The sequence below is a fragment of the Arthrobacter sp. Cr_A7 genome, assembly GCF_029222765.1.
GTDB lineage: Bacteria > Actinomycetota > Actinomycetes > Actinomycetales > Micrococcaceae > Arthrobacter.
The window spans coordinates 1-57,671 of the sequence record NZ_JARHXQ010000063.1; the positions used below are offsets into that span (position 1 = coordinate 1).

52 protein-coding genes (1 of these 52 running past the window's edge) are annotated in these 57,671 nt (G+C 66.5%); 41 read left to right on the forward strand and 11 right to left on the reverse strand.

All coding sequences use genetic code 11. The features are described from left to right. Window positions 1-11: 11 nt before the first annotated feature. A complete protein-coding gene (locus P2Q66_RS03575) occupies window positions 12-2,027 on the reverse strand; it encodes a M3 family metallopeptidase (RefSeq protein WP_275725616.1) in 2,016 nt (671 codons plus the stop codon). Window positions 2,028-2,113: 86 nt separating this feature from the next. Here P2Q66_RS03575 and P2Q66_RS03580 point away from each other — a divergent pair, with 86 nt between their 5' ends. Continuing rightward, window positions 2,114-3,400 (forward strand): CapA family protein, encoded by a 1,287-nt coding sequence (locus P2Q66_RS03580; protein WP_275725617.1) that lies wholly within the window; start codon window positions 2,114-2,116, stop codon window positions 3,398-3,400. Window positions 3,401-3,404: 4 nt separating this feature from the next. Here the strand turns inward: P2Q66_RS03580 and P2Q66_RS03585 are convergent, their stop codons facing one another. Next, a complete protein-coding gene (locus P2Q66_RS03585; protein WP_275725619.1) occupies window positions 3,405-4,154 on the reverse strand; it encodes a glutamine amidotransferase in 750 nt (249 codons plus the stop codon). Further along, a complete protein-coding gene (locus P2Q66_RS03590) occupies window positions 4,151-5,443 on the reverse strand; it encodes a Mur ligase family protein (protein ID WP_275725621.1) in 1,293 nt (430 codons plus the stop codon). The genes P2Q66_RS03585 and P2Q66_RS03590 overlap by 4 nt, the downstream gene beginning before the upstream one ends. Before the next feature lie 89 nt (window positions 5,444-5,532). Between P2Q66_RS03590 and pdxT the strand changes: the two genes are divergently transcribed. The 9 genes from pdxT to P2Q66_RS03635 all read left to right on the forward strand — a co-directional run bounded on the left by pdxT (window position 5,533) and on the right by P2Q66_RS03635 (window position 15,484). Further along, a complete protein-coding gene (pdxT, locus tag P2Q66_RS03595) occupies window positions 5,533-6,243 on the forward strand; it encodes a pyridoxal 5'-phosphate synthase glutaminase subunit PdxT (protein ID WP_275725623.1) in 711 nt (236 codons plus the stop codon). Window positions 6,244-6,246: 3 nt separating this feature from the next. Then, a complete protein-coding gene (locus tag P2Q66_RS03600; RefSeq protein ID WP_079596230.1) occupies window positions 6,247-7,002 on the forward strand; it encodes a YebC/PmpR family DNA-binding transcriptional regulator in 756 nt (251 codons plus the stop codon). A gap of 32 nt (window positions 7,003-7,034) precedes the next feature. Then, complete coding sequence (gene ruvC, locus P2Q66_RS03605) at window positions 7,035-7,613, forward strand: crossover junction endodeoxyribonuclease RuvC (RefSeq protein WP_079596229.1); 579 nt, start codon at window positions 7,035-7,037, stop codon at window positions 7,611-7,613. An 88-nt stretch (window positions 7,614-7,701) separates the two neighbouring features. Then, a complete protein-coding gene (ruvA, locus tag P2Q66_RS03610) occupies window positions 7,702-8,346 on the forward strand; it encodes a Holliday junction branch migration protein RuvA (RefSeq protein WP_079596228.1) in 645 nt (214 codons plus the stop codon). Beyond that, window positions 8,339-9,427 carry a Holliday junction branch migration DNA helicase RuvB gene (gene ruvB, locus P2Q66_RS03615; protein WP_275725627.1) on the forward strand — a complete coding sequence of 363 codons (1,089 nt, stop codon included), beginning with the start codon at window positions 8,339-8,341 and terminating at the stop codon, window positions 9,425-9,427. The genes ruvA and ruvB overlap by 8 nt, the downstream gene beginning before the upstream one ends. A gap of 211 nt (window positions 9,428-9,638) precedes the next feature. Next, window positions 9,639-10,040 carry a preprotein translocase subunit YajC gene (gene yajC / locus P2Q66_RS03620; protein ID WP_079596226.1) on the forward strand — a complete coding sequence of 134 codons (402 nt, stop codon included), beginning with the start codon at window positions 9,639-9,641 and terminating at the stop codon, window positions 10,038-10,040. Between the two features lie 97 nt (window positions 10,041-10,137). Continuing rightward, window positions 10,138-11,895 (forward strand): protein translocase subunit SecD, encoded by a 1,758-nt coding sequence (gene secD / locus P2Q66_RS03625; protein ID WP_275725628.1) that lies wholly within the window; start codon window positions 10,138-10,140, stop codon window positions 11,893-11,895. Beyond that, entirely contained in the window at window positions 11,895-12,911 is a 1,017-nt protein-coding gene (gene secF, locus P2Q66_RS03630; RefSeq protein WP_115525737.1) for a protein translocase subunit SecF, read from the forward strand. Before secD ends, secF begins: the two co-directional genes overlap by 1 nt. Window positions 12,912-13,093: 182 nt before the next feature. Next, complete coding sequence (locus tag P2Q66_RS03635; RefSeq protein WP_079596223.1) at window positions 13,094-15,484, forward strand: bifunctional (p)ppGpp synthetase/guanosine-3',5'-bis(diphosphate) 3'-pyrophosphohydrolase; 2,391 nt, start codon at window positions 13,094-13,096, stop codon at window positions 15,482-15,484. Here the strand turns inward: P2Q66_RS03635 and P2Q66_RS03640 are convergent. From P2Q66_RS03640 to P2Q66_RS03650, 3 genes are all read right to left on the reverse strand, one after another. Beyond that, the gene (locus P2Q66_RS03640) at window positions 15,365-16,105 is read right to left on the reverse strand and encodes a type IV toxin-antitoxin system AbiEi family antitoxin (RefSeq protein ID WP_275725630.1); all 741 of its coding nucleotides are present in this window, start codon (window positions 16,103-16,105) and stop codon (window positions 15,365-15,367) included. The two genes, P2Q66_RS03635 and P2Q66_RS03640, sit on opposite strands and share 120 nt — an antisense overlap. Before the next feature lie 100 nt (window positions 16,106-16,205). Further along, on the reverse strand, window positions 16,206-17,849 hold the full coding sequence (locus P2Q66_RS03645; RefSeq protein ID WP_275725631.1) for a DUF349 domain-containing protein: 1,644 nt from the start codon (window positions 17,847-17,849) through the stop codon (window positions 16,206-16,208). Between the two features lie 67 nt (window positions 17,850-17,916). Continuing rightward, window positions 17,917-18,735 carry a peptidylprolyl isomerase gene (locus tag P2Q66_RS03650; RefSeq protein ID WP_079596221.1) on the reverse strand — a complete coding sequence of 273 codons (819 nt, stop codon included), beginning with the start codon at window positions 18,733-18,735 and terminating at the stop codon, window positions 17,917-17,919. Between the two features lie 246 nt (window positions 18,736-18,981). Here P2Q66_RS03650 and hisS point away from each other — a divergent pair, with 246 nt between their 5' ends. The 3 genes from hisS to P2Q66_RS03665 all read left to right on the forward strand — a co-directional run bounded on the left by hisS (window position 18,982) and on the right by P2Q66_RS03665 (window position 23,159). Continuing rightward, window positions 18,982-20,352, forward strand: a complete 1,371-nt coding sequence (gene hisS, locus P2Q66_RS03655) for a histidine--tRNA ligase (protein WP_275725632.1) — start codon at window positions 18,982-18,984, stop codon at window positions 20,350-20,352. Between the two features lie 135 nt (window positions 20,353-20,487). Next, a complete protein-coding gene (aspS, locus tag P2Q66_RS03660) occupies window positions 20,488-22,290 on the forward strand; it encodes an aspartate--tRNA ligase (RefSeq protein ID WP_079596219.1) in 1,803 nt (600 codons plus the stop codon). A gap of 59 nt (window positions 22,291-22,349) precedes the next feature. After that, window positions 22,350-23,159 (forward strand): GNAT family N-acetyltransferase, encoded by an 810-nt coding sequence (locus P2Q66_RS03665; RefSeq protein ID WP_275725633.1) that lies wholly within the window; start codon window positions 22,350-22,352, stop codon window positions 23,157-23,159. On the opposite strand, the gene P2Q66_RS03670 is transcribed toward P2Q66_RS03665, so the two are convergent. Beyond that, window positions 23,160-23,834: an acVLRF1 family peptidyl-tRNA hydrolase gene (locus tag P2Q66_RS03670; protein WP_079596217.1), complete on the reverse strand. Its 675-nt coding sequence runs from the start codon at window positions 23,832-23,834 to the stop codon at window positions 23,160-23,162. It lies immediately after the preceding gene. 68 nt (window positions 23,835-23,902) lie between these two features. Here P2Q66_RS03670 and P2Q66_RS03675 point away from each other — a divergent pair, with 68 nt between their 5' ends. The 14 genes from P2Q66_RS03675 (at window position 23,903) to nusB (ending at window position 37,309) form a co-directional block, all read left to right on the forward strand. Continuing rightward, window positions 23,903-25,324, forward strand: coding sequence for a replication-associated recombination protein A (locus P2Q66_RS03675; RefSeq protein ID WP_079596216.1), 1,422 nt, complete (start codon window positions 23,903-23,905; stop codon window positions 25,322-25,324). A gap of 169 nt (window positions 25,325-25,493) precedes the next feature. Further along, window positions 25,494-26,120 carry a 30S ribosomal protein S4 gene (gene rpsD, locus P2Q66_RS03680; RefSeq protein WP_043454433.1) on the forward strand — a complete coding sequence of 209 codons (627 nt, stop codon included), beginning with the start codon at window positions 25,494-25,496 and terminating at the stop codon, window positions 26,118-26,120. A 145-nt stretch (window positions 26,121-26,265) separates the two neighbouring features. Next, window positions 26,266-26,640 (forward strand): DUF948 domain-containing protein, encoded by a 375-nt coding sequence (locus P2Q66_RS03685; protein WP_079596215.1) that lies wholly within the window; start codon window positions 26,266-26,268, stop codon window positions 26,638-26,640. Between the two features lie 17 nt (window positions 26,641-26,657). Next, window positions 26,658-26,888: a DUF6167 family protein gene (locus tag P2Q66_RS03690; protein WP_275725637.1), complete on the forward strand. Its 231-nt coding sequence runs from the start codon at window positions 26,658-26,660 to the stop codon at window positions 26,886-26,888. Window positions 26,889-27,013: 125 nt separating this feature from the next. Next, window positions 27,014-29,692, forward strand: coding sequence for an alanine--tRNA ligase (gene alaS, locus P2Q66_RS03695; protein WP_275725715.1), 2,679 nt, complete (start codon window positions 27,014-27,016; stop codon window positions 29,690-29,692). 7 nt (window positions 29,693-29,699) lie between these two features. Continuing rightward, complete coding sequence (gene ruvX / locus P2Q66_RS03700) at window positions 29,700-30,299, forward strand: Holliday junction resolvase RuvX (protein ID WP_275725638.1); 600 nt, start codon at window positions 29,700-29,702, stop codon at window positions 30,297-30,299. Next, entirely contained in the window at window positions 30,296-31,906 is a 1,611-nt protein-coding gene (mltG, locus tag P2Q66_RS03705) for an endolytic transglycosylase MltG (protein WP_275725640.1), read from the forward strand. The genes ruvX and mltG overlap by 4 nt, the downstream gene beginning before the upstream one ends. Further along, window positions 31,903-32,763 (forward strand): shikimate dehydrogenase, encoded by an 861-nt coding sequence (locus P2Q66_RS03710; RefSeq protein WP_275725641.1) that lies wholly within the window; start codon window positions 31,903-31,905, stop codon window positions 32,761-32,763. The genes mltG and P2Q66_RS03710 overlap by 4 nt, the downstream gene beginning before the upstream one ends. A 25-nt stretch (window positions 32,764-32,788) precedes the next feature. Beyond that, complete coding sequence (gene aroC / locus P2Q66_RS03715; RefSeq protein ID WP_079596210.1) at window positions 32,789-33,988, forward strand: chorismate synthase; 1,200 nt, start codon at window positions 32,789-32,791, stop codon at window positions 33,986-33,988. After that, window positions 33,988-34,557 carry a shikimate kinase gene (locus P2Q66_RS03720; RefSeq protein WP_275725643.1) on the forward strand — a complete coding sequence of 190 codons (570 nt, stop codon included), beginning with the start codon at window positions 33,988-33,990 and terminating at the stop codon, window positions 34,555-34,557. Before aroC ends, P2Q66_RS03720 begins: the two co-directional genes overlap by 1 nt. Continuing rightward, window positions 34,554-35,645, forward strand: a complete 1,092-nt coding sequence (aroB, locus tag P2Q66_RS03725; protein WP_079596208.1) for a 3-dehydroquinate synthase — start codon at window positions 34,554-34,556, stop codon at window positions 35,643-35,645. Before P2Q66_RS03720 ends, aroB begins: the two co-directional genes overlap by 4 nt. Continuing rightward, entirely contained in the window at window positions 35,645-36,163 is a 519-nt protein-coding gene (locus P2Q66_RS03730) for a hypothetical protein (protein ID WP_079596207.1), read from the forward strand. The genes aroB and P2Q66_RS03730 overlap by 1 nt, the downstream gene beginning before the upstream one ends. A 172-nt stretch (window positions 36,164-36,335) precedes the next feature. Next, window positions 36,336-36,899: an elongation factor P gene (efp, locus tag P2Q66_RS03735; protein WP_050054941.1), complete on the forward strand. Its 564-nt coding sequence runs from the start codon at window positions 36,336-36,338 to the stop codon at window positions 36,897-36,899. Beyond that, entirely contained in the window at window positions 36,899-37,309 is a 411-nt protein-coding gene (gene nusB / locus P2Q66_RS03740; RefSeq protein ID WP_079596206.1) for a transcription antitermination factor NusB, read from the forward strand. Before efp ends, nusB begins: the two co-directional genes overlap by 1 nt. Before the next feature lie 98 nt (window positions 37,310-37,407). On the opposite strand, the gene P2Q66_RS03745 is transcribed toward nusB, so the two are convergent. Beyond that, window positions 37,408-38,685, reverse strand: coding sequence for a PrsW family intramembrane metalloprotease (locus P2Q66_RS03745; RefSeq protein WP_275725649.1), 1,278 nt, complete (start codon window positions 38,683-38,685; stop codon window positions 37,408-37,410). A 179-nt stretch (window positions 38,686-38,864) separates the two neighbouring features. On the opposite strand from P2Q66_RS03745, the gene pyrR reads away from it, so the two are divergent. The 13 genes from pyrR to P2Q66_RS03810 all read left to right on the forward strand — a co-directional run bounded on the left by pyrR (window position 38,865) and on the right by P2Q66_RS03810 (window position 54,013). Continuing rightward, window positions 38,865-39,452, forward strand: coding sequence for a bifunctional pyr operon transcriptional regulator/uracil phosphoribosyltransferase PyrR (gene pyrR, locus P2Q66_RS03750; protein WP_079596204.1), 588 nt, complete (start codon window positions 38,865-38,867; stop codon window positions 39,450-39,452). After that, window positions 39,449-40,474 (forward strand): aspartate carbamoyltransferase catalytic subunit, encoded by a 1,026-nt coding sequence (locus P2Q66_RS03755; RefSeq protein WP_275725651.1) that lies wholly within the window; start codon window positions 39,449-39,451, stop codon window positions 40,472-40,474. Before pyrR ends, P2Q66_RS03755 begins: the two co-directional genes overlap by 4 nt. Then, on the forward strand, window positions 40,474-41,808 hold the full coding sequence (locus P2Q66_RS03760; RefSeq protein WP_115525751.1) for a dihydroorotase: 1,335 nt from the start codon (window positions 40,474-40,476) through the stop codon (window positions 41,806-41,808). Before P2Q66_RS03755 ends, P2Q66_RS03760 begins: the two co-directional genes overlap by 1 nt. Continuing rightward, window positions 41,808-42,329, forward strand: a complete 522-nt coding sequence (locus P2Q66_RS03765) for a hypothetical protein (RefSeq protein ID WP_275725652.1) — start codon at window positions 41,808-41,810, stop codon at window positions 42,327-42,329. Before P2Q66_RS03760 ends, P2Q66_RS03765 begins: the two co-directional genes overlap by 1 nt. Before the next feature lie 79 nt (window positions 42,330-42,408). Then, window positions 42,409-43,659, forward strand: a complete 1,251-nt coding sequence (gene carA, locus P2Q66_RS03770; RefSeq protein ID WP_275725654.1) for a glutamine-hydrolyzing carbamoyl-phosphate synthase small subunit — start codon at window positions 42,409-42,411, stop codon at window positions 43,657-43,659. After that, entirely contained in the window at window positions 43,659-46,973 is a 3,315-nt protein-coding gene (carB, locus tag P2Q66_RS03775; RefSeq protein ID WP_275725655.1) for a carbamoyl-phosphate synthase large subunit, read from the forward strand. Before carA ends, carB begins: the two co-directional genes overlap by 1 nt. Beyond that, window positions 46,966-47,826, forward strand: coding sequence for an orotidine-5'-phosphate decarboxylase (gene pyrF, locus P2Q66_RS03780; RefSeq protein ID WP_275725656.1), 861 nt, complete (start codon window positions 46,966-46,968; stop codon window positions 47,824-47,826). The genes carB and pyrF overlap by 8 nt, the downstream gene beginning before the upstream one ends. Window positions 47,827-47,937: 111 nt before the next feature. Then, window positions 47,938-48,255, forward strand: coding sequence for an integration host factor, actinobacterial type (mihF, locus tag P2Q66_RS03785; protein ID WP_176156798.1), 318 nt, complete (start codon window positions 47,938-47,940; stop codon window positions 48,253-48,255). A gap of 44 nt (window positions 48,256-48,299) precedes the next feature. Further along, window positions 48,300-48,893 carry a guanylate kinase gene (gene gmk, locus P2Q66_RS03790; protein WP_115525755.1) on the forward strand — a complete coding sequence of 198 codons (594 nt, stop codon included), beginning with the start codon at window positions 48,300-48,302 and terminating at the stop codon, window positions 48,891-48,893. Between the two features lie 15 nt (window positions 48,894-48,908). After that, window positions 48,909-49,169, forward strand: coding sequence for a DNA-directed RNA polymerase subunit omega (gene rpoZ, locus P2Q66_RS03795; RefSeq protein WP_003800778.1), 261 nt, complete (start codon window positions 48,909-48,911; stop codon window positions 49,167-49,169). A 38-nt stretch (window positions 49,170-49,207) separates the two neighbouring features. Beyond that, a complete protein-coding gene (gene coaBC, locus P2Q66_RS03800) occupies window positions 49,208-50,464 on the forward strand; it encodes a bifunctional phosphopantothenoylcysteine decarboxylase/phosphopantothenate--cysteine ligase CoaBC (RefSeq protein WP_275725678.1) in 1,257 nt (418 codons plus the stop codon). 76 nt (window positions 50,465-50,540) lie between these two features. Then, a complete protein-coding gene (gene metK / locus P2Q66_RS03805; protein ID WP_079596195.1) occupies window positions 50,541-51,776 on the forward strand; it encodes a methionine adenosyltransferase in 1,236 nt (411 codons plus the stop codon). A gap of 89 nt (window positions 51,777-51,865) precedes the next feature. After that, window positions 51,866-54,013: a primosomal protein N' gene (locus P2Q66_RS03810; RefSeq protein WP_275725682.1), complete on the forward strand. Its 2,148-nt coding sequence runs from the start codon at window positions 51,866-51,868 to the stop codon at window positions 54,011-54,013. Here the strand turns inward: P2Q66_RS03810 and P2Q66_RS03815 are convergent. Genes P2Q66_RS03815 through P2Q66_RS03825 form a run of 3 tightly spaced genes read right to left on the reverse strand, consistent with a single transcriptional unit; the run spans window position 54,010 to window position 56,890 of the window. Further along, on the reverse strand, window positions 54,010-55,083 hold the full coding sequence (locus P2Q66_RS03815; RefSeq protein WP_275725685.1) for a glycosyltransferase family 1 protein: 1,074 nt from the start codon (window positions 55,081-55,083) through the stop codon (window positions 54,010-54,012). The two genes, P2Q66_RS03810 and P2Q66_RS03815, sit on opposite strands and share 4 nt — an antisense overlap. Then, window positions 55,080-56,009 carry an alpha/beta hydrolase gene (locus P2Q66_RS03820; protein ID WP_275725687.1) on the reverse strand — a complete coding sequence of 310 codons (930 nt, stop codon included), beginning with the start codon at window positions 56,007-56,009 and terminating at the stop codon, window positions 55,080-55,082. The genes P2Q66_RS03815 and P2Q66_RS03820 overlap by 4 nt, the downstream gene beginning before the upstream one ends. A gap of 11 nt (window positions 56,010-56,020) precedes the next feature. Continuing rightward, window positions 56,021-56,890, reverse strand: coding sequence for an aldo/keto reductase (locus tag P2Q66_RS03825; RefSeq protein WP_275725689.1), 870 nt, complete (start codon window positions 56,888-56,890; stop codon window positions 56,021-56,023). A 146-nt stretch (window positions 56,891-57,036) separates the two neighbouring features. On the opposite strand from P2Q66_RS03825, the gene glpK reads away from it, so the two are divergent. Beyond that, window positions 57,037-57,671 carry the 5' end (the start) of a glycerol kinase GlpK gene (gene glpK, locus P2Q66_RS03830; RefSeq protein ID WP_275725692.1) on the forward strand. 880 nt of this gene lie beyond the right edge of the window, so the window shows 635 of its 1,515 coding nt (coding positions 1-635); it begins with the start codon at window positions 57,037-57,039; the stop codon falls past the right edge of the window.

Consider the following 57,671-nt stretch of genomic DNA (forward strand, 5'->3'; position numbering starts at 1 on the left):
ATCGATTCGGACTACTCGAGGCCGCGGCGCTTTAGCAGCGGTTCCAGTCTTGCTTCGCGGCCGCGGAGGGTTCGGAAGGACTCCAGCGGGTCGCGGCTGTTGCCTTGGGACAGCAGCTCCCGGCGGAAGCGTTCGCCGTTGGCGCGGGTGAGGCCGCCGTTCTCGGTGAACCAGTCCACCGTTTCGGCGTCCAGCACTTCGCTCCAGATATAGGAGTAGTAGCCTGCGGCGTAACCGGCGCCGGCAAAGACGTGCTGGAAGTAGCCCGTCCGGTACCGCGGCGGGATCAGGGGATGGGCAATTCCCGCGGCGGCGAGGGCCTTCGCCTCAAACTCCAGCGCGTCCTCCGGCACATTGCCGGGCTCCAGCACATGCCACGCCAGATCCAGCAGCGCGGCGCCCAGGTATTCGGTGGTGGCGAAGCCTTCACCCCACAGCCGGGATTCGTTGAGCCGCTCCACAACATCCCGGGGAAGCGGCTCGCCCGTGGCGTGGTGCCGGGCATAGTTTGAGAGCACTTCCGGCCACATGATCCACATTTCATTCACCTGCGAGGGGTACTCCACGAAGTCGCGGGGCACGGACGTGCCGGAAAACCGCGGATACGTGACGTTGGAGAAGAGACCGTGCAGGGCATGCCCAAATTCGTGGAACGCCGTGCGGAGCTCGTCCAGGGTCAGCAGTGTGGGTTCGCCAGCCGGCGGCTTGGAGATGTTCAGGTTGTTGATGACCACGGGCCGGGTCCCGAGCAGGGCCGACTGGTCCACCAGGGAATTCATCCATGCTCCGCCACGCTTGGACTCCCGGCTGTAGTAGTCGCCCAGGAAGAGGCCCAGCCCGCTGCCGTCCTCGTTGCGGACCTCCCAGACCCGGACGTCCGGGTGGTAGCCGGGCAGGTCCGTCCGCTCATGGAACGTAATGCCGTACAGGGACGTCGCGGCAAAGAACACCCCATCGGTCAGCACCCGGTCCAGCTCAAAGTACGGGCGGAGCGCCTGCTCATCGACGTCGTACTTTTCCCGGCGGACCTTGGCCGAATAGTAGGCCCAGTCCCAGGCCTCCAGCGGATGGCCGGCAACGTCTGCCAGCGCAGCGGCCTCGGTGTCCGCGTTACGGACAGCTGCCGGTGCCAGCCGGTTCAGCATCGACTGGACGGACCCGAAGTCCGGTGCGGTCTGGCGGTCCACCACCAGCTCGGCGTAGTTGGCAAAGCCCAGGAGGGAAGCCTTCTCCGCCCGCAGGCCGGCCATGGACCGTGCCAGATCAAGCACGTCAAGGCTTCCCCCGCTGCTGCCGCGGGCCACCGAAGCCTCAAAAAGACGACGGCGGACGTCCCTGTCCTCGAGCGCTGCCAGGGCCGGCTGGTTACCGGGCTGAATGAGTGTGAGAAGGAATTTGCCCTCATGGCCCGCTGCCCGGGCCGCTTCGGCTGCGGCGGCAACATCATCCGCCGGCAGGCCCGCGAGTTCCCCGGCGCTGTCCAGGAGCAAAGCCGCGGACTTCATGCCTTCCTTGACCCGCTGGCCGAATTCGGTACCGAGGCGGGCAAGTTCGGCATTGATCGCCATTAGCCGTTCCCGTCCGGGACCGTCGAGCTGGATGCCGGACTGCCGGAACTCCTTCAGATACTCCTCGACCAGGCGGGCGGACTCGGGGTCACACGCGGACGCATCAACCGCCGAAAACCTCTCGAACAGGGCCCGGTTCAGGAAGATCTCGTCCTGGTGCGCCGAGAACCGGGGTGAACATTCGGTCTCGAGGGTGCGGATCTGCTCCGAAGCATCTGCGGACACCAGCGTGAAGAATGCCGCGGCTGCACGCTCCAGGAGCCGCCCGGACCGTTCCATCGCCACCACTGTGTTGTCGAAGTCTGCCGGTGCCGGATCGTCCACGATCGCCCGGATTTCGGCCAGATGTTCGGCAAGCCCGGCCTCGAGGGCGTCCGAGTAATGCGAGGCATCAATCGCGTCAAAAGGCGGAAGCCCGTACGGCAGGGGACTGGGGACCAGAAGGGGGTTCGTCGTCATGGGGTAAACCTTTCACAGCAAGGCACGCTTCTCAATGTGGGGAAATATCACCCCCCCGGGGCGCTGACCTCTTTAGAATGACGGCTATGGGGACCGTAGCCGGCAAGGGGCCGGGGCGCATCAGCGCCCGCGTCTTGGCGATGTCATTGGCCGGAGCACTGTGGCTGACCGGTGCGCTGGCAGGCTGCGGGCTGCTCGCCGAGCAGGACGGGACTCCGTCCGCACCGGCGGGTTCCCCCTCCGCCGTAACAGCGCCGGTGGCAGGGACAGCGTCCGGTACCACCCCGCCAGCCACGCCCACGCCCACTCCCACGCCCGGAAAGGGCCCGGACTGCCCCGTCCTCCGCTGTACGTCCGTGCTGGTCACTGGCGACATGCTGGTCCACGCCGAGCTCTGGCAGCAGGCACAGCAGGACGCCGCTGCCGCCGGCAAGCCAGGCCTGGACTTCGTGCCCCTGCTGGAGGGCCATCGCCGCTACATCAACAACAGCGACCTTGCCATCTGCCACCAGGAGACACCCGTGGCGGTCCCGGAGGGGCCCTTCTCCGCCTATCCGTCCTTCAACGTCCCGCCCCACATCATCACAGCCTCCAAAGCGGTGGGCTACCAGGCGTGCACCACGGCGAGCAACCACACCATCGACCGCGGCACGGACGGGCTGCTGCGGACCCTCGACGCGCTGGACGCCGCGGGCCTCAAGCACACAGGCTCGTACCGTACGGAAACGGAGTCCCAGGGGATTTTGATCCTGCAGACACCAGCCGCAAAAGTGGCTGTCATCCAGGCGACTTATGGGCTCAACGGGCTCATTGCGGAGCACCCCTGGCAGGTGGACATGCTGGACGCGCCGGCCATGATTGCCAAGGCCGAAAAAGCCCGGGAACTGGGTGCGGATATCGTCCTGGGAGCCATGCACGCGGGCGACGAGTACGCCAGCCAACCGAACATGCAGCAGCAGGACGTGGCGCACGCCCTGGTGGACAGCGGGCAGTTCAACCTAATCTACGGGCACCACACCCACTCGGTGCTGCCGATCGAAAACTACAAGGGCACCTGGATCGTGTACGGGCTGGGCAACGGCGTCACCGAGCTCTCACCCTGGCATGTGGTCAACAATGAAGGCCTGCTGGTCCGCGCCCAGTTCGGCCAGGATGCTTCCGGCAGGTGGACTGCCACGGACCTCGCCTGGGCGCCCTCAGTTATGGTCCGCGACCCTTACCGGTGGTGCTCGGTGGCCGCGGACGCGCCGCAAGGACCGTGCGCGGGACCGGAAGCCGACGCCGCAACCCGGCAGCGGACGGTGGCCGTAGTGGAGTCGATGGGCGCGCCGGCCGCCGGCGCGCACGAACTCCTCATCACCCGCGGGCCGTAACAGCTCAGCGCGGCCGGCGCGCCGCGTGCTCCCTCGCCAGTTCAGCGAACCGGTCATCCGGCTGGCCGGGCTCAAACGTTCCGAACTTCCGTTCAGCTGCGGTGCGGATCAGGAAATCGGCAATGGCAGGGTTTTTCGGCAGCAGCGAACCGTGCAGGTAACTGGCCACGATGTTGCGGTAGCGGGCTCCTTCGTGACCGTCGTTGCTGTTGTTGCCGGTCCCCTTGGCCACGGTGCCGAGCGGACGGACCCCGCTGCCCAGCGTCGTCTGGCCGCTGTGGTTTTCGTAGCCGAGGACTTCACCGAACTCGGGCGTCGATACCTTGACGTTTCCGATCAGGCGTTCGTCGGTGCCGTGGGTTTCCACGTCAAGGATGCCGATACCGGGGATCACGGCGCCTGTGCGGGTCTTGAAAAATTGGCCAAACAGCTGGTACAGCCCGCAGATAACCAGCATGGGAGCGCCGTCCTCCGCCAGGTCCTTGAGAGCGCCCGCCCTTGACTGCAGGTCGTCCTGGATGACCAGCTGCCCGCTGTCCTGGCCGCCGCCGCCCACGATGATGTCCACGTCATCGGGAAAAGGATCACCGACGTTGTATTCAAGCAGTTCGGGCGTGTAACCGTGCCAGCCGATGCGCCGCTGCAGGACCAGGGCGTTGCCCCAGTCGCCGTAGATGTTCATGTCGCGCGGGTAGAGCTGCACCACCCGGAGCGTGCCCTTGCCCTCAGCCGCGGCGGGTGTTCCAGTGCTCAAGAGACAACCTCCACGGTGGTGATTTTGGACAGTTCACGGCGGATGGCCAACATGGCGGTGTAGGTGCAGAAGATGCGCTTGGGCTTGCCCTGGGCCTCCCGGATGAACGCAGCCAGTGCCGGCGCGATCTCCGGCTGCACCGCGCCGGTAGGGACGTCGTCGTATTGCAGCCGGAGCGCCATGTCATACGCCCGGGATCCGGTCAGCTGGTCCACGCCCTCCTCGCGGAGGGAGTCGAACTCCACGTCCCACAGCCATGACATGTCGCGGCCGTCGGCGTAGTTGTCATTGATGGCGATCATCGTGGCGTAGCCGCGGGCGGGGAAGGACTTGAGGCCCAGCCGGAAACCGCTGGGGTTCTTGACCAGCACCAGGTCCAGGGGCTGGCCGTCCACCGTGAGGCTTTCGCCGCGGCCGAAGGCAGGCGCAACCTGGGACAAGGCCTCCAGCAGGGATTCGTGGTCCGCAGTGGCCGCTCCGCTGCCGCAGATGCTCCGCGCCAGGGTCAGGGCAGCGGCCGCGTTAAAGATGTTGTACACCCCCCGGAGCTTCATCCCGGTGGTGACCGTGACGCCGTCGTACTCAAAATCGGCGCTGTCCGCGCCAACCTTTCGGAGTACGACGTCGGCGGCGGGCTTTTCCGGAAGCCCCGCCGGGGCGGGGCTTCCGGGGGCAGCGCGCATGTCGTCGTCGTTGGGGAACGTCCCCAGCAGCGAATCGTCCAGGCCGAAGTACCTGACTTCCTGCCCGGTGAGGGTCTCGGCGATCCTGGCCACCCGGGGGTCTTCACGGTTGAGAACAACCGTCCCGGTGGTCTTGGCGGCGATGTGCTGGAGCAGCTGCGCCGTCTTATCGATTTCACCAAACCGGTCCAGCTGGTCGCGAAGGACGTTAAGCAGGAGGCAGTAGCGCGGGGGCACGCTGTTGACGAAGTGGACGGCGTGCGCCTCATCCAGCTCCAGGACCGCGATATCGGCTTTAAGCCTGCCCCGCCAGTCCACCTCGCCCAACAGGGCAGCGGCGACGCCGCGCGTGAAGTTGCTGCCGGTGCGGTTGGTGAAGACCTTGAGACCCTGGCTCTCCAGCAGTTCCACCACCATTTTGGTTGTGGTGGTTTTGCCGTTGGTACCGCTGACGACGGCGACACCGTGGGGGAGGGTGCTGAGCGTCCGCCGCATGAAGCCGGGGTCGATTTTTTCGACCACCAGGCCCGGCAGGGCGGAACCGCCGCCCCGGAGCCGGGACGCCCGGCGGACCAGCTTGCCGAGCGGAACACTGAAGGAAAACATGATTCGAATATATCCCAGCAGCGGCATGCAACCGCCGCCGGGGTGCTTCCCCGACGGGCAGAAGTGCGCGGTCCCCGTATGCTGGATGGATGACAAATTCCCTTTCAGCTGCTTCGGCGCGCCTTGGCGCAGGCCTGCGGATCGGCGTGCTGGCGCTCCAGGGCGATTTCCGCGAGCACCTTCGGGCAGCGGAGGCATCCGGCGCCAAGGGCGTCAGCGTCCGCCGTCCCAAGGAACTGGACGGACTGGACGGACTGATCATTCCCGGCGGCGAATCAACGGCGATCGACAAACTGGCCCGTGCCTTCGACCTGGCGGAACCGCTGCGGGAGCGCATTGCCGAGGGACTGCCCGTCTACGGATCCTGTGCAGGCATGATCCTGCTGGCCTCTGACATCGCCGACCCCGCCACTGACCTCGCCGGCAATCCGCAGCAGACATTCGGCGGCCTGGATATCACTGTCCGGCGCAACGCCTTCGGCCGCCAGCGTGAGTCCTTCGAGGCGGACCTTGAGTTCAAGGGCCTGGATTTCAGCGCCACGGATTCGGGCGTCGCCCCGGTCCACGCCGTCTTCATCCGCGGGCCGTGGGTGGAACGGGTTGGCCGGGACGTGGAAGTCCTGGCACAGGTGGAACCGGCCGACCCCGAGCACGCGTCCCACGCTGTCCCGCTGCCCGGGACGGCTAGAATTGTTGCAGTGCGTTCCGGCCACCTGCTGGCCACCTCCTTCCACCCGGAAGTGACTGGCGAAAAACGCGTACACGAACTTTTTATCCGCATGATCAGAGGAGAAGCGTAAAGCATGTCAGGCCACTCCAAATGGGCGACGACCAAGCACAAGAAGGCGATCATTGACAGCCGCCGCGCAAAGTCGTTCGCCAAGCTGATCAAGAACATCGAAGTTGCAGCCCGGATGGGCGGCCCGGACCTCGCGGGCAACCCCGGCCTGGAACTGGCGGTCACCAAGGCGAAGAAGACGTCCGTCCCCAATGACAACATCGACCGCGCCATCAAGCGCGGGGCCGGCCTTACCGGCGAAGTGGTGGACTACACCGAGATCATGTACGAAGCCCGCGGCCCGCAGGGCTCTGCCCTGCTGATCGAGTGCCTGACGGACAACAAGAACCGCGCCGCCTCCGAGGTCCGCCTCGCTATCTCGCGCAACGGCGGCACCATCGCCGATCCCGGCTCCGTCAGCTACCTCTTCACCCGCAAGGGCGTGGTGAACCTGCCGAAGAACGGACTCAGCGAGGACGACGTCCTGATGGCGGTCCTGGATGCCGGCGCCGAGGAAGTCAAGGACAACGGCGACACCTTCGAAATCCACTCCGAGCCCGGCGACCTGCCTGCCATCCGAGAGGCGCTGAAGGAAGCCGGCATCGAATACGACACCGACGAGGTGGAGTTCGTGCCGTCCATGCAGGTGGAGCTGGACGTCGACGGTGCCCGCAAGTTCCTCAAGCTCGCCGATGCCCTTGAGGACCTCGACGACGTGCAGAACGTCTACAGCAACGCCGACCTCACTGACGAAGTCCAGGCCGCCCTGGAATCCGAGTGATGTTTGGCCTTGCCTGCTGAAGTCCTGCGCCCGTGACGCTGCGCGTACTGGGCGTGGACCCCGGCCTCACCCGCTGCGGAATCGGTGTGGTGGATGTCGAACGCAACAGGCGGGCCACCATGGTTGCGGTCGGTGTGGTGGGAACCTCCCCGGAAGAGACTCTTGACCAGCGCCTCCTCGTGATCGCCCTGGCCATCGATGAGTGGCTGGACCGCTACGAGCCGCAGGTGCTCGCCGTCGAGCGCGTCTTTTCCCAACTCAATGTCAGCACCGTGATGGGCGTGGCCCAGGCGTCCGGGGTGGTGATCGCCGCCGCGGCCCGCCGCGGGATTCCCGTTGCCCTGCACACGCCGTCCGAGGTCAAGGCGGCAGTGACGGGCAGCGGTTCGTCCAACAAGGACGCGGTCACCAAGCTGGTCACCAAGATCCTCCGCCTGGACGCCCCGCCACGCCCCGCCGACGCCGCGGACGCCCTCGCCCTTGCCATCACCCACGCCTGGCGTGCTGGCAGTGGCGCATCCGTGGCCACGACGGGCCCCGGGAGTTCATCGCTCACTCCGGCGCAGCGGGCATGGGCAGAGGCTGAAGCCAAGGCGCGGCGCGCACGCTGAATGTCCCTGCCCCTTGCTAGGGTATTCGTAAATATGTTCGGATAGCCGGCTCTTTACCAGAAGCCCGGCAGACACCAGGAGCCCGGCTTTGATCAGTTTCCTCCGCGGAACCGTAGCGCACGTAGGCCTGTCCACGGCCGTGATTGACCTCAACGGTGCCGGGATGAGCGTCTACGCCACCCCGCAGACCCTCAGTGGCCTGCGCACCGGTGAGGAAGGAAAGCTGTTCACCTCCCTGATCGTCCGGGAGGATTCCCTCACCCTTTTTGGTTTCGCCTCCGACGATGAACGCGAAGTGTTCGACGTGCTGCTCAGCGTCAGCGGAGTGGGCCCCAGGCTGGCATTGGCTGTCCTGGCAGTCCATGATCCCGAGGCCATCCGGGTTGCAGCCCACACCGGCGACAGCAAGACCTTCACCAAAGTGCCCGGCATCGGTCCCAAGGTGGCAGGCCGGATCGTGCTGGAACTGGCCGGAAAGCTCGTCCCGCACGGCACCGCCGGTTCAGCAGCGGCGCCCACCGCCGCCGAAGCCGCCTGGAAGCCGCAGGTGGTTGCAGCCATGACCAGCCTCGGCTGGTCTGAAAAGGACGCGTCAACCAGCATCGACAAGGCGTTGGCGGACGATCCCGAGGTCTCCTTCCGCGGCAACGTCCCCGAGATTCTGCGGACCACCCTGCGCTGGCTCGGCCAGGACGGGGCGCGCGCCGGCAACCGTGTAGGCAGCCGTGGCTGAACCGTCGCTGGTGGCGGCGGGGGAGGAGCCGGAGGAACGTGCCATCGAAGCCGCCCTCCGGCCCAAGAACCTGCACGACTTCGTGGGCCAGCACCGGGTGCGGAAACAGCTCTCGCTGGTTCTGCAGGCATCACGCATGCGGGGCCGCAGCGCAGACCATGTGCTGTTCTCCGGGCCGCCCGGCCTGGGCAAGACCACCCTTGCCATGATTGTCGCGTCCGAGATGAACGCCCCCCTGCGCATCAGCAGCGGTCCCGCCATCCAGCACGCCGGCGACCTCGCGGCCATCCTCTCCTCGCTGTCCGAGGGCGAGGTCCTGTTCCTCGACGAAATCCACCGTATGTCCCGCCCGGCCGAAGAGATGCTCTACATGGCCATGGAGGACTTCCGGGTGGACGTCGTGGTGGGCAAGGGCGCCGGCGCCACGGCCATCCCGCTGGAACTGCCCCCGTTCACGCTGGTGGGTGCAACAACCCGTGCCGGGCTGCTTCCCGGGCCGCTGCGCGACAGGTTCGGCTTCACCGGACACCTGGAGTTCTACTCCGTGTCCGAACTGGAGCTCGTCCTGCGCCGCTCGGCCGGGCTGCTGGACCTGAAGGTGAACTCAGCCGGCTTCGCCGAAATCGCCGGCCGTTCACGCGGAACGCCCCGTATCGCCAACAGGCTGCTGCGCCGCGTCCGGGACTGGGCGCTGGTCCATGGCATCGAACAAATCGACGCAAGGGCAGCCTCCGCTGCCCTGGACATGTACGAGGTGGACAAGAAGGGGCTGGACCGCCTGGACCGTTCGGTGCTTGAGGCGCTCATCACCAAGTTCGGCGGGGGACCAGTGGGGCTTTCCACCCTGGCCATCGCCGTCGGCGAAGAAACCGAAACCGTGGAAACGGTGGCCGAGCCCTTCCTGGTCCGTGAAGGGCTTCTTGGCCGCACCCCGCGGGGCCGGATCGCCATGGCCCCGGCCTGGACGCACCTCGGCTATGCCATCCCGTCCGGTGTCTTCGCACAGGAGCAGCTGGACCTGTTCGACCCCGGGACGGGCAGCGACGAAGCGGCAGGGGATTGGGCTCCGGAAAGCCAATAGCAGGCTCCCTTCAGCTTTTCCCTTTAGACTGGTATGACGCCCGGCACGTTCGGGTCTCTGTTTCGTGGGTGGCACCGGCCCCCTGCGTCGCTGGGGAAGGAACCGGTCAGGCCTCTGCCTGCCTGAGGGTCCTGCCCCGGCCGGAGCGAAGCCGATGTTGCTGGAAATTCAGCTAGCTAAAAATAAAAGGACGGAATTCCCCTTGGATCTAATGTCAATTCTCCTGTTCGTCATGCTCGGCGTGTTCATCTTCATGATGTTCCGCCGCAACAAGAAGACGCAGCAGCAGCAGGCGGAGCTCCAGTCGAAGTTCGCCCCGGGCGTCGACGTTATGACCAGCTTCGGCCTCTTTGGCCGGATCGTGAGCATTGACGAGGCCGAGAACAAGGTCACCCTTGAGCTTTCCCCCGGCAACCTGGCCACCGTGCACCGCCAGGCCGTCACCAAGATCGTGGAGCCGGCCGCAGTACCGGTGCCGGAAGCCGAATCGCCCGCCGTGCCCGACGATGCCTCTTCCCTCACCGTCCAGGACAGCGGAAGCACCGCTGTGCCGGCGGAGACGCCGGACGAAACCCTGAAGCGCCTCAACGACGAGGGCAAAAAGGACATCTAGTCCCGCACCGCTTTTCACCTCTACCGCAGCGGATCACCGCCGGTGCACGCAACAGCAGGCACCGGCGGTTCCTCCGTGAATAAGAGAAAGATCGACAATGGCACGAACTGGCCCCAAGAAACCAGGCCTCAGGGTCCTGGTCTGGCTCGGTGTACTCATCGCCGCGCTGACCGCCGTCCTGGCCGGCGGCATCCTGGCCGGGCAGGCAAGCTGGGCGCCCAAGCTGGCTCTGGACCTCGAAGGCGGAACCCAGATGATCCTGGCGCCGAAGGTCGAGGGCGGTTCGGACATCAACGAAGAGCAGCTCAACCAGGCGGTGGCCATCATCCGCCAAAGGGTTGACGGCTCAGGCGTCGCCGAAGCCGAGATCAGCACCCAGTCCGGGCGCAACGTGGTGGTCAGCCTTCCCGGAACCCCCTCCAGCCAGACCCGCGACCTGATCCAGGCGTCCGCTGACATGAACTTCCGCCCCGTGCTCCTCAACGGAGCCGGTGCGCCGGTCCCCGAGGAGTCCCGGGCGCCCGAAGACCAGCTGCCCAAGCCAACGGCCGAGCCCGCCAACAGCAGCGACATCAACTGGATCACGCCCGAGATCTACCGCCAGTTCGAGACCCTGGACTGCGACAATCCGTCGCAGGACGAGCAGGAACGCTCCGACCCGGCCAAGCCGCTGGTCACCTGCGAACCCGCCACTGACACCACGCCTGCCATCAAGTACATCCTGGGTCCGGTTGAGGTCAAGGGCAGCAACATTGTCACCTCGTCCTTCCAGCTGCAGCAGGGCGCACAGGGAGCCGTCACAAACGACTGGGCAGTCAATATCCAGTTCGACGACGAGGGAACGGCCAAGTTCAAGGAAGTCACCGAACGCCTGAACCAGTTCTACGTGGCCGCCGGCGGGGAATCGGGCACCGACCCCAAGGCCCAGTTCGCCATTGTCCTGGACGACCAGGTCATCTCCGCACCCCGTTCGCTGGCTGTCATCACGGACGGCCGTCCGCAGATCACAGGCGGTTTCACCGAGCAGACGGCCAAGGCACTTTCGGACCAGCTCCGGTTCGGCGCCCTTCCGATCAGCTTCGAAATCCAGAGCGAGCAGCAGATTTCCGCCACTTTGGGTGGCGAACAGCTGCGCATGGGCCTTCTGGCCGGCCTGATCGGGCTCCTGCTGGTGGTGGTCTACTCGCTCTTCCAATACCGGGCGCTGGGCTTCGTCACCATCGCCTCCCTGGTGGTGGCCGGTGTCCTCACCTACCTGGCCATCGCCATCCTCGGCTGGACGGAAAACTACCGCCTGTCCCTGGCCGGCGTCGCCGGCATCATCGTTGCCATCGGCCAGACAGCGGACTCCTTCATCGTCTACTTCGAACGCATCCGCGATGAGCTGCGCGAAGGCCGCGGCCTGGTGTCCGCCGTCGAGAACGGCTGGAAGCGGGCCAAGCGCACCGTGCTTGCCTCCAAGGCAGTCAACCTGCTGGCCGCGCTGGTCCTGTACTTCGTAGCAGTGGGCAACGTCCGCGGATTCGCCTTCACCCTGGGCCTGACCGCCATCGCCGACCTCATCGTGGTGTTCATGTTCACGCACCCCACGCTGCAGCTGCTCGCCCGCACCAGGTTCTTCGGCGAGGGCCACCCGCTGTCCGGCCTTGACCCCAAGCGCCTCGGGGCCGTGCCGCTGTACCGCGGTGCCGGACGCCTGCGCACCCCCGAGGACAAGCCGTCCGTGGTCCGTGCCAAGAACGCCGGCGCGGCGGCGGAAGCTGAACGCAGGATGACCATCGCGGAACGCCGCCTGGCGGAGAAGCAGGAGCAGCTTGCCGGCTCCTCGAAAACCGCAGCGAAGGAGAACAAGTAATGTCCGGCTTCGCCAACTTCGGTAACGAGCTCTACACCGGAAAGCGTTCCTACAACTTTGTGGGTTCCAAGAAAATCTGGTTCATCATCGCCGCCGTCGCGGTGGCCCTGTCCATCATCATCCCGGTGGCCAAGGGCGGCTTCAACCTCGGCATTGAATTCCGGGGCGGATCCGAGTTCACGGTCTCCAACGTGAAGACCACGGACGCAGCCCTGGGCGAGAAAGCCGTCACGGACGTGGTGGAGGGCAGTGTTCCCCGCGTGGCCAACGTGGCCGGAACCACCATGCGGATCCAGACGGACAAGCTCACGGATGATGAGACACTCCGGATCAAGGAGGGCCTGACCACAGCGTACGGCGTCACCGACAACGAGGTGACCTCGACCTTCGTGGGACCCACCTGGGGCGCCGACGTCACCAAGCAGGCACTGATCGGCCTGGTGATCTTCGTGCTGCTGGCCGCCGTGCTGATGGCACTTTACTTCCGGACCTGGAAGATGTCGCTTTCGGCGATCGCGGGCATGGCGGTGACCATGTTCATCACGGCCGGCGTCTATGCCCTCAGTGACTTCGAAGTGACGCCGTCGGCCATCATCGGCTTCCTCACCGTCCTGAGCTACTCGCTCTACGACACCGTGGTGGTGTTCGATAAGATCCGCGAAAATACGGCAGAACTGGACGCTTCAACGCGCCGCACGTTCGCGGAGGAAGTCAACCTCGCCGTGAACCAGACTCTGGTCCGCTCGATCAACACCATGATGGTGGCCATCCTCCCGGTGGGTGCCATCCTGTTCATCGGTGCAGGCCTGCTGGGTGCGGGTACTCTCCGCGACCTTTCGCTGGCGCTGTTTGTCGGTATCCTCATCGGCACGGCCGCCACGATCTTCGTCGCTGCCCCGATGTACGCCTGGCTGCGGCAGAACGAACCGGACCTTGTCAGGCAGGCCAAGCGCGTGGAGCACCGCCGGGCCAGCACCACGGAGCGGCCCGCTTCGGCTGAACCTGCCCAGGCCTGAACAGGCGCAATCCCACGAACGGGCGCAACACCCCAGGCTGATTGCCTGAAAGCCAGCAAGGGCCGGACACCACAGGTGTCCGGCCCTTGCCTGTTCCTTCGGCACATTTAGGGGCCGGTTATAAAAGTCGCCGCCGCGGGGAATAGACTGAGGTAATTAAGACGGTGGTGAGGGGTGCTTCATTGGAAGAACGTTCGGCGTCGGCGCCAACGGCACAGGGAGACAAGAATCCTGCCGGTGTACAAACCGGGGTTGCGGCATCAGCGCGCCCAGGCTCATTGGTGCCCGTTGACAACTCGGGGTCCCGCCCCACATTCCCCGGACGCAGGGAGCGCACCCGCTCCAGGCTGGCCCGCCTGACCGGGCGCGGCACCGCTACCTATTCGCCCATCCTCGAGCCGCTGCTGAGGACCGTACGGGCCAACAACCCCAAAGAGGACTTCGACCTCATCCAGCGCGCGTTCGACGTCGCGGAGCAGAGCCACCGGGGCCAGAAACGGAAAAGCGGCGATCCGTACATTACCCACCCCGTGGCAGTGGCCACCATCCTCGCCGAGCTGGGGCTCAGCGGAACCACCCTGGCAGCTGCCCTCCTGCACGACACCGTAGAGGACACCCCCTACACCCTCGCTGACCTGAAGCGGGACTTCGGCCCCGAAGTGGCCATGCTGGTTGACGGCGTCACCAAGCTGGACAAGGTCAGCTTCGGCGAGGCCGCCCAGTCCGAAACGGTCCGCAAGATGGTTGTTGCGATGGCCAAGGACATCCGTGTCCTGATGATCAAACTGGCCGACCGGCTGCACAACGCCCGCACCTGGCGCTTTGTCTCCGCCGAATCGTCGGCACGCAAGGCCCGTGAAACCCTGGAGATCTTCGCTCCGCTGGCGCACCGCCTGGGCATGAACACCATCAAGTGGGAGCTGGAGGACCTCTCCTTCGCCGCACTGTACCCGAAGGTATACGAAGAGATCGTGCGGATGGTGGGGGACAGGACTCCCGAGCGCGAGAAGAGCCTGAGCGTCATCCGCGACCAGATCACCGAGGACCTGCGCACCGCCCGGATCAAGGCCACCATCACGGGACGGCCCAAGCACTACTATTCGATCTACCAAAAGATGATTGTCCGTGACAAGGACTTCGACGACATCAACGACCTCATGGGCGTCCGCGTCCTGGTGGACTCCGTCCGGGACTGCTATGCAGCCCTGGGCACGATGCATTCGCGCTGGAACCCGCTGCCCGGCAGGTTCAAGGACTACATTGCGATGCCCAAGTTCAACATGTACCAGTCGCTGCACACCACGGTAATCGGCCCCGGCGGCAAGCCCGTGGAAATCCAGATCCGGACCCACGAAATGCACCGCCGGGCGGAATACGGTGTGGCAGCACACTGGAAGTACAAGGACCAGCCCAACCGTACCGCCGTGGGCCCCGGCAGCCCCCGTGACGGCGACATGGGCTGGCTCCGCTCCCTGGTGGACTGGCAGCAGGAGACCTCGGATCCGGGCGAGTTCCTGGACTCCCTGCGCTTCGAGATCAACGCCCGCGAGGTGTTCGTTTTCACCCCCAAGGGTGAGGTCATGGCACTTCCGGCCGGCTCCACCCCTGTCGATTTCGCCTATGCGGTCCATACGGAAGTCGGACACCGCACCATCGGCGCGCGCGTCAACGGGAAGCTGGTTCCGCTCAACAGCGAACTGAACCACGGCGACTGGGTGGAAATTTTCACGTCCAAGGCCGAAGGCGCCGGGCCCAGCCAGGACTGGCAGCACTTCGTCAAGAGCGCACGTGCCCGGAACAAGATCCGGCAATGGTTCAGCAAGGAACGCCGCGAAGAGGCGATCGACCGCGGCAAGGAACTCCTGACCCGGGCCATGCGGAAGCAGAACCTTCCCCTGCAGCGCCTGATGACGCACGAGGCCCTGGCAGCGGTTGCCGAAGAATTCAAGTACGTGGACATCTCCGGCCTCTACGCCGGAGTGGGCGACGGCCACACCTCCGCCCAGTCGGTGATGGAGAAGCTCGTCGAAAGCCTCGGCGGCAACGAGAGCGCCGACGACGACATCTCCGAAGTCAGCATCCCCACCCAGGTCACCAAGGCGCGGTTCTCGGATTCCGGAGTGGTGGTCCGCGGCGTCGGCGACGTCTGGGTCAAGCTGGCGCGCTGCTGCACCCCTGTCCCGCCCGACCCCATCCTGGGATTCGTGACCCGCGGCTCGGGCGTATCCGTGCACCGGACGGACTGCACCAACATTTCGGACCTTAAGGACCAGCCGGACCGGATTGTCGACGTTGACTGGGCACCCACCCAGTCAAGCGTGTTCCTCGTTGAGATCCAGGTGGAAGCCCTGGACCGCAAGTCCCTGCTGTCCGACGTGACCCGGGTGCTTTCGGAAAACCACGTGAACATCCTTGCCGCCAGCGTCCACACATCCACCGATCGTGTGGCCATCTCAAAGTTCGCCTTCGAGATGGGCGACCCCAAGTACCTGAGCCACGTCCTCAGCGCCGTCCGCCGGATCGACGGTGTCTTTGACGTCTACCGCACCACTGGGAACAAGCGCCGGAGCTAGCCGGGCCAGCTTGTCCAGTGCCGCCCTTTTGTGCGGCACCCGCGGCGATGCCTCAATTGCGAGGACCAGCAGCCGCAGCCGCACGTCCTTCTGCGGTCGGGCCAGTAACCGCTCAAGCGTGGGCACGGCGCGCTCAGCGTCGACGTGCAGCGCGACGTCCAGTGCCGTCCGCAACGGGCTGGACACCATCAGGCCGCCCAGGCTGACGACGTCGAACGGCCCCAGCTTGACCTCGTGGAGGGTGCAGCCCCTGGTATTGCGCAGGCTCGAGACCCGCCGCTTGGCATCCACCAGCAGTGCAAGACGGTCCGGCTCGGCTGCGCAGCCGTAGATCCAGGCCGCCGTCATGCGGCCCGCCACCACCCGTTGCCTCACGGATGCAGGAACGGCGGACGCAGCAGCCCTTGCCCGCAGCTGCGGGGAGGCCAGCACTTCCGGCAGGGTGTAGCCATGCTGATGGAAGCGGGCAAGCAGTCCGTCCGACGCAAGCGACTGCAGTTCCGGCAAGGCAAAGGGCATGCCCGGCGCATACAGCTCGGGAAAGCGGGGCGCCGCTGTGGAACCGCCCGGGGGCGGGTCAATGCCTGCTGCGGCAGTGGAATGAAACGATGGTGTCGCCATCCGTCCATCCTGCCGCGAACCCCTTTAACGGGAACAGGCCCGGTTCCGGTTTTGTGGAAAACCGGGACCGGGCCTGTCCGCTAAAGGAACAGCCGGAAGGTCAGGAGAGCTCGCTGGCCGAACGCTGGATCTGGTCAAGCCACGCCTGGCGGGCCTCGAGGGCTTCCTGCGCAGCCTTGATCTTGCGCTGGTCACCGCTCTTTTCCGCCTTGGCCAGGTCATCCTGCAGGCCGGCGATGGCGGACTCGAGCTGGGACAGGGCGCTGTTGGTGCGTGCCTTACGCTCCGGGTTGGACCGCTGCCACTGCTCTTCCTCGGCGTGGCGCACGGCGTCCTCAACCTTGCGGAGCCCGGCCTCGATGCGGCCCATATCGGCGCGCGGCACCTTGCCGGCTTCTTCCCAACGGTCGCGGACGGACTGCAGTGCCTTCTTGGCGGCTGCAAGGTCCTTGACCGGAAGGATTGCGTTGGCTTCCGTCAGGAGGGCTTCCTTGACGGTGAGGTTGGCGGCGTACTCCTGGTCGATCTCGTCGTTGGCGGCCTGCCGGTTCGTGAAGAACACATCCTGCGCGGCACGGAAACGGGCCCACAGAGCGTCGTCGTCCTTGCGGCTAGCCCGCGGGGAAGCCTTCCACTGGTCCATCAGGCGGCGGTACTCACCGGCAGCGAATCCCCAGTCGGTGGACGTGGACAACGCCTCAGCTTCGGCAATCAGCTTTTCCTTCGCAGCCTTGGCCGAGGAGTTGTTGCTGTCCAGCTGGGAGAAGTAGGCCCTGCGGTGGCGGTCGAAAACGGTGCGCGCGGCGCGGAACCGCTTCCACAGGGCGTCTTCGTTGCTGCGGCCCAGGCGGACGCCGCTCTTCTGCGCAGCCTTCCAGCTCTCAAACAGCTCGTTCATGCGCGCGCTGGATGTCTTCCACTGTGTCTGTGCCGGGTCCTGGCCGGAGATCTGCTCGGCTTCAGCCACGATGGCTTCGCGGGCAGCAAGCTCGGACGCCCGGACGGCGTCGTGCTCGGCCTTCTCCGCCTTTTCGAGTTCGGAGATCTGCGTAGAAAGGCTGTCCAGCCGCGCCTCGGCAGCGCGCAGGTCACCCACCATGTTCCGTTCGGCGAGCTGCTCCCGCAGGTGCGTCACGGTTTTCTGCATGTCGGTGCTGGGGGCCTTGGAGCTGACGCGCTGTTCAAGCAGCACAATCTGGGCCACCACGTCGTCGTATTTCCGCGCAAAGTACGCCAGGGCCTCGTCGTCGCTCACGCCGGGGTACTGGCCCACGGGGTGCTCGCGGCCGTCGATGGTCAGGAAGACGTGCCCGTCACCTTCCACGCGTCCCCACTTCGAGGCCTCTGCCAGCGACGTGGCCGGCGGTGCCTGGACCGGAGCCACGGCCGGCGCTGCTGCTGCCGGCTTGGGACGGGAGGCGAAGGCTGCGGGGGACGGGGCGGACGGCCGGGGGCCGGGGGCCGGTGCAGGCGCGGCGGCGGTTTCGGGAACCTCGGCGGAGGGGCTTTCCTCGGCCGGGGCCTCCTGGGCCGGAGCTTCTTCGGCCGGAGCTTCATCGGCCGGGGCCTCCTCGGCCGGCGCTTCGACGGCCTCCGCGGCGGGGGTACCGTCTTCTGCAGGGACCTCGGCGGGTACTTCCGTTTCCGGTGTGCTGGCTGCTTCAGTTCCTGCGAGGTCCGTGGCGTTGGCCGCCGCTTCGGTCAGGTCTGTTGCTGTTTCGTCGGATTTCTGACTGTCTGTCACCGCTAAAAGTCTTTCGCTTGGAGGGAAATACTCACGTTCTGCACCGCGGCCACGTTGGCCCGGCTTCCTACTTCAGAGAAAACGAGTCTATCGTGACTGGTTCAACAGGCGCGCCGTCTGTGTCGCTGCTGCCCGGCGTGATCCCTGCGGCAGCAATATTCGACACCACGTCCAGTCCCGACGTCACCCTTCCGACCACCGTGTAACCCCCTGCCGAGTCAGCCGGGATGGCAGTGTCCTTGTAGACGATGAAGAACTGCGTGCCATTGCCGTAGGCGTTGTTGCCTGTCCTGGCCACGGCGATGGTGCCCGCAGGATAGGTATTGTCAGCCGGCGTGTTTTCCAGTGGCCCCCAGGTGTAATTGGGATCGCCCTGCCCGTCGCCCGTGGGCGAGCCGCACTGCAGGACGCCGAACGCATCCGCGGTGGTGAGCCGGTGACAGGTCTTTCCGTTGTAGAAGCCCTCATCGCTGAGGGACTTGAAGACCGCCGCAGCCTGCGGGGCGCTGGTGCCGTCCAGCTCCACACCCAGCGGGCTTCCGTTCAGGACCAGGTCACCGGTGAAGGTCTTGCCGGCGGCGGTATCAGCGGCCGGGATGTTGGGGCCATTGGTGGGTGGGGCTGACGTGCTGGCAGAGGGGTCAGCCGAGGCTGACGGATCGGTCAGGCCGGCCTCGGCTGCAGCGAATTCGTCCTCAGTCGGGTTGCCGGCGAAGGCAGTGAGCTGGAGGACGACGGCGAGCACCACGGCGGCGGTTCCGGCACCGGCGGCCACGAGGTTGTCGCGCTTGCGCCGCTTCTCCTGGTCCCGCCTCAGCTCGCGCTTGGCTTCCATCTGCTGGATACGCCGTTTGGCTTCGCGGGCACTGCGTGAACTGGCCGCCAAGGGTCCTCCTCATTGTCGGGCTGCTGCGCCATCTGGTTGTCGGGCTGCTGCGCAGCGGACATGAAGGCCGCAGGCACAGTTTTCTGACGGCCGAGCCCTGCCGGTCCGGCGCATTAGAGATGCACACGGATGACGCATAAACTGACTGCCGCACATAGTTTATGCATGACTGGCTGGACTGCCGCGGTTCCGCGCCCACAGCGGGCGAAATGCGGCTGCATCCGGCGCACCAAGAGGAGAACTTCCATGGCACGCACCGCCTCCCTGTCCGGATTCCCCGAGTGGCTTCCCGAGGAGCGGCTGGTGGAACTCCATGTCCTGGACACCCTGCGCCGGGTCTTCGAACTGCACGGGTTCGGCTCCATCGAGACCCGCGCCGTGGAGACGGTGGGCCAGCTGCTGCGCAAGGGTGAAATCGACAAGGAAGTGTACGGGCTCAGCCGGCTCCAGGAGGACGAAGGCGCCAACCCCGTCAAGGGAGGCAAAGCCGATCCGCACGCGCTTGCACTGCACTTCGACCTGACCGTCCCCTTCGCCCGGTACGTTGTGGAGAATGCCGGCTACCTGGCGTTCCCGTTCCGCCGCTACCAGATCCAGAAGGTGTGGCGGGGTGAGCGTCCGCAGGAAGGCCGTGCCCGCGAGTTCACGCAGGCGGACATCGATGTGGTGGGCGACGGTGAACTGCCCTTCCGCTACGACGTTGAGATCGCCCTGGTGATCGCGGAGGCGCTCAGCGCGCTGCCCATCCCGGACTTCAGGCTGCGGATCAACAACCGCAAACTCGCCGAAGGTTTCTACCGGGGCATCGGCCTTGAGGACACCGCCGGCGTGCTGCGCAGCATCGACAAGCTCGAAAAGGTGGGCCCGGCCAAGGTGGCGGAACTGCTGCAGGAAGAACTGGGTGCCACCGATGAGCAGGCCCAGAAGGCGCTGCAGCTGGCCGGTATCCGCACTGAGGACACCTCTTTCGTGGCCCAGGTCCGGACGCTGGGCGTCAGCAATGACCTGTTGGACGAAGGCCTGAACGAGCTGGAACAGGTGATCGACGCCGCTGTCCGGCGGGCTCCCGGCAAGGTGGTGGCAGACCTCAGCATCGCCCGCGGCCTTGACTACTACACGGGAACAGTGGTGGAAACCGTCCTGGTGGGCCACGAGCAGCTGGGCTCCATCTGCTCCGGCGGCCGTTACGACGCCCTGGCATCCAAAGGCAACCGGAAGTTCCCGGGCGTCGGGTTGTCCATCGGCGTTACCCGGCTGGTCTCCCGCATCCTGAGCCAGGACCTGGCCAAGGCTTCCCGTTCGGTGCCTACCGCGGTGCTGGTGGCTTTGGCGAGCGATGACAGCTGGGACGCAGCCCAGGACGTGGCAGCGCAGTTGCGCAGCCGCGGCATCCCCACCGAGGTGGCCGCCAAGGCGGAGAAGTTCGGCAAGCAGATCAAGTTCGCTGACCGGCGCGGCATCCCGTTCGTCTGGTTCACGGACGACGACGGCACTCACCAGGTCAAGGACATCCGGTCGGGGGAGCAGGTGGCAGCCGCGCCCGAAACCTGGGCGCCGCCGTCGGAGGACCTCACCGTCCAGGTGGCCACGGCAGCCCAGGTGGCAACCGCGGTCTAAGACGGTTCGTCCGCCCCGGGTCCGCCGTGCGGTGACAGCGGCCGTCCAGCGGGTAAACTCGGACGGGACTGTTCCTGGAGTGGTTCCTTTTAAATTCCCACTGCTTTCCTTCTGTTCTCTCTAGAAAGGTGTGCTGTGCTGCGCACACATGACCTCGGATCCCTTCGTTCCGAGCACATTGGACAAACCGTAACCCTGGCCGGCTGGGTGGGCCGCCGCCGTGATCACGGTGGTGTGGCATTCGTTGACCTGCGCGATGCTTCGGGCGTGGCCCAGGTTGTGGTCCGCGAGGAAGAGGTCTTCCACGGCCTGCGCAACGAGTACGTCCTGCAGATCAAGGGCACCGTTTCCAAGCGGCCGGAAGGCAATGAGAACCCGGCGCTTGCCACCGGTGAGATCGAGGTCATCGCCGAGGACGTTACGGTCCTGAACACCTCGGACCCACTGCCGTTCCAGATCGACGAGCACGTGGAAGTGGGCGAGGAAGCCCGCCTCAAGCACCGCTACCTGGACCTCCGCCGCCCCGGCCCCAGCCGCAACCTGCGGCTGCGCTCCGAAGCCAACCGGGTGGCCCGCGAACTGCTCCACCGGGACGGGTTCGTGGAAATTGAGACCCCTACGCTGACGCGTTCGACGCCGGAAGGCGCCCGTGACTTCCTGGTTCCGGCACGCCTGGCCCCGGGCTCGTGGTACGCGCTTCCGCAGTCGCCGCAGCTTTTCAAGCAGCTCCTGCAGGTTGGCGGCTTCGAGAAGTACTACCAGATCGCCCGCTGCTACCGTGACGAGGACTTCCGCGCGGACCGCCAGCCGGAGTTCACCCAGCTGGACATCGAGGCCAGCTTCGTGGACCAGGACGACATCATCACGCTGGGCGAAAACATCGTCCAGGCAGTGTGGAAGCTCATCGATGTGGAGATCCCCACGCCCATCCAGCGGATCACCTATGCCGATGCGATGGCCCGCTTCGGTTCGGACAAGCCGGACCTTCGCTTCGGCCAGGAGCTGACCGAGCTCACCGAATTCTTCAAGGACACCAACTTCGGCGTCTTCAAGGCCCCGTACGTGGGTGCCGTCGTGATGCCCGGCGGGGCGTCCCAGGCACGCCGTGCCCTGGATGCCTGGCAGGAATGGGCCAAGCAGCGCGGAGCCAAGGGCCTGGCCTACGTCCTGTACAAGGAGGACGGCGAGCTTGCGGGCCCGGTGGCCAAGAACCTCACCGACACCGAGCGGGCCGGCCTGGCAGACGCCGTCGGCGCCAAGCCGGGCGACTGCATTTTCTTCGCTGCCGGCGAGAAGACGCCGTCGCGTGCACTCCTGGGTGCCGCCCGCGTGGAAATCGGACACCGCACCGGTTTGATCGACCCCAGCGCCTGGGCGTTCTGCTGGGTAGTGGACGCGCCCATGTTCGAGCCTGCCGCCGCAGCCGTGGCCTCCGGCGACGTGGCGGTGGGTGCCGGCCAGTGGACTGCCGTCCACCACGCCTTCACCTCGCCCAAGCCCGAGTTCCTGGACACCTTCGACAAGGACCCCGAGTCCGCGCTGTCCTACGCCTACGACATCGTCTGCAACGGCAACGAAATCGGCGGCGGCTCCATCCGTATCCACCAGCGCGACGTGCAGGAGCGCGTCTTTGAGCTGATGGGCCTGGACAAGGAGGATGCCCAGACCAAGTTCGGCTTCCTGCTTGAAGGGTTCAAGTACGGCGCGCCCCCGCACGGCGGCATCGCCTTCGGCTGGGACCGCGTGGTTTCCCTGCTGGCGGGAGTGGACTCCATCCGCGACGTCATCGCCTTCCCGAAGTCCGGCGGCGGCCACGACCCCCTGACGGACGCTCCGGCCCCCATCACGCCGCAGCAGCGCAAGGAAGCCGGCGTCGACTTCAAGCCTGAGGCCACCAGGCCCGTTGAGGTGAAGAAGGCAGAAGCGGTCGCCAAGTAACGGCTGACGGCCATACGGCAGGAGGCTCCCCGGCACGTCCGGGGAGCCTTCTGCCATTTATGAAGGAGATGAATGTGCCGGGCGTCCACACAACACGTTTTGCGGTCGAGACGGCCATGGATGCTGCCTGGCCGGCTGTGGAACGGCACGAATCGGGCGGCTGGGTTTTCCGGGCCGCGGATGGAGTAACGCAGCGCGCCAACTCCATCTGGCCGCGCCGGATTCCCGACGGCGGTTCCCCTCACTTTCCGGTTCTGCTCCGGGACGCCAGGTCCTGGTACCGCAACCGGCGGCTGCCGGTGATCTTCCAGGTTTTTGACGATGCCCGCACGGCGCCCCTCAACACTTTCCTGGATGCGGAGGGCTTTACGCGGCAGTCGGAGACGCTGATCATGGCAAGCTGGCCTTTGGCGGCTGCGGCGGCGCCTGACCGCACCGTTGAACTTTCAGCGCAGCCATCGGATGAATGGCTGCGGGTGTGGTGGGACGTGGACGGCCGCGGTGGTGCGGAGGCACTGGCAACCGCCCGCGGAATCCTGGAAGGCTGCCCAGCCCTGTACGCCCTCGTGCGGGACGACGGCGGCCGGCCCGCCGCCGTCGGACGCCTTGCCCTTCCGGACAAGACGCTGGGGTGGGGTGGGATCTACTGCATGGCCACGCATCCGGACGCCCGCCGCCGCGGCCACGGCACGCGGATCCTCGACGCGTTGCTGCAGGCCGCGGCCGAACGGGGGCTGGAAGGCTGCTGGCTGCTGGTCACCGCCGCGAACCGGGCCGCCCAGGAGCTTTATGCAAAGGCGGGGTTCCAGGAAACGGGACGTTACCTCTACCGGCAGGAACGGCCCAGGCGGCACCTTACCGGCTGCTGACTATCCGGGCTGCGCGTCGGTCACCTGCACCCGAACGGAACAGGCATCTGCTGCCGCTTTTTTCACGACCGCTGCCTTGGGCTCGGCTACGTCAAGGTAGGCCAGCCGCGGCAGGCGGGCGTACTCCTGCAGAGCCGGGTGCGCCAGGACCTGGTCCGCCAGCGCCCGGTCGCCGCCGGGAAGCAGATATTCGAAGGATCCCCGGCCAAACACTTCAGCGGCCTGCACCGCCACCGCCTCCACCAGCGCATCGGCCTGGTTGGACCGGCGCCGGGCGAAGCGCTGCTGGGACTGGCCGCCCGCCGCCGTCCGGGACTGGACGTACCGTGTGCCCGCCTTTGAAGCCAGCAGCTGCCCTTCGGCGGCGATACCCAGGCCATAACCGCCACGGCGAACCAGCAAGAGACCAAGCCGGCGGGGCTGCGATGAGAGCGACGCCAGGCGTTCCACGGCATCCGACCCGCGTCCTGGCCTCCCATCCACGGGCCACGGCGCCTGCAGGAGCGCTTCGGCGCCGTCGGCAGCCACGACCCGCAGCCCGTCGTCGTCATCGTGCAGCACGCAGCCGCCATGCGCGGCGCCGAACCGCTCCACCCAGCCGGCCAGCCGGCTGCCGGGAACGAAAGCGGTCCGGACGGAAGGCGGGCGGTTTCCGGCGGCAGCTCGGGCGGGCATGGCGGGATCCTTTGGTAGGCAGCTGGGTGCCGGCACGAAAGCCGAACGACTGGAAGTAGCCTATCTATGTGGATGATCTCTTCGGGCACGGGCCCGGTAATGACGACGACGGCGACGACGATGCGCCTGCCGCCGCCCGGACTGCCGGGGGAGGGGGTAACACTTCCCCCCGCGGTCCGCTCGCCGTCCGGATGCGTCCCCGCACCCTCGACGAGGTAGTTGGCCAGCAGCACCTCCTCGGCCAGGGCTCGCCCCTGCGCCAGCTTGCTGCAGGGGCGGGAGCAGACACCTCGGGCCCCGCCGGTCCCACCTCGCTCATTCTCTGGGGCCCGCCGGGAACCGGCAAAACAACCTTGGCGCACGTGATTGCCCGCGGACCGGGCCGGAAGTTCGTGGAGCTCTCCGCGATTACTGCCGGCGTCAAGGACGTGCGGCGCGTCATGGACGACGCACTCACCGCCCGGGACCTCTACAAAACCACTACGGTCCTGTTCCTGGACGAGATCCACCGTTTCAACAAGGCCCAGCAGGATGCCCTGCTTCCGGGAGTGGAAAACCGCTGGGTGGTGCTGGTGGCCGCCACCACGGAAAACCCGTCGTTCTCCGTGGTCTCCCCGCTGCTGTCCCGTTCCCTGCTGCTGACGCTCCGCCCGCTGACCGACGGGGATATCGAAGGGCTGATCCAGCGCGCCGTCGCCGATCCGCGCGGACTGAACGGAAAGGTGGACCTCACCGGGGAAGCACTGGACCATTTGGTCAGGCTCTCAGGTGGTGATGCCCGTCGTGCCCTGACGGCCCTGGAAGCTGCGGCAGGTGTGGCCTTCGGTGACGCGGACGATGCGGGGGAGGGGCCGGTCGCCGTCGACCTGAAGCACACGGAACGCGCACTGGACGTCGCCGCGGTAAGGTACGACCGTGCGGGCGACCAGCACTATGACGTCATCAGTGCTTTCATCAAGTCCATCCGCGGCTCCGACGTTGACGCAGCCCTGCACTACCTCGCGCGCATGCTCGAAGCCGGCGAGGACCCCCGCTTCATTGCGCGCCGGATCGTGATTTCGGCCTCCGAGGATGTGGGTATGGCTGATCCCACTGCACTGCAGACTGCGGTGGCGGCGGCGCAGGCCGTCCAGCTGATCGGCATGCCCGAGGGCAGGATCATCCTCGCCGAGGCCGTGGTCCACCTGGCCACGGCCCCCAAGTCCAATGCCGCCTACATGGGGATCAACCAGGCCGTCGCCGACGTCCGCGCAGGCCTTGGCAATGGAATTCCCGCGCACCTGCGCGACGCGCACTATCCCGGTTCGAAGCAGCTGGGCCATGGCGTGGGTTACAAGTACGCCCACGACGCCCCGCATTCCGTGGCTACCCAGCAATACCCGCCGGACGACCTGGTGGGAAGGGACTACTACAAGCCCACCGGGAACGGCGCCGAACGGGACATCGCCGTCCGGCTGGAGCGCCTGCGGAAGCTTGTCCGGGGGAAGTAACCGCCGTGGTAGGATAGATGTTTGTCTGGCAAGGCACGGACGCACAATCCCCCGAATTTCTTCGAGTTGGTTATGCCCTGTGCCCAGTAGCAAAAGGCAGCGGTTGGCCGATGCTCTCCATCGTGGAGGCCAGTAACACTGACACACCGCAGATATTGGAAGGACACAAGTGGCTAACAACACTCGTGCTCGCCGTCAGGCCCGCCTCTCGCGGTCCCTCGGCATCGCTCTGACCCCCAAGGCCGCCAAGTACATGGAGCGCCGCCCGTACGGCCCCGGTGAGCATGGCCGCGCCCGCAAGAAGCAGGACTCCGACTACGCCGTACGTCTGCGCGAAAAGCAGCGCCTGCGCGCCCAGTACGGCATCCGCGAAGCACAGATGACCCGTGCCTTCGAAGAAGCACGCCGCACCAAGGGCCTGACTGGTGAGAACCTCATCGAACTGCTCGAAATGCGCCTTGACGCCCTGGTCCTGCGTGCCGGTTTCGCCCGCACCATCGCCCAGGCCCGCCAGCTCGTTGTGCACCGCCACATCATGGTTGACGGCATCCGCGTTGACCGTCCGTCGTTCCGCGTCGGCGAGGGCCAGCTGGTCCACGTTCACAGCCGCAGCGAAACCATGGTTCCGCTCCAGGTTGCAGCAGCCGGCGCCCACCGCGACGTCCTGCCCGCCGTTCCGGCTTACCTGGACGTCAAGCTCGAGGCACTGCAGGCCCGCCTGGTCCGCCGCCCCAAGCGCTCTGAAATCCCGGTGACCTGCGAAGAGCAGCTCGTCGTCGAATTCTACGCACGCTAATCCCAGCAGCGTATCCAAAGAAGCCCGTGGCAAGCGCCACGGGCTTCTTTGTATGTAAGGTACTTGGGGGACATCCGCGGAATGCGCTTTTCGGCGCCGCGTGCAGGATGTTGCGAACCACAGAATTTCGAGGAGATGAACGTCTATGTCTGGTGGCGATATTGCCGGCCTGATCGCTGCCGGGGTGTTTGCGCTGCTGGTGCTGCTGCTTGCCGTGCCCATCCTGAAGCTCGGCAAGGTCTTCGACGAGGTACGGACTGCCATCCGGTCCATCAGCGACGGCGCCACGCCCCTGATGGATGAGGTTACCGCCACGGTCTCTACCACCAACCAGCAGCTGAAGAAGGTGGACGGTATTTCGTCCAACGTCTCGGACGCCTCCGCCAACCTCTCGGCTTTGTCCTCCCTGGTTGCCGCCACCGTTGGCTCGCCGCTCATCAAGGTGGCTGCGTTCAGCTACGGTGTCCGCACAGCGCTGGCCAACCGCAAGAAGCCCGCTGCCGGCCGCCGCAGCCGCTAAGTCCGGAAAGATCTAAAATGAAACGACTTGTTTGGATGGGGATCGGCGTGGCCATCGGAGTCATCGCCTTCCGCAAGGTGAGCGACGCGCAGTCCAACCTTGGGCCCGAAGGCCTCAACCGGGCAGTGGGGCGGCTGGCGGACGGTGTCTACGACTTCGCCGACGCCGTCCGGGCCGGAATGCGGGAACGGGAAACGGACCTGCGGACCGCGCTCGGCGTCGAATCCGGGGAAGTGGCCCGCCGCTGACCGGCAGGCAGCCGCCGGCCAACCGCCTGAACCACCGGCAGGAACCGCACACCTGGGGTCCTGCCACCTGAACGAATATTTCCGCGCCGTCCAATGCGCGGACCAAGAAGGGTATGAAACAGCTCATGAAGTCGCAGGAGATCACAAAGCGCTGGGTTGACTTTTTTGTCAGCAAGGGCCACACAGCGGTTCCCTCCGCGTCGCTGGTCTCCAGCGACCCCTCGCTGCTGTTCACGGTGGCCGGCATGGTGCCGTTCATCCCCTACCTCACGGCCCGCGAAGAAGCCCCCTACTCCCGCGCCACCAGTGTGCAGAAGTGCATCCGCACTGGCGACATTGAGGAAGTGGGCAAGACTGCCCGGCACGGCACGTTCTTCCAGATGTGCGGAAACTTCTCCTTTGGCGACTACTTCAAGGAAGACGCCATTAAGTTCGCCTGGGAGCTGCTCACCAAGAGCGTTGACGACGGCGGCTACGGGCTTGCGCCCGAACTGCTGTGGGTGACGGTCTACGAAGAGGACGACGAAGCCAAGGAACTCTGGCTGAAGAACACCGGCGTTCCCGCCGAGCGGATCCAGAAGATGGGCAAGTCGGACAACTACTGGCACACCGGCCAGCCCGGCCCGGCCGGCCCCTGCTCGGAAATCTACTACGACCGCGGCCCCGCCTACGGTGTTGAAGGCGGTCCGCTGGCGGATGAAACCCGCTACATCGAGATCTGGAACCTCGTGTTCATGCAGTACCAGATCGAAAATGTGCGTTCCAAGGAAGACTTCGATGTGGTGGGCGAGCTGCCCAAGCGCAACATTGACACCGGCCTTGGCATGGAGCGCCTGGCCATGATCCTGCAGGGCGTCGAAAACATGTATGAGACGGACCAGGTCCGGCCCGTCATCGACAAGGCCGCCGAGCTGTCCGGCAAGGAATACACCTCAGCCGAAACGGACGAGGATCCGCACCACACGGACGACGTCCGGATGCGCGTCGTCGCCGATCACATCCGCTCCGCCCTGATGCTGATTTCCGACGGCGTCACCCCCTCCAATGAAGGCCGCGGCTATGTCCTGCGCCGCCTCATCCGCCGTGCCGTCCGTTCCATGCGGCTCCTGGGTGTGGAGCAGGCCTGCCTGCCCGAGCTGCTGCCCGCCTCCCGTGACGCCATGAAGGGCGTTTACCCGGTTGTCGAAACCGACTTCGCACGGATCAGCCGCATCGCATACGCGGAAGAGAAAGCCTTCCTGCGCACTATCGCCTCCGGCACCGCACGCCTGGAAGACGCCGTCAAGGAGTCCAAGGCCGCGAACAGGCCGCTGTCCGGCGCAGACGCCTTCACCCTGCATGACACCTACGGGTTCCCCATCGACCTCACCCTCGAAATGGCTGAGGAAGCCGGGCTCAAGGTTGACGAAGCCGCGTTCCGCAGCCTGATGCAGGAGCAGCGCCAGCGTGCCCAGGCCGACGCGAAGGGCAAGAAGGGCGGCCACGCCGACCTCTCTGCCTTCCAGGAGATCCTTGGCCAGGGCGAGACGGTCTTCACCGGCTACACCGAGCTCGACGGCGAATCCCGCGTCCGCGGACTGCTCGCCGCCGGACGTCCGGTCCAGCAGGCCGCAACGGGCGATGAAATCGAGCTGGTGCTCGCGGAGACCCCGTTCTACGCCGAAGCGGGCGGACAGGCAGCCGATACCGGCCTCATCACCGGCGACGGGTTCGTCGTCGAGGTCCTCGACGTCCAGCGCCCGCTCAAGGGCCTGAGCGTGCACAAGGCGATCGTTCGGGAAGGCGAAATCGGCGCCGACTCGCTGGTCCGCGCCGCGGTGGACCGCGACCGCCGGCACGCCGCGGAGCAGGCCCACACCGGCACGCACATTGTGCACGCTGCGCTGCACCAGATCCTTGGCCCCGAGGCCACCCAGCGCGGCTCCTACAACAAGGCCGGCTACCTGCGCTTCGACTTCGCCTGGGGCGAGGGCCTGAGCACTGCCACCCGCTCGGAAATCGAGGAAGTGTCCAACCTCGCCATCCGCAACAACTACTCCGTGGAGACCAAGGTGATGGGGCTGGCCGAGGCCAAGGCCCTGGGTGCCATGGCACTCTTCGGCGAAAACTACGGCAGCGAAGTCCGCGTGGTGGAGATCGACGGCGCCTGGTCGCGGGAGCTCTGCGGCGGAACCCACGTTGCCAACACCTCGCTGATCGGCAGCCTCTCCCTGCTGGGGGAGCAGTCCGTCGGCTCAGGAAACCGTCGGGTGGAGGCCTTCGTGGGCATGGACGCCTTCCGCCACCTGGCCGCCGAGCGTGCGCTGGTGACGGAGCTGACCGACATGCTGAAGGTTCCCTCCGGGCAGCTCGCCGACAGGATCGCCGCCACCCTCGCCAAGCTCAAGGCCACCGAGAAAGAACTGGACCGCCTCCGCAAGGAGCAGCTCGCAGCCTCCGCCGCACAGCTGGTGAACAGCGTCAGGGACGCCGCAGGCGTCAACGTTATCGCCCATGACGCCGGCACGGTCAGCGGCGCCGACGACCTCCGCGGCCTCGCCCTTGACCTGCGGAACCGGCTCGGCTCCGCCGCAGCCACCGTAGCCGTTGCAGGCGTGGCGAACGACCGTCCCATGATCCTGGTGGCAACCAACGAGGCAGCACGGGCGGCCGGCGTCAAAGCCGGCGCCCTGGTCCGGCTCGCTGCCGGCATCCTTGGCGGCGGCGGGGGCGGCAAGGACGACGTCGCCCAGGGCGGCGGCACGGACGCCGGCAAAGTGGGCGCTGCCCTGGCAGCGGTCGTTGACGCCGTCGAACGGCGCTAACCCTGCCATGACCAATCCTGCAGCTGCCGGCGGCTACCCCCAGGGCGTGAAACTGGGGGTGGACGTGGGCACCGTCCGGGTGGGCGTGGCCATCTGTGACCGCGACTCCATCCTGGCAACGCCCTATAAAACGCTGGACCGCAACGCCAGGAAGAACTCGGACGTCCGCGTCATCGCCAAGCTTGCCGAGGAACTGGAAGCCGTGCAGGTCATCGTCGGTTTGCCCCGCACCATGAAGGGCGAAGAGCACTCGTCCGCACGGATGGCCACGGAGTACGCCATGCTGGTGGCCACCGAACTGGCGGCCCGCGGTCTGACGGTGCCCGTGAACCTCGTGGATGAACGCCTGAGCAGCGTCACGGCCCACCGCAGCCTGCACGAAGCTGGCATGAGCAGCAGGAATCACCGTAAAGTAGTTGATCAGGTCGCGGCGGCAGGTATCCTTCAGCACGCCATCGACATGCAGAAAGCCAGGGGAGCGGATGTCGGCTCACGCGTGACACCGCCTTCCCCGTCCGTGGGCCTGGGGGTCGGCGAGGTGGACGAGTCCGTCCGCGCTACCCCGGGGGACACGGCCCCATCTTCAGATAATGGAAGGCAACAGTGAGCCCTGCCAACATTGACGACGCTTCCGGCCCCTTGGACGCCGGGGCAGCGAGGCCGCTGACCCGCAAGGAAATACGGGCACGCGAAAAGAGCCTCAACACCGGCGGCCAGGGAACTGTTCCCGAGCAGGCGTACGAGACCGGACACGATGTTCCGCCACTGCCCGATGAACCGCCGTCCGTGCCCGCACCGACTGTTCCCGAGGCTCCCGTTGCTGAGCCTGTGACAGCGGCCCAGCCGGTACCGGCCGCTCCCCAGGCACCCCCGTCCATCCAGGAGGCGCTTCCGGACGAGGCGGACCACCAGGATGATGCGCATGACGCCTACGCCGAACCTGCCTTGGTGGGCCACCAGTATGCCGCAGACACGCAGTATGCCGACCATGCCCACCACACGGGCGGGTACGACTACCCGGACCATGGCCAGGAATATGGTGAGGCCGCCCATCATGACGTCCACCACCCGACCCACTACGAGGCGCATCACGACGGCGGTACGCACCATGAGTTCCTTCCCGGTTCATCGGCAGCGCAGGTAGTGGCCAAGCCGTCAAAGAAAGTCCGTCGCCGCCGCAGGCTGCTGGCGCTGTTCCTGACGCTCGCCGTCTTCGTTACGGCTGTAGCGGTGGGCGCGCAGTTCCTGAAGCCCCTCCTTGGCACCGACAAGCCCAGCGACTTCCCCGGCCCGGGTTCAGGCGAAGTCCAGGTGACCGTCGACAATGGAGAGGGCACCCGGTCGGTTGCCGCCGACCTCGAAAGCAAGGGAGTGGTGGCCAACGCCGACACGTTCCTGCAGGCGTTCGCCGCTTCCGGGGGAGTATTGTCGCCGGGCGACTACACCTTCAAGGCCCAAATGAAGAATTCGGACGCCGTCAACGTCCTGCTTGGCCAGGACAAGACCAAGGTCATCTACTTTGCCCTGAGCGCCGGACTGCGCGTTGGCGAATCTCTGCAGGCCATCTCCGAGGGATCCGGCGTTTCCGTGCAGGACCTGCAGGCATTGAGTGACCAGCCGCAGCAGTTCGGCCTGCCCGCGAACGCGAAGAACCTCGAAGGGTACCTGGCCCCGGGTGAGCACCGGTTCCCGCTTGGCACACCGGCGAAGGACATCCTGCAGGCACTGGTCAAAATAACCGTCGACGAACTCGTATCGCAGGGGATCTCGGATCCTGCCAAGCAGTACGAGGCCGTCATCGTCGCCAGCATTGTGCAGGCAGAGGGTGGCCAGGCCGAATACGGTGACGTGGCAGGGGCCATCTACAACAGGCTCAAGCCCAACGACCAGACCAACGGCTTCCTGCAGGTGGACTCGGCCGTCACCTACGGCCTGGGAACCAAGAGCTACAACTTCACGGACGAGCAGCGCCAGGACAGCTCCAACCCCTACAACACGTACGCAAACCCCGGCCTTCCGCCCGGCCCCATCGGTTCGCCGGGCAAGACCGCCATCGATGCGGCCGCCAGGCCCAAAACCAATGATTACCTGTACTGGGTGACCATCAACCTGGATACCAAGGAGACCAAGTTCTCGCGCACTCTCGCGGAACACAACACCTACGTGGAGCAGTACAACGCCTGGTGCATGGCAAACGTGGGCCGCTGCGCATGAGCCTGCGGGCTGCCGTCCTGGGCCACCCGATCAGCCACTCGAAATCACCGGCACTGCATCTTGCCGCGTACGCGCAGCTGGGGATCGGGATCAGCTACACGGCCATCGACGTCACCGAAGGCCTGCTGCCTTCGCTGATGGGACAGATCCGTGACCAGCAGGGCTGGCGCGGGCTCTCGGTGACCATGCCGTTGAAGACCGCCATGCTCAGCCAGGTGGATGAAGTACGGGGCGTCGCCAAGACGCTGGGCGTGGTGAACACGGTTTCCTTCGAAGACCATAATGGGACGCGGAGATCCATCGGCTCCAACACCGATGTGGCCGGCATCGTCAACGCGGTCCGCCACGCCGGCAGCGCAGCAGCACCTTCAGCCGTCGTCCTCGGCGGCGGGGGGACTGCTGCATCAGCCGTCGCCGCCCTCAAGGAACTCGGAACGGCCCACGCCCAGGTCTTTGTCCGGGACACGTCCCGCACCGCAGACGTACGCGCGGCAGCGGAAGCCCTCGGCGTGGACCTGGAGATCCGCAGCCTCACTGACGCTGCCCGCCCCACGGCAAGTGCCGACGTTGTCATCTCCACCCTGCCGCCGCGTGCGGCGGACGGACTTGCGGCTGAAGTGGCGGCGCTGAAGACCCCTACCCCTGGCGTGCTGCTGGACGTGGCGTACGATCCCTGGCCCAGCCTGATAGCCACGGTGTGGCAGTCAGGCGGCGGCGCCGTGGTGCCCGGCCTGGAAATGCTGCTGTACCAGGCCGTGGAACAGGTGCGCCTTTTCACGCGCCGTGGAGATGACGTTAATGCAGCTGTCATAGATGTGATGTGTGACGCAGTCGGCCTTCCCCGACGGGCGTTGTGACCGCCCTAGTGGCAGGATGGAAATTATGTTGCGTTGGTTGACTGCCGGGGAATCCCATGGTCCGGCTCTGATGGGAATTATTGAAGGCGTCCCCGCCGGTGTGGAAATCACCAGCGGGCACATCGCCGACTCCTTGGCACGCCGCCGCCTGGGCTACGGGCGCGGCGCACGCATGAAGTTCGAACAGGACGTTGTGACCATCCTGGGCGGTGTCCGCCACGGACTGACCCAGGGCGGTCCCGTCGCGATCCAGGTGGGCAACACCGAGTGGCCCAAGTGGGAGCAGATCATGTCCGCGGATCCGGTGGATCCCGAACTGTTGGCCGACCAGGCCCGTAACGCGCCCCTGACCCGGCCCCGGCCGGGCCACGCCGACTTCACCGGGATGCAGAAGTACGGGTTCGACGAAGCCCGCCCCGTCCTGGAACGGGCCAGCGCCCGGGAAACCGCAACCAGGGTTGCCATGGGCACGGTGGCTGCGCAGTTCCTTAAGCACCTCGGAATCGAGCTGGTCAGCCACACCGTCTCCATCGCCAGCGTTACGGTCCCCGAGGGCCGTCCGCTGCCCGTTCCCGCCAACGTCATCGCGCTTGACGCCGATCCGCTGCGCTGCTTCGACCGGGAAACCTCGGACGCCATGGTGGCTGAGGTGGACGCGGCGCACAAGGAAGGCGAAACCCTTGGCGGCGTCGTGGAGGTCCTCGCCTACGGCCTTCCCCCGGGACTGGGCAGCTACGTGCACTGGGACCGCCGGCTTGACTCCAGGCTTGCCGCCGCCCTGATGGGCATCCAGGCCATCAAGGGAGTGGAAGTAGGCGACGGTTTCCGCACCGCAGCACGCCGCGGTTCCGCCGCGCACGACGAAATCGTCCGGGACGCCGACGGCCGGATCGTCCGCACCACCAACCGTGCCGGCGGCATCGAAGGCGGCATGAGCATTGGGGACGTCCTCCGCGTCCGGGCCGCCATGAAGCCCATCGCCACCGTGCCCCGGGCACTGAAGACCATTGACATCAGCACCGGCGAGCCCGCAAAGGCCCACCACCAGCGTTCCGACGTCTGTGCAGTCCCGGCCGCCGGCGTGGTGGCCGAAGCCATGGTGGCGCTGGTCCTGGCCGAGGCCGTGACCGAGAAGTTCGGCGGAGACTCCGTGGCGGAAACCGCCCGGAACATCAAGGGTTACCTGGACGGGATTCCCGCGTCCCTGGACTCGATCGGACAGTAGTGCCGCACCGCAGCAAGACCGGTCCTGTCGGTGACCGGCCGATTGTCCTGATCGGTCCCATGGCAGTCGGCAAATCCGCCATCGGGCAGCAGCTGGCCCAGCAGTTGGGTGCCCCGTTCGTGGATACCGACGCCGTCATCGTGGCGGGGCACGGGTCCATTGCCGATATCTTTGCCGGGCGGGGGGAACATGCCTTCCGCGAGATTGAGGCCCGAACCGTGGCCAACGCCGTCGAGGCCGCCGAAGGGACCACCAGCGTGATCTCGCTCGGGGGCGGCGCCGTCCTCGACTCCGGGACCCAGCAGCTGATTGGCCGCTGTACGGTGGTCTACCTCGAATGCGACGCCTCCACGGTGGCCAGCCGCATCGCCCGCAATTCCGGGCGGCCGCTGCTGGCCGGTGACGCCATGGGCCGCTGGACAGCAATGTTCGCCACCCGCAAGCCGGTCTATGAACGGCTGGCAGACATCACCCTGGACGTGCGCCAGGGCTCGGTTACCGAGCTTGGCGCCCGGCTCGAAGCAGCACTGCGGACCTACGCAGCTGCCCAACAGGAAGTTGAAAAGTGAGCACCGAATCAACAGTGATCAAGGTCACCGGCGAATCCGCCGCCAATAACTACGACGTCGTCGTTGGACGCGGGCTGCTGGGCGAACTTCCCGGGCTGCTGGGTGAGCGCGTCCGGCGGGTCCTGGTGATCCACCCCCGGGCGCTTCGGCTTACCGGCGACACCGTGCGCGACGAACTGGCGGAAGCCGGGTTCACCTCACTGACGGCCGAGATACCGGACGCCGAGGAAGGCAAGCACATCCAGGTCGCCGCTTTTTGCTGGCAGGTCCTGGGGCAGAACGATTTCACCCGCTCCGACGCCATCGTTGCCGTCGGCGGCGGCGCCGTCACGGACCTTGCCGGTTTCGTGGCCGCCACGTGGCTGCGCGGTGTCAAGGTCATCCACATGCCCACCAGCCTGCTCGGCATGGTGGACGCCTCCGTTGGCGGAAAGACCGGCATCAACACCGCCGAGGGCAAGAACCTTGTGGGCGCTTTCCACCCGCCCGCGGCGGTCCTCGCCGACCTGGACACGCTGAACACGCTGCCCAAAAATGAGCTGATTTCCGGCATGGCCGAGGTCATCAAATGCGGTTTCATCGCCGACCCGGCCATCCTGGACCTGGTGGAAAAAGACACCGCCGCCGTCGTGGACCCGCAATCGGACACGCTCCGGGAACTCATTGAGCGGGCCATTGCCGTTAAGGCGAATGTGGTCTCCCAGGACCTGAAAGAGTCGGGACTGCGCGAGATCCTCAACTATGGCCACACCCTCGGCCACGCCATCGAACTCGTGGAACGCTACTCCTGGCGGCACGGGGCCGCGGTATCCGTGGGCATGATGTTCGCTGCCGAACTGGCGCGCAGCGTGGGGCGCCTCAGTGACGCGGATGCCGACCGGCACCGCAGCATCCTGGACGGCATGGGTCTTCCCGTCACCTATCGCCGGGACCGTTGGCAGGGCCTCCTGGACGGCATGCGCCGCGACAAGAAATCCCGCGGCGACCTGCTGCGCTTCGTTGTGCTGGACGGCGTGGCCAAACCGGGGATACTTGACGTCCCGGACACGTCCCTCCTGTTCGCCGCCTACCAGGAGATTGCTTCCTGATGCAGGGCGACATAACAGGAACGGCTGACTGGCCGGAAGCCGGCTTCCCCGGGATCCGGATCAACCCGGAGACCCTGCTGCCGGAAATCGTCAACGAGGACGCATGCCGTGCCGCTTTGGCGGACTCCACCGATCCGGCCGACCGGATCTTTGTCCTGATCGTCGAGGGGCATGCTTCGGAAGCGGCGGAACTCCTGGCAGAGGCCCGCTTCAACGATCCCGAGTCATTCCGCCTGCGGACTTTCGAGGCCGAGGTGCTGCGGGTTACCCATCGGACGGACCGCGCCCTGGAGCTCTTCCGCCAGTTGCTCGGTGAGTTCCAGGGGACCGACCGTGAAGCCCTGGTCCTGCATTACCTGGGCAAGACGCAGTACACGGCCGGCCACATGTCCGCGGCCGTTGAGGCATTCACCCGCGCACTGGATCTCCGGGTTGCCCAGTCGGCCGACGCAGCCCTGATCTACTCGTCAACGGTGGCCCTGCAGCGGGCGCGGGACGCTTTGGACCTGGCCTGCTGAATCCGGTTTCCCGGGCCGCCGGCAAGCTGCCGCGTATTTACCGGTAGAATAGTTTTTGGATTTTTTCGAACCACGCGATTTTTGACAAACACGCGCCGGCAAGCCGTATGGCCTGCCTGGCCGGCATAGAACGTCTGACCACGTAACCAGACACAGAAACCAGAGGAAACCAGTGGCAACCACTAACGACATCAAGAACGGAACGGTCCTGAAGCTTGAGGGCCAGCTCTGGAACATCATTGAATTCCAGCACGTCAAGCCGGGCAAGGGCGGAGCCTTTGTGCGGACCAAGATGCGCAACGTGATGTCCGGCAAGGTTGTGGACAAGACGTTCAACGCCGGCCTCAAGATCGAAACCGCGACGGTGGACCGCCGCGACTACCAGTACCTGTACCAGGACGGCGCAGACTTCGTCTTCATGGACACCTCGGACTACGACCAGATCACGGTCTCGGGCGCCACGGTGGGCGACGCCACCAACTTCATGCTCGAAAACCAGATGGTCAACATCGCCATCCACGAGGGCACCCCGCTCTACATCGAACTGCCGCCGAGCGTTGTGCTGGAGATCACCTACACCGAGCCGGGCCTGCAGGGCGACCGCTCCTCCGCAGGCACCAAGCCCGCCACCCTCGAAACGGGCTACGAGATCCAGGTCCCGCTGTTCATCGAGAACAACACCAAGGTCAAGGTGGACACCCGCGACGGCAGCTACCTCGGCCGGGTCACCGAGTAGTGAGCGCACGCGGTAAAGCCCGCAACAGGGCGCTGGACGTTCTTTTCGAGGCCGAGCAGCGCTCGGTGTCAGCTTTCGACGTCCTCCGGGCGCGCAGGGAAAAGACCGACCAAATCATCAATCCCTACACACTGGAAATCGTTGAGGGCGTGCTGTCCCAGCAGGCCGCCATCGATGAGTTCCTGGAAACCTACTCGCAGGGCTGGAGCCTGGAACGGATGCCGTCCGTGGACCGCATCATTTTGCGGATCGGCACCTGGGAACTGCTCTACAACGACGACGTCCCGGACGGCGTGGCGGTCAGCGAAGCCGTGGCACTCGCCAAGACGCTTTCCACCGACGAGTCGCCCCAGTTCATCAACGGACTCCTGGGCCGGCTGCAGCAGCTGAAGCCTTCGCTGCTCGCCTAGCCAGTCGCGGCCACCCGGCACATCGGCACAAGGGCCGGCTTCCACCACCATGGAGGCCGGCCCTTTCGCTATTAACTAAGGATTCCGCCGTCGGGGCCTCAGGCGGCGACTGCCGCCCGCAGGGCAAGGATGCGCTGCAGCTGCTGCCGTTCCTCAGCCTGGTGCAGCTGGACGTCGCGTCCGCTCAGGATGCGCTGCCTGGTGTTCGCCAGGTGCGTCGCGGCCTTCAGGAATTCCTTCATCTGCCGCTTCCTGCCATAACCGCCCGCCCAGCTCAGGGCCGTGCGCCGGCCGCCCAGCGTCGCGAGGAGCTCCACCTCGGCCGGGGTGAACCAGCCGGCGGCGGAGTATTCCAGCAGCCGCTGGCGCGTCAGGCGCTTCTCGGCCACCCGCAGCAGGATGATGCCACCCACCGCGAGGAAAAAGATGGGCACCTGGACCAGGATGTAGTCCACCAGGAAGCCCTGGCCCATGCTGTTCCAGCGGTTGTGCAGGAACATGGCCGGCAGGAGCCCCACAACGAAAGCGGCCACCGAGGCACCCGTATGCCAGCGCCTGGCGGCGAAGCCCATGATGAGCCCCGTGGTGCCTGTAAAGATTGCATGGGCGAACGGGGACATCACGCCGCGGAGGAAAAAGACCTGGGCAAAGTCGCTGGCCGGGCTCGCCGATTCCGCAATTGCCCGCCCGAAGTACAGGATGTTTTCGGTGAAGGCAAAGCCGCCCGCGATGGTGAACGCGAACACCACACCGTCCACGGGCCCGTCAAAATGCCTCCTCGCGAAAAGGAGAAGCAGGAGCAGGCCGAGGGATTTGGCAAACTCCTCCACGATGGGCGCCTGCACGGTCGCCATGTACGTCTGCAGGTCAGGGACGTCCGAAAACTGGAAGGTGAGCACAAAAAACGGCTGGATGAGGAGCGTGACGGCGATGGACACGGCGGCGCCCCAGGTAAAGGCGAAGAACAGCAGGCGCTTCGGCTCGGGTTCCCACTTGTCGATGACGTAGACCGCAAGGAGCACCGCGGACAGCGGGAGCAGCGAGGCCAGGAATCCAATCAGGAAACCCGCCGTGCCGGTGTTGGACAGCAGGAACGGCACCACCAGGAACAGGCTGAGGAACGCCAGCGTGCTGCCGGCCACGGTGAGGCCCAGCAGGCCGCCGCGGGTCCGGGCCGCACGTACTGCCGCGCCCTGGAACTCCGGCGGAACCACCGCGTTCACGGGCCTGCCCTGATGGCCCGGCGCAGGGCGGTAGTTTTCCGGCTCAACGTGCCCCATCCAGCTCGGATTCGCCTCGCGGGGGAGCGGCCCGGACCTTCCGAAGTGTGGATCTTCCGGCGGGCCCTGGTACGGCTGGCGTGGATACATCGACATATCCGAAAGCCTAGGGGGGAGGCGCCGCCGCACCAAGGACCCCGCTGCGGTGGCGCCGCGGATGTGACCAGCACCGCGTCCCGCCGGCACCGGCCGGCCGGAGCCCATGTGGTAATTTTGGTACGCACATGATCCTTTTTTAATTCCGTCCTGTGAGGCGGGGAAAGGGGAGACGAGCGTTGACTTCTGTCACCAGCGCACCGGTTCCAGCCAGGGTAGTCCTTAGCCAGGCGGACATTGACCGGGCCCTCACTCGTATCGCCCATGAGATCCTCGAGGCCAACAAGGGTTCCCAGGACCTCGTCCTGCTGGGCATTCCACGCCGCGGCTATCCGCTGGCAGTCCGGCTCGCCGAAAAAATCGCCGCCGCGGACAACACTGTTGACGCCGCGGCCATCGTCGGCCAGCTCGACGTCACCATGTTCCGGGACGACCTCTCGCACCAGGGGACACGCCCGCCCTACCCCACCAAGCTGCCGCGTACGGGCATCGACAACAAGGTGGTGGTCCTGATCGACGACGTCCTCTACTCCGGCCGCACCATCCGCGCAGCCCTGGACGCCCTCATCGACCTCGGACGCCCCCGCATCGTCCGCCTCGCCGTGCTGATCGACCGGGGCCACCGCGAACTCCCCATCCGCGCAGACCACGTGGGCAAGAACCTCCCCACCTCCTCCGCCGAAAAAGTCCGGGTCCGGCTGGAAGAAACGGACACGCCCGCCGGCGGCACCCCTGTCAATGAAGTAGTGATCGAAGGCGGCTCGTGAAGCACCTGCTCTCCACCCAGGACCTCAGCCGGTCGAACGCCATCCGGATCCTGGACACCGCCGAGGAAATGGCGGCTGTCGGCGACCGTGAAGTCAAAAAGCTCCCCGCCCTGCGCGGCCGCACGGTGGTAAACCTCTTCTTCGAGGACTCCACCCGCACCCGCATCTCCTTCGAAGCGGCCGCCAAGCGCCTCTCCGCGGACGTCATCAACTTCGCCGCGAAGGGATCCTCGGTGTCCAAGGGCGAGTCCCTCAAGGACACCGCCCAGACGCTCTCCGCGATGGGCGCGGACGCCGTCGTCATCCGCCACTGGGCCTCCGGGGCACCGCACCGGCTGGCCGCGACGGACTGGATCGACGCCGGCGTCATCAACGCCGGCGACGGCACCCATGAACACCCCACCCAGGCACTGCTGGACGCTTTCACCATGCGCCGGCACTGGTCGCGCCTGGCCGGCACCGGGTCCGAAGGCGCCGATCTCACAGGAATGCGCGTCGCCATCGCCGGCGACGTCCTGCACTCCCGGGTTGCCCGCTCCAACGTCTGGCTCCTGCGCACCCTCGGCGCGGATGTCACCCTGGTGGCGCCGCCCACGCTGCTGCCCATCGGCGTCGAAAAATGGCCCTGCAAGGTCAGCTACAACCTGGACGAAACCCTCGAAGGCGGAGTCGACGCCGTCATGATGCTCCGCGTCCAGGGCGAACGGATGAACGCGTCATTCTTCCCCACCACCCGCGAATACTCCCGCCGCTGGGGCTTCGACGACACCCGCCTCCGGTCCCTCGACAAGCTCGGCATGAAGGACACCATCATCATGCACCCCGGCCCCATGAACCGGGGCCTGGAAATCTCCGCAGCCGCCGCTGACTCACCCCGCTCCACCGTGCTGGACCAGGTCCGCAACGGAGTGTCGGTGCGGATGGCCGCCCTCTACCTGCTGCTCTCCGGGGACACCCGCGAACCAGCCGCCACTCCCGCCCTGGCCTACGCCGGCACCCATTCCACCAAGGAGACCAACTGATGGCAGGCAACACCGGAACCTATCTGATCCAAGGCGCCTCCATCCTGGGCGGTGAACCGGCGGACCTGCTGATCCGTGACGGCATCATCGCCGAAACCGGCAACGGCCTTTCAGCCGACGGGGCCACCGTGATCGACGCCGCCGGCTTGGTGGCACTGCCCGGCATGGTGGACGTGCACACGCACCTCCGCGAGCCGGGCCGCGAGGACGCCGAGACGGTGGAAACAGGAACCCGCGCAGCAGCGCTGGGCGGCTACACCGCCGTCCACGCCATGGCCAACAGCACCCCCGTGGCGGACACCGCAGGCGTGGTGGAGCAGGTCTACTCGCTGGGCCGGACGGCCGGTTGGGTGGATGTGCGGCCCGTCGGCGCGGTCACCGTGGGCCTCGCGGGGGAGCAGTTGGCCGAACTTGGCGCCATGGCCGATTCCCGCGCCCGGGTCCGCATGTTCTCCGACGACGGCATCTGCGTCCACGATCCCGTCCTGATGCGCCGCGCCCTGGAGTACGTCAAAGCGTTCGACGGCGTAGTGGCCCAGCACGCGCAGGAGCCGCGGCTGACGGCCGGTGCCCAGATGAACGAAGGCGAGGTGTCCGCGGTACTGGGCCTCACCGGATGGCCCGCGGTGGCAGAGGAAAGCATCATCGCCCGCGACGTCCTGCTGGCCCAGCACGTGGGCTCCCGCCTGCACGTGTGCCACGTCTCCACAGCCGGCTCGGTGGAAATCATCCGCTGGGCCAAGGAACGCGGCATCAACGTCACCGCCGAGGTGACGCCGCACCACCTGCTGCTGACCGATGACCTGGTCCGCAGCTACGATCCCGTCTACAAGGTCAACCCCCCGCTGCGCACGGACGCGGACGTCCAGGCATTGCGCGCAGGGCTGGCAGACGGCACCATCGACGTTGTGGGTACCGACCATGCGCCGCACCCCAGCGAGCACAAGGAGTGCGAGTGGGCGCAGGCCGCCATGGGCATGACCGGCCTGGAAACCGCCTTGTCCGTGGTGCAGCACACCATGATTGAAACCGGCCTGATGGGCTGGGCGGACTTCGCGCGCGTCACCTCCACCGCGGCGGCACGCATCGGCCGGCTCGAGGACCAGGGCCGTCCCCTGGAAGCAGGGGAACCCGCCAACGTCATCCTGGTGGATCCCGCGGCGCGCTGGACCGTGGACCCGTTCCGCATGGCCACCATGGGCCGCAACTCGCCCTTCAAGGGCCGGGAGCTGCCGGGCAAGGTGGTGGCCACCTTCTTCAAGGGACACCCCACCGTCCTGGACGGCGAACTCAACACCCCGTACCCGCATGCGGCGTCCGCAGGCGCTGCCTGATGGATACCCAGCTGCTCTCGCTGGCCATCACGCTGGCACTCATCGCCGTCGCGTTCGGCCTCATCTGGCTGGGCTGGCGGAACCGCCTGAAGCGCCAGTCCGACGTCGAACAGCTGCCCCCGGTGCCTGCGGAACCCGGCGAGCCCCTCGCCGTCGCGGAGGGCCAGTACATTGCGACCACCACCGGCGGGGACTGGCTTGACCGGATCGCCGTGCACGGCCTCGGGATCCGCACCACGTCCACCCTCGCGGTGTACCCGCACGGAGTCCTCTTCGACCGCTCCGGGGCCCCGGCGCTCTACATTCCGGCCGCCTCCCTGCACGGCGTACGGCAGGACAGCGGCATGGCCGGCAAGTTCGTCGAGAAGGACGGCCTGCTGGTGGTGACATGGGTGCTCGGCTCCCATGAGCTGGACACCGGGTTCCGCACCCGCCGTGCCGCGGACAAGGACGTGCTGTTCACAGCACTTCAGCAATTGATTTCCTCAGCCCCGGCGGCCGACGCCAACAGTGGAAAGTAAGACAGTGACGGACCACGCAGCGACCACACCAGCAGCGAACCAGACAGCAGCCACAGACCCAGCAGTGAAAGCGAATACAGTGACAGCAACCACCTCCGCTCCGGCAGTCCTCGTCCTCGAGGACGGCCGCATCTTCCGCGGGACCAGCTACGGAGCCACCGGAACCGCGTTGGGCGAAGCCGTTTTCGCCACCGGCATGACCGGGTACCAGGAAACCATCACGGACCCCTCCTACGCCCGCCAGCTGGTGGTCCAGACCGCCCCGCACATCGGCAACACCGGCGTCAACAGCGAGGACGCCGAATCCCGCCGCATCTGGGTTGCCGGCTACATCGTCCGCGACGCCGCCCGGCGGCCCTCCAACTGGCGCTCCGAGCGTTCCCTCGATGAGGAACTGGCCGAGCAGGGGATCGTGGGCATCCAGGGCGTTGACACCCGCGCCATCACCCGCCACCTGCGCGAGCACAAGACCATGCGCGCCGGCATCTTCTCGGGCGACGCCGCGCAGGCAACGGACAAGGAACTCCTCGACGCCGTCCTGGCCAGCGCCCCCATGGAGGGCGCCCGCCTGGCGGAGGAAGTCAGCGTGGACGAGGCCTACGTCGTTGATCCCAAGGACCACGGCTGGGACGGTGACGCGCGGTTCAGCATCGCCGCGATCGACCTCGGCATCAAGGCCATGACGCCCATCCGGTTTGCCGAGCGCGGCGTGCGCGTCCACGTCCTCCCGGCCACCGCCACCCTGGAAGACGTCAAGGCCGTCAACCCGGACGGTGTCTTTATGTCCAACGGCCCCGGCGACCCCGCCACCGCCGACGTCCAGGTGAAGCTGCTCCGCTCCGTCCTGGACGAGAAGCTGCCGTACTTCGGCATCTGCTTTGGAAACCAGATCCTGGGCCGCGCCCTGGGGTTCGGCACCTACAAGCTCCGCTACGGCCACCGCGGCATCAACCAGCCCGTGATGGACCGCCGCACGGGCAAGGTGGAGATCACCTCGCAGAACCACGGCTTCGCCGTGGACGCACCGCTCGACGGCGCCACGCAGGCTCCGGAAGAACGCTACGGGCGCGTCGAGGTCAGCCACGTCAGCCTGAACGACGACGTCGTTGAAGGCCTCGCCTGCCTGGACATCCCGGCCTTTTCCGTGCAGTACCACCCGGAGGCAGCCGCCGGCCCGCACGACGCCGCCTACCTCTTCGACCGCTTCATCGAGCTGATGGAGGGAACCCGGGACGGCAGGACCGCCAACCTGTCCAAGGAGCCTGTGGACTCCGTGCACAATCCGATCGAACGCAACGCCGCTGACAACAAGACTGAGGACAAGAAGTAATGCCCAAGAGAACTGACCTTAAGAGCGTTCTGGTCATCGGATCCGGACCCATCGTGATCGGCCAGGCGGCCGAGTTCGACTACTCCGGCACCCAGGCGCTGCGCGTCCTCAAAGAGGAGGGCCTCCGGGTCATCCTGGTGAACTCCAACCCGGCCACCATCATGACCGACCCCGAGTTCGCCGATGCCACCTACGTCGAGCCCATCACCCCCGAGGTGGTGGAGAAGATCATCGCCAAGGAACGCCCGGACGCCGTGCTGCCCACCCTGGGCGGACAGACCGCGCTGAACACCGCCATTGCCCTGGACAAGAACGGCGTCCTCGAGAAGTACAACGTGGAGCTCATCGGCGCCAACATCGCCGCCATCGAACTGGGCGAGGACCGCGAGAAGTTCAAGGGCGTCGTGGAGCGCTGCGGCGCAGAATCGGCCCGCAGCCACATCATCCACACCATGGACGAGGCCCTCAAAGCCGCCGAAGACCTGGGCTACCCCATGGTGGTCCGCCCCTCCTTCACCATGGGCGGCCTGGGCTCGGGCCTGGCCTACAACGAGGATGACCTCCGCCGCATCGTGGGCCAGGGCCTGCAGTACAGCCCCACCAGCGAGGTGCTGCTCGAAGAGAGCATCCTCGGCTGGAAGGAATACGAGCTCGAGATGATGCGCGACAAGAACGACAACGTCGTTGTTGTCTGCTCCATCGAGAACTTCGACCCCGTGGGCGTCCACACCGGCGACTCCATCACGGTCGCCCCCGCGCTGACCCTCACCGACCGTGAATACCAGCGGCTGCGCGACATCTCCATCGCCGTGATCCGGGAAGTGGGCGTGGACACCGGCGGCTGCAACATCCAGTTCGCCATCGACCCCGCAACGGGCCGCGTGGTGGTCATCGAGATGAACCCCCGCGTTTCCCGCTCCTCGGCACTGGCGTCCAAGGCCACCGGCTTCGCCATCGCCAAGATCGCCACCAAGCTCTCGCTGGGCTACACGCTCGATGAAATCCCCAACGACATCACCCAGAAGACCCCGGCATCCTTCGAGCCCACCCTCGATTACGTCGTCGTCAAGGTTCCGCGCTTCGCGTTCGAGAAGTTCCCGGCCGCGGACAACACCCTCACCACCACCATGAAGTCGGTGGGCGAAGCCATGGCCATGGGCCGCAACTTCACCGAAGCCCTGCAGAAGGCCCTGCGCTCACTCGAGCAGAAGGGCTCTCAGCTGGACTTCAGCAGCGTCCCGGAATGGGAAGTGGCAGAGCTGATCGAAAAGGCCAAGCGCCCCACCACCGAGCGCCTGCACCAGGTCCAGCGCGCCCTCCTGGGCGGCGCCACGGTAGAGCAGCTCTTCGAGGCGACCAAGATCGACCCCTGGTTCCTTGACCAGCTCCAGCTGCTGAACGAGATCTCCCACGAGATCCGCCAGGCCGGCGCCCTCACCAAGGAGATGCTCCAGCGCGCCAAGCGCCACGGCTTCTCCGACGAACAGATCGGTGCGCTCACCCACAACCCGGAGGCCGTGGTCCGCGGGGTCCGCCAGGCACTGGGCATCCGTCCCGTCTACAAGACCGTGGACACCTGCGCCGCCGAATTCGCCGCGTACACCCCGTACCACTACTCGGCCTATGACGAGGAGGACGAGGTGGCGCTGCACTCCAAGCCGTCCATTCTCATCCTGGGTTCCGGCCCCAACCGCATCGGCCAGGGTATTGAGTTCGACTACTCCTGCGTCCACGCCTCCATGGCACTGCGCAAGGCCGGCTACGAGACCGTGATGGTCAACTGCAACCCGGAAACCGTCTCCACCGACTACGACATCTCCACCCGCCTGTACTTCGAGCCGCTCACGCTCGAGGACGTGCTGGAGGTCATCGCTGCGGAGGAACGCACCGGCGGCGTCATGGGCGTGTTCGTGCAGCTCGGCGGCCAGACACCCCTGAAGCTCGCGCAGCAGCTGGCTGACGCCGGTGTTCCCATCCTTGGGACGTCCCCGGAGGCCATCGACCTCGCCGAGCACCGCGGAATGTTCTCCCGCGTGCTGGACAAGGCCGGGCTCATCTCTCCGAAGAACGGCACCGCCGTTTCCTTCGAGGACGCCAAGAAGATCGCGGATGAAATCGGCTACCCCGTGCTGGTGCGCCCGTCCTACGTCCTGGGCGGCCGCGGCATGGAAATCGTCTACGACGAGCCCAACCTCTCCCGCTACATCGCCAACGCCACGGAAATCACCCCGGACCATCCGGTGCTGATCGACCGGTTCCTTGAGGACGCCGTCGAAATCGACGTCGACGCGCTCTTTGACGGCACGGACATGTACCTGGGCGGCATCATGGAGCACATCGAGGAAGCCGGCATCCACTCCGGCGACTCCGCCTGTGTCCTGCCGCCCATCACCCTTGGCAGCAACGTCCTGGAGCGGGTCCGCACCGCAACCCGCGCCATCGCCGAAGGCGTGGGCGTGCGCGGCCTGATCAACATCCAGTTCGCGCTGGCATCCGACGTCCTGTACGTCCTGGAAGCCAACCCGCGCGCGTCCCGCACCGTGCCCTTCGTGTCCAAGGCCACCGGCGTCCAGATGGCCAAGGCCGCAGCCCTGATCGGCACCGGCGTGACCATCAACCAGCTGCGCACTGCCTACAAGATGCTGCCGGAAACCGGCGACGGCTCCACCCTGCCCCTGGACGCCCCCGTCTCGGTCAAGGAAGCAGTCCTGCCGTTCAGCCGCTTCCGTACCCTGGAAGGCAAGGTCGTCGACTCCCTGCTCGGCCCGGAAATGCGCTCCACCGGCGAGGTCATGGGCATCGACAAGCACTTCGACACCGCCTTCGCCAAGAGCCAGGCCGGCGCCAACAACGCCCTCCCCACCGAAGGCAAGATCTTTGTCTCCGTGGCCAACCGGGACAAGCGCTCGGTGATCATGGGCGTCAAGCGCCTCTCGGACCTCGGCTTCGAGATCGTCTCCACCGGGGGCACGGCGGACGTCCTGCGCCGCAACGGCATCCAGGCGACCCCCGTCCGCAAGGTGGCCGAGGGCAGCAGCGCCGAAGGCGAAGGCACCATTGCCGATCTCGTCATCGCCGGCGAGATCGACATGGTCTTCAACACCCCGTCCGGCGGCGAAGCCCGCAGCGACGGCTATGAGCTCCGTGCCGCCGCAACGTCCATCGGCATCCCCTGCATCACCACGGTGGCCGAGTTCAACGCCGCGGTCCAGGCCATCGAAGCCATGCGCACCTACGAGTGGTCCGTCACCAGCCTGCAGGAGCACGCCGCGGCGTTGGCGGCCTCGCAGAAGGCGGCCCTCCAGCATGCCTGAGCAGGTATCCGCAGCCGGCCGGGAGTCTTTCGGCTCCCGGCTCGGCGCGGCCATGGCCGCCCGCGGCCCGCTGTGCGTGGGCATCGATCCGCACCCTGCGCTGATGAAGGGCTGGGGGCTGGACGACGACGCCGCCGGGCTGCGGCGCTTTTCACTGACAGTCCTGGAGGCGGTGGCTTCGCTCGCTGCCGCGGTCAAGCCGCAGGTGGCCCTGTACGAACGCCACGGCTCGGCCGGGATGGCTGTGCTGGAAGAGCTTCTTGCCGCTGCCAGGGATGAATCGGTGCTTACCATCGCCGATGCCAAGCGCGGCGACATCGGGTCCACCATGGCCGCCTACGCCGACGCCTGGCTCCGCGACGGATCCCCGCTGGCCGCGGATTCTGTCACCCTCAGCCCCTACCTGGGGTTCGAGTCGTTGCGTCCCGCCCTGGACCTGGCAGCGGAGACCGGACGGGGAGTGTTCGTCCTCGCCCTGACCTCCAACCCCGAGGGTGCCTCGGTCCAGCACGTCGGGGGAGCTGACTCCGTGGCGCGCCGGATCACGGAGGCAGCAGCCGCGGAAAACGCCCGCTATCAGGGGGGCCTCGGCTCCGTCGGGCTGGTGGTCGGCGCAACCGTCGGGTCCGCCCTGACCGAACTGGACCTGGACCTGGCGGCCGTGCGCGGCCCCATCCTGGCCCCGGGACTGGGAGCCCAGGGGGCAACGCCGGAGGACCTTCGGGCCACATTCGGGGCTGCTTACCGGTACGTTCTGGGCACCTCCAGCCGGGACATCCTCTCGGCCGGGCCTGACCTGCACGGACTTCGCGAAGCTGCCCTGCGGACGCTGGGCGGGCTGCGCGCCGAATAGCGCTCCGTTTAGCGTTTTGCATTGATTCAGGCAGCACCAAAGGGTAGTTTCAGGACAGGTCCAAGGGCGGCCGCCCTTGGACATAATCCGCCGAATCCGGGGGTGTCCTTCATGGTGCTGCGACCGCTATCCGCGACGGAACGGGCTGACGCCCTGAACAAGGCAGCCGCGGCCAGGGCTACCCGGGCCGCTGCCAAGGAAAGCCTCAAAAACGGCGAGAGGTCCGCGGCGGACATCATCAACTCCGCCATGGAGGACGACGCCCTGGCGCGGATGCGGGTTTCAGAGCTCCTTGAGGCACTGCCGGGGATCGGTAAGGTCCGGGCAGCGGCAATTATGGACCAGCTGGGTATTGCGACGTCCCGCAGGGTCCGCGGCCTGGGCGTGCACCAGCGCCGGGCGCTGGTAGATTTTATAGACGAGCATTAGGGCGGCCTGCGGCCGGCCATCCCCGAACTCCGGCAAAGGAATACGTGAGCAAGAATCCTGGACTGACAGTCCTCGCAGGTCCGACGGCTGTTGGCAAAGGCACCGTGTCCACCTACATCCGCGACAACTACCCCGAGGTCTGGCTGTCCGTCTCGGCCACCACCAGGGCTCCCCGGCCCGGCGAAGTGGACGGCGTCCACTACTTCTTCAAAACCAAGGAGGAGTTCGAGCAGCTCATTGCTGCCGGGGAACTCCTGGAATGGGCCGTGGTGCATGGCCAGAACACCTACGGCACCCTGAAGAGCACGGTGAACCAGGCCATCTCCGAGGGCCGGTCGGTGCTCCTGGAGATCGACCTGCAGGGCGCCCGGCAGGTCAAGGCGGCCGTTCCCGACGCACAGTTCGTGTTCCTGGCCCCGCCCACCTGGGACGAAATGGTGCGCCGCCTGGTGGGCCGCGGCACCGAAACACCCGAGGAACAGCAGCGGCGGCTGGAAACCGCTAAACTGGAACTTGCTGCTGAACCGGAGTTCGACCACACCGTCATCAATGACGACGTCCGCCGGGCAGCGGACGAGCTTGTTTCACTCATGGGGCTGACGCCGCACCCACACCTGCCGGAACCGTCAGCCCGCTAGAAATTTGGAGAATTCGTGTCCACGAACCTTGAAGGCATCATCAACCCGCCGATCGACTCGCTGCTTGAAGCAGCCGACTCCAAGTACGGCCTGGTGATCTTCGGTGCCAAGCGTGCTCGTCAGATCAACGCCTACTACGCGCAGCTGCACGAGGGCCTCTTCGAGTACGTCGGCCCGCTGGTAGACACCAAGCTGAACGAAAAGTCGCTCTCGATCGCACTGCGCGAGATCAACGAAGGCAAGCTGGTTTCCACACCGATCGAAGCCGCAGAGTAATCCTGCCGCTTATCTGACTTGCTGTTGACGGAGGTCACGTGCGCATAGTCCTCGGAGTCGGGGGAGGGATTGCCGCCTACAAGGTGGCATCGCTCCTCCGGCTTTTTACTGAAGCCGGCCATAACGTCACGGTGATTCCCACGGAGGCGTCCACGCGCTTTGTCGGCACCGCCACCTGGGAGGCGCTGTCCGGGAACCCGGTCAGCAACAGCGTTTTTGACGACGTCCACCAGGTCAACCACGTCAGGCTCGGCCACGAGGCCGACCTCGTGGTCGTCGCACCGGCCACGGCGGACCTGCTCGCCAAGGCTGCCACCGGACAAGCCGGAGACCTCCTCACCAACACCCTCCTCATGGCCCGCGGGCCGGTGCTGTTCGCGCCCGCCATGCATACGGAGATGTGGCAGCACGCCGCCACCCGCGCCAACGTGGAGATGCTGCGTACCCGCGGTGCCGCAGTCCTCGAGCCCGCCACCGGCAGGCTCACCGGCGCCGATTCCGGTCCCGGGCGGCTGCCCGAGCCGCAGGTCATTTTTGACGCCGCCATGGCCCTGGTGCAGGGACAGACCGACTACCAGCTGCCGCTGGCCAGCCGCACCGTCACCATCAGCGCCGGCGGAACCCGCGAACCCCTCGATCCCGTGCGGTTCCTCGGCAACCGTTCCTCCGGGAAACAGGGGGTAGCGCTGGCCGTCGCCGCGCGCAACGCCGGGGCCACGGTCCGGCTGCTCGCCGCCCACATGGAAGTTCCTGTGCCCGCCGGCGTCGACGTGGTGCCCGTGGAAACAGCCCTGCAGCTTCGCGAGGCGGCACTGGCAGCCGCCGCTGACTCCGACGTCATCATCATGTCCGCTGCCGTGGCAGATTTCCGTCCCGCTGAGGTGTCGGACACCAAAATCAAGAAACGCGATGACAGCGCCGACCCCGTCATCACCCTGGTCCGCAACCCGGACATCCTCCATGAACTGGTGGAACTGCGTAACAGTGCACTTCCAAACGCTGCCGGCCCGGCAGGCGATCACCAGCTGATCGTCGGATTCGCCGCCGAAACCGGAGACAGCCACGGCGATGTCCTGGCCTACGCGCAGGCGAAGCTCCAGCGCAAGGGATGCGACCTGCTGGTGGTCAACCACGTCGGCTCCGACAAAGTGTTTGGCCAGGACACCAATTCCGTGGTCATCCTGGCGCGGTCAGGCTCCGAACCACAGGAGGCGGCCGGAACCAAGACAGAGGTTGCCGCTGCCATCATCAGCCGGATCGGCTTTGAACTGAACCACGTTTCGCCCCGGGCCTGAGTGTTCCCCGCCACGTTCGCTTAGCACGGGGACATCTCCAACGGGGCGTACGGACTCCAACCAGTAAGGTAGTTGAGTGACTTTACCCCTGCACCTTCCCCAGACCTCCGGCGCCGCGCCCACCGCGCTCCGGCTGTTCACCTCCGAGTCGGTCACCGAAGGCCACCCGGACAAGATCTGCGACCAGATCAGTGACGCTATCCTGGACGCCCTGCTGGCGGCAGATCCGGAATCCAGGGTAGCCGTGGAAACCATGGCCACCACCGGGCTGGTGCACGTGGCAGGTGAGGTCACCACCGACGCCTACGTTGAAATCCCGCAGATCGTCCGCGAGACCATCCTGGGGATCGGCTACGACTCCTCGGCCAACGGGTTCGATGGCGCCCGGTGCGGCGTCTCGGTTTCCATCGGCCAGCAGTCCAACGACATCGCCGGCGGCGTCTTCAATTCGTTGGAAGCCCGCGAGGGACGCCAGGAGGACGACTACGACCTGCAGGGCGCCGGCGACCAGGGCCTGATGTTCGGCTACGCCAGCGACGAAACACCCTCCTACATGCCCACGCCCATCTGGCTGGCACACCGCTTGTCGGAACGGCTCACCGAAGTCCGGAAATCCGGTGAACTGGCCTACCTCCGCCCGGACGGCAAAACCCAGGTGACCGTGGGCTACGACCGGGACGTACCCGTCTCGGTGGAAACCGTGGTCATCTCCAGCCAGCACGCGGAAGGCGCAAGCCTGGAGCAGCTCCGGGCAGACCTGGCCGCCATCGTGATCGACCCGGTCCTGGCAGGCGCCAACCTGGATATTTCGCGGACCAAGAACATCCTCAACCCCGCCGGCGAATTCGTCATTGGCGGCCCCGTTGGCGATGCCGGCCTGACCGGCCGCAAGATCATCGTTGACACCTACGGCGGCATGGCCCGCCATGGCGGCGGGGCCTTCTCCGGCAAGGACCCGTCCAAGGTGGACCGGTCCGCGGCCTATGCCATGCGCTGGGTTGCCAAGAACGTGGTGGCGGCCGGGCTGGCCAAGCGGGCGGAAATCCAGATTGCCTACGCCATCGGCCAGGCCCGCCCGGTGGGCACCTACGTGGAAACCTTCGGCACCGAAACCGTCGATCCTGCCCGGATCAGCGCTGCCATCGCCGAAATCTTCGACCTGCGCCCGCGTGCCATCATCGACGCACTGGACCTGAAGCGCCCCATCTACGCCAAGACTGCAGCCCATGGACACTTCGGCCGCGACGAACCCGACTTCACTTGGGAGCGCCTGGACCGCGTAGACGAGCTGAAGGCTTTCTTCAACGCCTAGGAACATTGCATCCGGGCCCCTGGCGCAAATGTCAGTGCCCGGTGCTTGGCTTGGCATGTCCACCCGGGAGCTGAATGGAGGTAGCCGCAATGGTTGCTGACAACCCAGTCCAGCCCGGGCTGGACTTTCCCGCCGGGTCCGGGCATGCCGTTCAGCCCTCCCTGCTGCAGGGCTTTCCGTCGCGGAAGCTGCCTGCGGGGATCACCCTGGCCGGCCATCTCCCCGTGGCCCGGGTACTGGTTGAGTCGTCCCTGCCGCACCTGGACCGCCCCTTCGACTATGCAGTTCCTGCCGCCCTCGACCACGCCGCCCAGCCGGGCGTCCGGGTCAAGGTCAGCTTCAACGGCCAGGACCTCAGCGGTTTTGTCCTGGAGCGGGTTGCCGAACCGGATGCCGGGCACACCCTGGTGCCGCTGTCGAAGGTGGTGTCCCCGGTCCCGGTCCTGACGCCGGCCGTACGTGACCTGGCCACCGCCGTTGCCGCCCGTTATGCGGGGACCGTGAGTGATGTCCTCCGCGTTGCCGTACCGCCCAGGGTGGCCCGGCTGGAAAAGGAGTTTCCCGGCGCAGGCGCGGAGGCCGGAACGGTTGCGCAGCCGGAGGGCACAGGCCAGGACGACGACGGCCTGCCGCCTGCCCCTGCCTCCGCCTGGGCCGCTTACCGGAACGGCCCCGCTTTCCTCAGGCATCTTGCCGACGGCGGTGCCCCCCGTGCCGTTCTCAACCCGCTGCAGGGATACGGCCCGGCCGGCTGGCCCCGCCTGTTGGCCGAGGCGGCCGCCGCTGCGTACGCTGCAGGACGCGGTGCCGTGCTTGTGGTGCCGGACTACCGCGACCTGGACCGGCTCGAAGGCGCGCTCAAGGAAGTGCTGCCGGAGGAAGCCGTGGCCAGGCTCGCCGCAGATGATGGCCCCACCCCCCGGTACCGGAACTTCCTGCGCCTGCTGGCAGGGACCGCCCGGGTGGCCATCGGCACCAGGTCCGCCGCTTTCGCCCCCGTCAAAGAGCTTGGCCTGGTGGCGTGCTGGGACGACGGCGACGACCTCCATATCGAGCAGCGCGCACCTTATGCCCATGCCCGGGAGGTCCTGCTCCTGCGCGCCGGGCAGGAAGGCGCCGCGTGCCTGCTTGCAGGTCATGCCCGGAGCACCGAGGTCCAGCGGCTTGTGGATGCCGGCTGGGCACTGCCCGTTGAGTCGGAGCGTGCAGCCACCCGCCGGACTGTGCCGCGGGTCGTCAACACCGCGGACAGCTTCGAGCAGGAACGGGATCCGCTGGCCACCATTGCCCGCCTTCCCGGTGCCGCCTGGCGTGCTGCCAAGGAGGGCCTCGAACGCGGCCCGGTCCTGGTCCAGGTGGCCCGCGCCGGCTACGCGCCGTCCCTCGCCTGCGAGACCTGCCGCGAGCCCGCCCGGTGCGGAGCCTGCCAGGGGCCGCTCGCTCTTGCCGGTACGTCCGCCATGCCCCAGTGCCGTTGGTGTTCCACGCCGGCCCCGGACTGGCGGTGCCCGCATTGCGGTGGCCGCCGGCTCCGCAAGGGTGCCACCGGGGTCCTGCGAACGGCGGAAGAACTCGGCCGTGCGTTCCCCGGAAAAACCGTCATCACCTCCTCCGGCGACCAGGTGAAGGCCTCGGTGGGCGGGGGCAAGGCCCTGGTGGTGGCCACGCTGGGGGCCGAACCGGTGGCCGACGGCGGTTATGCGGCGGCTCTGCTGCTGGACGGTGATTCGCTGCTGCGCCGCGAAACGCTCCGTGCCGGAGAAGACACCGTGCGCCGCTGGTTCAACGCCGCAGCCCTGGTCCGCCCGGCACCCGAGGGCGGCCTGGTGGTGGTGACCGCCACAGAGACCGCCGCTGTGGGAGCCCTGCTGCGCTGGGACCCGGCCGGCTATGCACAGCGGGAACTGTCCCTGCGGACCGAACTGCAGCTTCCGCCGGCGGTGCGCATTGCGTCCGTTACCGGGCCGCGCTCCGCCGTCGAACACTACACCGGAGCCGTGGAAGCAGAACTCGGGACGGCGGGCATCACCCTGCGGACTGCAGGCCCGGCACCCGTGCTGCTTAACAGCCAGCCCTCACCCCGGCGCCCGGCCGAGGACGTCCGCACCCTGCTGTTCTTCCCGTACAGCCAGGCGGCCGCTGTCGTCCGCGTGCTGCGGGTGACACGGGCAGCAGCGGCGGCCAAGCGCACCATGGAACCCGTCCAGGTCCGGCTGGACGGGGTCGATGTCCTTTAGCGGCGCCGCTTCACAATTTCTGCCGCGACGTCCACCAGTTGGCGGGCGGACTCCTCCCAGCTGAACTCACGTGCGCGGCTGACGGCCCGGCGGGACGCCTCCTGCCACCGTTCGCCGTCCTGAAGCTTTGCCACCGCTTCGGCGAACTGCTGCGGGGATGCCGGATCCACGTATGTTGCCGCGTCACCGCCCACTTCACGGAAGATGGGAATGTCACTGGCGATGACGGGCGTGCCGAGCGCCATGGCCTCCACCAGCGGAAGGCCGTACCCCTCGGCCCGGGAAAGGCTCACCAGCGCGGTTGCAGTCCTCAGCAATGCGGCATACTCCTCGTCCGTCACGCCGTTGTGGAAGACCACCGAGGCGCCCGGTGGAACCAGGGACTCCAGCTCTGCCCGCCGCTGCGGCGTGATCCTGCTGAGCAGGTGGAGGGTGTGGCCGGGAAGCTCTGCCATGCCGGCCACCATGGTTTCCACGTTCTTGTAGGGCATGAAAGACCCCATGTAGACAATGGACCGTTCGGCACCTGCATCCGCCGGCCGCGGGTCCTGCTCCGGCTGCGGGGCGTTGCTGATGATCCGTACCGGGCGGCGGGTGAGGCGGTACTTGGCAATCAGTGCCTCAGTGGTACGGCTGATGGTGGCCACCGTGTCGGCCCGGTCAAGGAGCAGCCGTTGCGGCCAGAACGCCTTGTGGTAGAGCCGCCACAGCAACCGCACCGGGGCGGGCAGGAACCCGGGCGGTTCCGGGTGCTCGTAGTAGATCAGGTCGTGCAGGGTCAGGACGAGCCCGTACCTGCGCCCCCAGGTGCCCATTGTCTGCATGGGACACACAACAACGTCGGCCCCCAGGGCGTTGACCTTCCGGGCCACGAACAGTTCCAGCGGTGAGAGCGGGCTGCTGATCAGGGTGTAGGGAACGTCCGGGAGCAGTGCCAGCTGCCGGACGTCGGAGATGAGCATGGACACGTCAGCGATTTTTGCGGTCGCGGCGATCAGGCTTGCCCCGTAGCGGCTGATGCCGTCATGGTGGTCAGTCCTGGTGAACCGGGCATCGATGACGATCTTCATGCGGGGTGGTCCTTCAGGAAGCTGCGGATGTAGGTGGCGGCCGGCCCGGGAGTTTCGTAATGGATCAGATGTCCCACCCCGGGAATCACCCGGAGTTCCGCGTCCGGGAGCAGGGCCAGCAGGCGGTGCTGGTCGGGGAGGGTGGCGATCTCGTCCTTCTCGCCGGCGATCAGCAGGACGGGAAGGGCCAGGCGTGCGGCCACCTCCGCAACATGGCTGCTGACCGATGCGGTGAAGGACTCGAGCAGGCTGTCCCGGTTGGCGAAGGCGCTGAAGTAGGCATGGTGCTGGCCGTGGATGAAACGGCGGAGGTTGCGGTCGCCGGTTTTCGCCATCGCTTCGCTCATCACCCGGACGATGAGCGGGCTGCGGAGCAGCGCCAGTCCCAGGGGACGGGGGAGCCGCGCGGCGAGCCGGTAGTACAGCACGGCCAGCCGGGTCATGATTCCCTTGGGCCCCTCGAGGGCCGGAGCGGCAATGGGGTTGATGAGGATCAGCGGGGTAACGGCCGTCGGGTGCTCTGCCACAAAGTGTGCCGCGATGATGGACCCGAAGGAGTGCCCCAGCAGGACCGTGTCCGGTCCCAGATCCAGGGCCGCCATGAAGTCTGTGATGAATTGGCCGTAGCGCTGCACGGAGTGGGGGCCGGAGTCGAAAGGCCCGGAACTGCCGAACCCGGGAAGGTCGGGCATGATGATGCGCATGTCCGGAAGGTGGTCCGCAACGCGCAGGAGGCCGTGATGGTCGCCGCGGAACCCGTGGATCACCAGGATGGTCCGGGTGTCCGGGCCGGTTTCCTGGGGGTCATAAGTCCAGAAGGCGACCTTGGTTCCGTCAAGCTCCACGGTGGAGGCGGTGGTGCGTGCCGCCAGGTCCGGGCTGATGTAGGCAGGCGCGGCTGATGGCCCGGGGTTTGTTGTTTTCATGGATCGTGGCCTTAGTTGACGTTGTCCGGATGGGAGCCGGTGCGCTGTCCCCGCTCAAGTCCTGCGAGTGCAGCCATGTCCCTCTCGGAAAGTTCGAAGCGGAACACGTCCAGGTTCTCCCGGATGCGCGCCTCGGAGCTGGCTTTGGGCACGGCGGCGTGCCCCAGCTGCACATGCCAGCGGAGGATGATCTGGGCGGGGGTCCTGCGGTGTTCCGCCGCGCACGCCTGGACAACAGGGTCAGCCAGGACCTGGCCGCGGCCCAGCGGGCTCCACGCTTCGGTCATGATGCCCAGCTCGCGGTGCTTGCCGCGCAGTTCCTCCTGCTGCAGCCACGGGTGCAGTTCCACCTGGTTGACGGCCGGAACCACTTCGGCCGTCTGCAGCAGGCGGTCCAGGTGGGCAGGCTGGAAATTGCTGACGCCGATGGCACGCACCCTGCCTTCCCGGTAGAGCGTCTCGAGCGCCCGGTAGGTCTCCGGAAAGAGCCCCTTCCGTGGGCAGGGCCAATGGATGAGGTACATGTCCACGTAGTCCAGCCCCAGGTTCACCATGGACGTATCGAAGGCCCGCAGCGTGGCGTCATAGCCGTGGTGGTCGTTCCACACCTTGGTAGTGATGAACACGCCCTCCCTGGACAATGCCGGAAAAGACTCGCCCGACCCGCCGCTGCAAGGTTGCGTGCTGAGCTGCGGGCCGACGCCGCGGGCCACGCCAAGTTCATTGCCGTACATCGCCGCGGTGTCGAAACGCCGGTAGCCGGCACCTAGTGCGACGGCGACCAGCCCTTCCGCGTCCCGGGCAGGCACCTTGTACAGCCCGAAACCGAGCTGGTCGATCAGCACGCCGTTGTTCAGGCTGAGCTTGGGTGAGGTTCTCATACCATCGACTCTACCCAGTCAGTGTGGCCTGGCCTTCGAAATGCGCCAGCCTCCGCGCGGTGGCTTCCAGGGCTTGTCACGAGTCCGGTGCGATCATTGCAGGGACGGGCGCTTGCCAACAGCCGCCACCAAGACAAGGACGTCACATGAACCAGTACATACTCGCCCTCGACCAGGGCACCACCAGCACCCGCGCGATCATCTTTGACCACGGCGGGGCGGTCGTCTCGTCGGGCCAGATGGAACACGAACAGATCTTCCCCCAGGCGGGATGGGTTGAGCACAGCCCGGCCGAGATCTGGAACAACACCCGGGAGGTCATCGCCTCCGCCCTTGCCAAAGCAAACCTGACACGGCACGATATTGCCGCCGTCGGAATCACCAACCAGCGCGAAACCGCTGTGGTGTGGGACAAGACCACCGGCGAGGCCGTGTACAACGCCATCGTGTGGCAGGACACGCGCACCCAGGGCATCGTGGATGAGCTGGCCAGGGACGGGGGAGCGGACCGCTTCAAACAGAAGGTGGGCCTGCCGCTGGCGACCTACTTCTCCGGCAGCAAGATCATGTGGATCCTGGACAACGTGGAAGGGGCCCGGGAAAAAGCCGAGGCCGGTGACCTGGTGTTCGGCAACACCGACGCCTGGGTCCTCTGGAACCTGACCGGCGGCGTGGACGGCGGAGTCCACGTCACCGACGCCACCAATGCCTCCCGCACGCTGTTCATGGACCTGGAGACCCTGCAGTGGGACGACGAAATCCTCGGGATCTTCGGGGTCCC

Excerpts from the sequence above, each read along its gene's own strand:
- P2Q66_RS03575 (WP_275725616.1), bottom strand. The coding sequence starts at position 2,027 with ATGACGACGAACCCCCTTCTGGTCCCCAGTCCCCTGCCGTACGGGCTT.
- P2Q66_RS03580 (WP_275725617.1), top strand. The coding sequence starts at position 2,114 with ATGGGGACCGTAGCCGGCAAGGGGCCGGGGCGCATCAGCGCCCGCGTC.
- P2Q66_RS03590 (WP_275725621.1), bottom strand. The coding sequence starts at position 5,443 with ATGTTTTCCTTCAGTGTTCCGCTCGGCAAGCTGGTCCGCCGGGCGTCC.
- pdxT (WP_275725623.1), top strand. The coding sequence starts at position 5,533 with ATGACAAATTCCCTTTCAGCTGCTTCGGCGCGCCTTGGCGCAGGCCTG.
- P2Q66_RS03600 (WP_079596230.1), top strand. The coding sequence starts at position 6,247 with ATGTCAGGCCACTCCAAATGGGCGACGACCAAGCACAAGAAGGCGATC.
- yajC (WP_079596226.1), top strand. The coding sequence starts at position 9,639 with ATGTCAATTCTCCTGTTCGTCATGCTCGGCGTGTTCATCTTCATGATG.
- secD (WP_275725628.1), top strand. The coding sequence starts at position 10,138 with ATGGCACGAACTGGCCCCAAGAAACCAGGCCTCAGGGTCCTGGTCTGG.
- secF (WP_115525737.1), top strand. The coding sequence starts at position 11,895 with ATGTCCGGCTTCGCCAACTTCGGTAACGAGCTCTACACCGGAAAGCGT.
- P2Q66_RS03640 (WP_275725630.1), bottom strand. The coding sequence starts at position 16,105 with ATGGCGACACCATCGTTTCATTCCACTGCCGCAGCAGGCATTGACCCG.
- hisS (WP_275725632.1), top strand. The coding sequence starts at position 18,982 with ATGGCACGCACCGCCTCCCTGTCCGGATTCCCCGAGTGGCTTCCCGAG.
- P2Q66_RS03665 (WP_275725633.1), top strand. The coding sequence starts at position 22,350 with ATGAAGGAGATGAATGTGCCGGGCGTCCACACAACACGTTTTGCGGTC.
- P2Q66_RS03670 (WP_079596217.1), bottom strand. The coding sequence starts at position 23,834 with ATGCCCGCCCGAGCTGCCGCCGGAAACCGCCCGCCTTCCGTCCGGACC.
- P2Q66_RS03685 (WP_079596215.1), top strand. The coding sequence starts at position 26,266 with ATGTCTGGTGGCGATATTGCCGGCCTGATCGCTGCCGGGGTGTTTGCG.
- P2Q66_RS03690 (WP_275725637.1), top strand. The coding sequence starts at position 26,658 with ATGAAACGACTTGTTTGGATGGGGATCGGCGTGGCCATCGGAGTCATC.
- alaS (WP_275725715.1), top strand. The coding sequence starts at position 27,014 with ATGAAGTCGCAGGAGATCACAAAGCGCTGGGTTGACTTTTTTGTCAGC.
- ruvX (WP_275725638.1), top strand. The coding sequence starts at position 29,700 with ATGACCAATCCTGCAGCTGCCGGCGGCTACCCCCAGGGCGTGAAACTG.
- P2Q66_RS03710 (WP_275725641.1), top strand. The coding sequence starts at position 31,903 with ATGAGCCTGCGGGCTGCCGTCCTGGGCCACCCGATCAGCCACTCGAAA.
- aroC (WP_079596210.1), top strand. The coding sequence starts at position 32,789 with ATGTTGCGTTGGTTGACTGCCGGGGAATCCCATGGTCCGGCTCTGATG.
- P2Q66_RS03730 (WP_079596207.1), top strand. The coding sequence starts at position 35,645 with ATGCAGGGCGACATAACAGGAACGGCTGACTGGCCGGAAGCCGGCTTC.
- P2Q66_RS03745 (WP_275725649.1), bottom strand. The coding sequence starts at position 38,685 with ATGTCGATGTATCCACGCCAGCCGTACCAGGGCCCGCCGGAAGATCCA.
- P2Q66_RS03760 (WP_115525751.1), top strand. The coding sequence starts at position 40,474 with ATGGCAGGCAACACCGGAACCTATCTGATCCAAGGCGCCTCCATCCTG.
- P2Q66_RS03765 (WP_275725652.1), top strand. The coding sequence starts at position 41,808 with ATGGATACCCAGCTGCTCTCGCTGGCCATCACGCTGGCACTCATCGCC.
- carB (WP_275725655.1), top strand. The coding sequence starts at position 43,659 with ATGCCCAAGAGAACTGACCTTAAGAGCGTTCTGGTCATCGGATCCGGA.
- pyrF (WP_275725656.1), top strand. The coding sequence starts at position 46,966 with ATGCCTGAGCAGGTATCCGCAGCCGGCCGGGAGTCTTTCGGCTCCCGG.
- mihF (WP_176156798.1), top strand. The coding sequence starts at position 47,938 with ATGGTGCTGCGACCGCTATCCGCGACGGAACGGGCTGACGCCCTGAAC.
- P2Q66_RS03810 (WP_275725682.1), top strand. The coding sequence starts at position 51,866 with ATGGTTGCTGACAACCCAGTCCAGCCCGGGCTGGACTTTCCCGCCGGG.
- P2Q66_RS03815 (WP_275725685.1), bottom strand. The coding sequence starts at position 55,083 with ATGAAGATCGTCATCGATGCCCGGTTCACCAGGACTGACCACCATGAC.
- P2Q66_RS03820 (WP_275725687.1), bottom strand. The coding sequence starts at position 56,009 with ATGAAAACAACAAACCCCGGGCCATCAGCCGCGCCTGCCTACATCAGC.
- P2Q66_RS03825 (WP_275725689.1), bottom strand. The coding sequence starts at position 56,890 with ATGAGAACCTCACCCAAGCTCAGCCTGAACAACGGCGTGCTGATCGAC.